The sequence below is a fragment of the Paenibacillus curdlanolyticus YK9 genome (assembly GCF_000179615.1).
GTDB lineage: Bacteria > Bacillota > Bacilli > Paenibacillales > Paenibacillaceae > Paenibacillus_T > Paenibacillus_T curdlanolyticus.
Map to the genome: position 1 here is coordinate 115,343 of NZ_AEDD01000010.1, position 49,658 is coordinate 165,000.

41 protein-coding genes, 7 tRNA genes and 1 rRNA gene (1 of these 49 cut by a window edge) are annotated in these 49,658 nt (G+C 52.4%); 5 read left to right on the forward strand and 44 right to left on the reverse strand.

Features of this window, described 5'->3' with window-relative positions:
- Positions 1-44 precede the first annotated feature (44 nt).
- The 12 genes from smpB to PAECUDRAFT_RS18110 all read right to left on the reverse strand — a co-directional run bounded on the left by smpB (position 45) and on the right by PAECUDRAFT_RS18110 (position 15,831).
- Positions 45-527, reverse strand: a complete 483-nt coding sequence (smpB, locus tag PAECUDRAFT_RS18055) for an SsrA-binding protein SmpB (RefSeq protein ID WP_006039577.1) — start codon at positions 525-527, stop codon at positions 45-47.
- Between the two features lie 988 nt (positions 528-1,515).
- Positions 1,516-4,797 carry a ribonuclease R gene (rnr, locus tag PAECUDRAFT_RS18060; RefSeq protein ID WP_006039578.1) on the reverse strand — a complete coding sequence of 1,094 codons (3,282 nt, stop codon included), beginning with the start codon at positions 4,795-4,797 and terminating at the stop codon, positions 1,516-1,518.
- A 320-nt stretch (positions 4,798-5,117) separates the two neighbouring features.
- Entirely contained in the window at positions 5,118-5,546 is a 429-nt protein-coding gene (locus PAECUDRAFT_RS18065; RefSeq protein ID WP_006039579.1) for a MerR family transcriptional regulator, read from the reverse strand.
- 195 nt (positions 5,547-5,741) lie between these two features.
- Complete coding sequence (gene secG, locus PAECUDRAFT_RS18070) at positions 5,742-5,978, reverse strand: preprotein translocase subunit SecG (protein ID WP_006039580.1); 237 nt, start codon at positions 5,976-5,978, stop codon at positions 5,742-5,744.
- Between the two features lie 179 nt (positions 5,979-6,157).
- A complete protein-coding gene (locus PAECUDRAFT_RS18075) occupies positions 6,158-7,048 on the reverse strand; it encodes an ROK family protein (protein ID WP_006039581.1) in 891 nt (296 codons plus the stop codon).
- 84 nt (positions 7,049-7,132) lie between these two features.
- A complete protein-coding gene (locus PAECUDRAFT_RS18080; protein ID WP_006039582.1) occupies positions 7,133-7,906 on the reverse strand; it encodes a sugar phosphate isomerase/epimerase family protein in 774 nt (257 codons plus the stop codon).
- A 206-nt stretch (positions 7,907-8,112) separates the two neighbouring features.
- The gene (gene eno / locus PAECUDRAFT_RS18085; protein WP_006039583.1) at positions 8,113-9,408 is read right to left on the reverse strand and encodes a phosphopyruvate hydratase; all 1,296 of its coding nucleotides are present in this window, start codon (positions 9,406-9,408) and stop codon (positions 8,113-8,115) included.
- A gap of 244 nt (positions 9,409-9,652) precedes the next feature.
- Entirely contained in the window at positions 9,653-11,185 is a 1,533-nt protein-coding gene (gene gpmI / locus PAECUDRAFT_RS18090; protein ID WP_006039584.1) for a 2,3-bisphosphoglycerate-independent phosphoglycerate mutase, read from the reverse strand.
- Between the two features lies 1 nt (position 11,186).
- Positions 11,187-11,942 (reverse strand): triose-phosphate isomerase, encoded by a 756-nt coding sequence (tpiA, locus tag PAECUDRAFT_RS18095; RefSeq protein WP_006039585.1) that lies wholly within the window; start codon positions 11,940-11,942, stop codon positions 11,187-11,189.
- A 51-nt stretch (positions 11,943-11,993) separates the two neighbouring features.
- Positions 11,994-13,175: a phosphoglycerate kinase gene (locus PAECUDRAFT_RS18100; protein ID WP_006039586.1), complete on the reverse strand. Its 1,182-nt coding sequence runs from the start codon at positions 13,173-13,175 to the stop codon at positions 11,994-11,996.
- A gap of 494 nt (positions 13,176-13,669) precedes the next feature.
- Positions 13,670-14,674, reverse strand: a complete 1,005-nt coding sequence (gene gap / locus PAECUDRAFT_RS18105) for a type I glyceraldehyde-3-phosphate dehydrogenase (protein ID WP_006039588.1) — start codon at positions 14,672-14,674, stop codon at positions 13,670-13,672.
- Positions 14,675-14,784: 110 nt separating this feature from the next.
- Entirely contained in the window at positions 14,785-15,831 is a 1,047-nt protein-coding gene (locus PAECUDRAFT_RS18110) for a sugar-binding transcriptional regulator (protein WP_006039589.1), read from the reverse strand.
- 272 nt (positions 15,832-16,103) lie between these two features.
- Here PAECUDRAFT_RS18110 and PAECUDRAFT_RS18115 point away from each other — a divergent pair.
- Together PAECUDRAFT_RS18115 and clpP are read left to right on the forward strand one after the other, a co-directional pair.
- Positions 16,104-16,178, forward strand: a tRNA-Arg gene (locus PAECUDRAFT_RS18115).
- A gap of 161 nt (positions 16,179-16,339) precedes the next feature.
- Entirely contained in the window at positions 16,340-16,921 is a 582-nt protein-coding gene (gene clpP, locus PAECUDRAFT_RS18120; protein ID WP_199558771.1) for an ATP-dependent Clp endopeptidase proteolytic subunit ClpP, read from the forward strand.
- Positions 16,922-16,983: 62 nt separating this feature from the next.
- On the opposite strand, the gene PAECUDRAFT_RS18125 is transcribed toward clpP, so the two are convergent.
- The gene (locus tag PAECUDRAFT_RS18125; protein WP_006039591.1) at positions 16,984-17,886 is read right to left on the reverse strand and encodes a LysR family transcriptional regulator; all 903 of its coding nucleotides are present in this window, start codon (positions 17,884-17,886) and stop codon (positions 16,984-16,986) included.
- A gap of 120 nt (positions 17,887-18,006) precedes the next feature.
- Here PAECUDRAFT_RS18125 and PAECUDRAFT_RS18130 point away from each other — a divergent pair, with 120 nt between their 5' ends.
- The 3 genes from PAECUDRAFT_RS18130 (at position 18,007) to PAECUDRAFT_RS18140 (ending at position 22,048) form a co-directional block, all read left to right on the forward strand.
- Positions 18,007-19,290 carry an adenylosuccinate synthase gene (locus PAECUDRAFT_RS18130; protein ID WP_006039592.1) on the forward strand — a complete coding sequence of 428 codons (1,284 nt, stop codon included), beginning with the start codon at positions 18,007-18,009 and terminating at the stop codon, positions 19,288-19,290.
- Between the two features lie 181 nt (positions 19,291-19,471).
- Positions 19,472-20,794, forward strand: a complete 1,323-nt coding sequence (locus PAECUDRAFT_RS18135; protein WP_006039593.1) for a diguanylate cyclase domain-containing protein — start codon at positions 19,472-19,474, stop codon at positions 20,792-20,794.
- 18 nt (positions 20,795-20,812) lie between these two features.
- Positions 20,813-22,048, forward strand: a complete 1,236-nt coding sequence (locus tag PAECUDRAFT_RS18140) for an extracellular solute-binding protein (RefSeq protein WP_006039594.1) — start codon at positions 20,813-20,815, stop codon at positions 22,046-22,048.
- Between the two features lie 76 nt (positions 22,049-22,124).
- On the opposite strand, the gene PAECUDRAFT_RS18145 is transcribed toward PAECUDRAFT_RS18140, so the two are convergent.
- From PAECUDRAFT_RS18145 to PAECUDRAFT_RS18295, 31 genes are all read right to left on the reverse strand, one after another.
- A complete protein-coding gene (locus PAECUDRAFT_RS18145; RefSeq protein WP_006039595.1) occupies positions 22,125-22,394 on the reverse strand; it encodes an HPr family phosphocarrier protein in 270 nt (89 codons plus the stop codon).
- Positions 22,395-22,551: 157 nt separating this feature from the next.
- Complete coding sequence (whiA, locus tag PAECUDRAFT_RS18150) at positions 22,552-23,481, reverse strand: DNA-binding protein WhiA (protein WP_006039596.1); 930 nt, start codon at positions 23,479-23,481, stop codon at positions 22,552-22,554.
- A gap of 6 nt (positions 23,482-23,487) precedes the next feature.
- A complete protein-coding gene (locus tag PAECUDRAFT_RS18155; RefSeq protein WP_006039597.1) occupies positions 23,488-24,477 on the reverse strand; it encodes a gluconeogenesis factor YvcK family protein in 990 nt (329 codons plus the stop codon).
- A 12-nt stretch (positions 24,478-24,489) separates the two neighbouring features.
- Positions 24,490-25,380 carry an RNase adapter RapZ gene (gene rapZ, locus PAECUDRAFT_RS18160; RefSeq protein WP_006039598.1) on the reverse strand — a complete coding sequence of 297 codons (891 nt, stop codon included), beginning with the start codon at positions 25,378-25,380 and terminating at the stop codon, positions 24,490-24,492.
- 97 nt (positions 25,381-25,477) lie between these two features.
- Positions 25,478-26,428 (reverse strand): ROK family glucokinase, encoded by a 951-nt coding sequence (locus tag PAECUDRAFT_RS18165; RefSeq protein ID WP_006039599.1) that lies wholly within the window; start codon positions 26,426-26,428, stop codon positions 25,478-25,480.
- A gap of 412 nt (positions 26,429-26,840) precedes the next feature.
- Positions 26,841-27,788, reverse strand: a complete 948-nt coding sequence (trxB, locus tag PAECUDRAFT_RS18170) for a thioredoxin-disulfide reductase (protein WP_006039600.1) — start codon at positions 27,786-27,788, stop codon at positions 26,841-26,843.
- 128 nt (positions 27,789-27,916) lie between these two features.
- Complete coding sequence (locus PAECUDRAFT_RS18175) at positions 27,917-29,680, reverse strand: tetratricopeptide repeat protein (protein ID WP_006039601.1); 1,764 nt, start codon at positions 29,678-29,680, stop codon at positions 27,917-27,919.
- 133 nt (positions 29,681-29,813) lie between these two features.
- Positions 29,814-30,764: a ribose-phosphate diphosphokinase gene (locus tag PAECUDRAFT_RS18180; RefSeq protein ID WP_006039602.1), complete on the reverse strand. Its 951-nt coding sequence runs from the start codon at positions 30,762-30,764 to the stop codon at positions 29,814-29,816.
- A gap of 85 nt (positions 30,765-30,849) precedes the next feature.
- On the reverse strand, positions 30,850-31,656 hold the full coding sequence (gene hisJ / locus PAECUDRAFT_RS18185; protein ID WP_006039603.1) for a histidinol-phosphatase HisJ: 807 nt from the start codon (positions 31,654-31,656) through the stop codon (positions 30,850-30,852).
- A gap of 38 nt (positions 31,657-31,694) precedes the next feature.
- The gene (hisIE, locus tag PAECUDRAFT_RS18190) at positions 31,695-32,402 is read right to left on the reverse strand and encodes a bifunctional phosphoribosyl-AMP cyclohydrolase/phosphoribosyl-ATP diphosphatase HisIE (RefSeq protein WP_006039604.1); all 708 of its coding nucleotides are present in this window, start codon (positions 32,400-32,402) and stop codon (positions 31,695-31,697) included.
- A complete protein-coding gene (gene hisF, locus PAECUDRAFT_RS18195; RefSeq protein ID WP_006039605.1) occupies positions 32,399-33,157 on the reverse strand; it encodes an imidazole glycerol phosphate synthase subunit HisF in 759 nt (252 codons plus the stop codon). Before hisF ends, hisIE begins: the two co-directional genes overlap by 4 nt.
- Positions 33,158-33,196: 39 nt before the next feature.
- A complete protein-coding gene (gene hisH / locus PAECUDRAFT_RS18200; protein WP_006039606.1) occupies positions 33,197-33,811 on the reverse strand; it encodes an imidazole glycerol phosphate synthase subunit HisH in 615 nt (204 codons plus the stop codon).
- Between the two features lie 3 nt (positions 33,812-33,814).
- Positions 33,815-34,414, reverse strand: a complete 600-nt coding sequence (hisB, locus tag PAECUDRAFT_RS18205) for an imidazoleglycerol-phosphate dehydratase HisB (protein ID WP_006039607.1) — start codon at positions 34,412-34,414, stop codon at positions 33,815-33,817.
- 35 nt (positions 34,415-34,449) lie between these two features.
- Positions 34,450-35,742: a histidinol dehydrogenase gene (gene hisD / locus PAECUDRAFT_RS18210; protein WP_006039608.1), complete on the reverse strand. Its 1,293-nt coding sequence runs from the start codon at positions 35,740-35,742 to the stop codon at positions 34,450-34,452.
- Between the two features lie 44 nt (positions 35,743-35,786).
- Positions 35,787-36,395 carry an ATP phosphoribosyltransferase gene (gene hisG, locus PAECUDRAFT_RS18215; RefSeq protein ID WP_040713276.1) on the reverse strand — a complete coding sequence of 203 codons (609 nt, stop codon included), beginning with the start codon at positions 36,393-36,395 and terminating at the stop codon, positions 35,787-35,789.
- Positions 36,396-36,424: 29 nt separating this feature from the next.
- On the reverse strand, positions 36,425-37,627 hold the full coding sequence (locus PAECUDRAFT_RS18220) for an ATP phosphoribosyltransferase regulatory subunit (protein WP_006039610.1): 1,203 nt from the start codon (positions 37,625-37,627) through the stop codon (positions 36,425-36,427).
- A gap of 191 nt (positions 37,628-37,818) precedes the next feature.
- The gene (locus PAECUDRAFT_RS18225) at positions 37,819-39,021 is read right to left on the reverse strand and encodes an acyltransferase (RefSeq protein ID WP_006039611.1); all 1,203 of its coding nucleotides are present in this window, start codon (positions 39,019-39,021) and stop codon (positions 37,819-37,821) included.
- Between the two features lie 23 nt (positions 39,022-39,044).
- Positions 39,045-39,551, reverse strand: a complete 507-nt coding sequence (locus tag PAECUDRAFT_RS18230; RefSeq protein WP_006039612.1) for an acyltransferase — start codon at positions 39,549-39,551, stop codon at positions 39,045-39,047.
- A 16-nt stretch (positions 39,552-39,567) separates the two neighbouring features.
- The gene (gene ppaX, locus PAECUDRAFT_RS18235; protein ID WP_006039613.1) at positions 39,568-40,209 is read right to left on the reverse strand and encodes a pyrophosphatase PpaX; all 642 of its coding nucleotides are present in this window, start codon (positions 40,207-40,209) and stop codon (positions 39,568-39,570) included.
- Between the two features lie 85 nt (positions 40,210-40,294).
- Positions 40,295-41,254, reverse strand: a complete 960-nt coding sequence (lgt, locus tag PAECUDRAFT_RS18240; RefSeq protein WP_085979481.1) for a prolipoprotein diacylglyceryl transferase — start codon at positions 41,252-41,254, stop codon at positions 40,295-40,297.
- A gap of 142 nt (positions 41,255-41,396) precedes the next feature.
- A complete protein-coding gene (gene hprK / locus PAECUDRAFT_RS18245; protein ID WP_040713287.1) occupies positions 41,397-42,335 on the reverse strand; it encodes an HPr(Ser) kinase/phosphatase in 939 nt (312 codons plus the stop codon).
- 160 nt (positions 42,336-42,495) lie between these two features.
- Complete coding sequence (locus tag PAECUDRAFT_RS18250; protein ID WP_006039616.1) at positions 42,496-43,617, reverse strand: ABC transporter ATP-binding protein; 1,122 nt, start codon at positions 43,615-43,617, stop codon at positions 42,496-42,498.
- A gap of 93 nt (positions 43,618-43,710) precedes the next feature.
- A complete protein-coding gene (locus PAECUDRAFT_RS18255; RefSeq protein WP_040713180.1) occupies positions 43,711-44,805 on the reverse strand; it encodes a PucR family transcriptional regulator in 1,095 nt (364 codons plus the stop codon).
- Positions 44,806-44,939: 134 nt separating this feature from the next.
- Positions 44,940-45,887 carry an MraY family glycosyltransferase gene (locus tag PAECUDRAFT_RS18260; RefSeq protein WP_006039618.1) on the reverse strand — a complete coding sequence of 316 codons (948 nt, stop codon included), beginning with the start codon at positions 45,885-45,887 and terminating at the stop codon, positions 44,940-44,942.
- Between the two features lie 184 nt (positions 45,888-46,071).
- Positions 46,072-46,147: transfer RNA gene (locus PAECUDRAFT_RS18265), tRNA-Lys, on the reverse strand.
- A 9-nt stretch (positions 46,148-46,156) separates the two neighbouring features.
- Positions 46,157-46,241, reverse strand: a tRNA-Tyr gene (locus PAECUDRAFT_RS18270).
- Positions 46,242-46,276: 35 nt separating this feature from the next.
- Positions 46,277-46,352, reverse strand: a tRNA-Phe gene (locus PAECUDRAFT_RS18275).
- Positions 46,353-46,397: 45 nt separating this feature from the next.
- Positions 46,398-46,474, reverse strand: a tRNA-Asp gene (locus PAECUDRAFT_RS18280).
- A 12-nt stretch (positions 46,475-46,486) separates the two neighbouring features.
- A tRNA-Val gene (locus PAECUDRAFT_RS18285) sits at positions 46,487-46,562 on the reverse strand.
- Between the two features lie 12 nt (positions 46,563-46,574).
- Positions 46,575-46,651: transfer RNA gene (locus PAECUDRAFT_RS18290), tRNA-Met, on the reverse strand.
- Between the two features lie 233 nt (positions 46,652-46,884).
- Positions 46,885-49,658 (reverse strand): 23S ribosomal RNA (locus tag PAECUDRAFT_RS18295) (it continues 157 nt past the right edge of the window).

Below are 49,658 nucleotides of genomic sequence, written 5' to 3' on the forward strand. Positions count from 1 at the left end.
GTGTGCACCAAAGGTTTTTTATTAGTTGAATGTGGGCGTTGCGATTATCTCGCCACTTTTTGCTTCTCGCGTAGTGCGCGTTGGATATCACGCTGCGCGTCCCGCTTCGCCGCGGTATCGCGTTTGTCGTAGTTTTTCTTACCTTTACCGAGGCCGATTAGCAGCTTCGCGTAGCCGTTACGGACGTAAATTTTAAGCGGCACGATCGTGTAGCCCTCTTGCTTGGATAAGCCGAGCAGCTTATGGATCTGCACCTTATGCAGCAGCAGCTTGCGCGCGCGCGTCGGGTCAGTTGGGTTATGACGGTTACCCTGCTCGAATGGGCTGATGTGCATGTTATGGACGAACATTTCACCGTTGCGAATGGTCGCGAATGCATCGCTTATGTTTGCCCTGCCATTGCGAACCGACTTGATCTCCGTGCCTGTCAGCACGATGCCCGCTTCATACGTATCTTCGATGAAGTAGTCATGCGATGCTTTCTTATTCTGTGCGAGTGGCTTGCTGTCATGCGTCTGCTTCGCCATGGTCTCTCCACCTTTCATAGTTACGTAATCCGCTTGCATCCGATCAGCAGCCGAAAAGCCCGCCAATACGGACAACTAGACCTTCATTGTAGCAACTTTCCAGTTCGAACACAAGGCATGGCAGGCCTCGGCAGTACAGTCCAGCAGGCTTCGCCCGCAAGATGAATCGATACATAATCGCTCTTTCAACAGGAGATACCAATATAGCTGTCCGTACCTGATTCATTCCCGAACGAAAGGAGGCGTTGTATTCCATGTCATCCCGTAGAGACAATGGCAACAAGCAGCAAGGCCACGGCAACCAAAACACGCAGACGAAAACTGGCGATAAAAAAGGCGAATAGCAGCAGGCCGCAGCTCAGCTTGCTAACTTGTTGCATGATTCTGCACGATGCCATCTGGCGAGAGTAGAGGGCATGCTTGCTTTATGCTTTGAATAACTTTGAGACAAGCGAGTAGAGAAGAGGCATGCATCGGCCATTAAGGTGGCAGTGGTGTATAGCCTCTTTTTTGAATCGCCTGCCCGATATGCCGTGAATCGCGGTGCCGGTCCGATGCAATTGCAGGCACATAGTTAGTTGGCACACGCCTTATTGTCTGCCCCCTCCTCACTGCAGTCTGTACAATGAAATAAGCTCCAATCTGCTGCAGCCCCACTTCCCATTGCAGAACGTACAACGTCCGCAATCCTTTAGAGAGTAACTAGCGCTCTTCAATCCCTTTAATATATCTGTCATTGTACAAAATGCAATCGCAGCCGCTCGCCAGCTCCAATGTCGAGTACTCATTGTACAGTTTACAACGAGCAACACGAAACTTCAGATGGATCTACGAGTCAAAGTTGCCTAACCACCGTATGCAGCCCCCGTCCCCCGCTGAGCTCATCATTCGATCAAAAAAAGCATGCGCGATGTCCACCTCTCGATGGTATCGCGCATGCTTGCTTGGTCTCATTACCATTGCTAATCGGATATGTCCCGAATCAGCGCTATTTTCGTTTCTTCCGCACGAACGCTGCTGTTGCGTTTCCGCCGCCTGACTTCTTTTTCTTGCGCGGTCTGCCGCTTCCGCCACTGCCTTGGGCAGATGCGCCGGCACCGCCTGCGCCAGTGCTGCGCTGCGGGCCGCCGCCTTCCGATCGGTTGCCCGAGAACACGCCGCTCTCGGTCGTGTTCTTCCGTCGGCCGGAGGATTGGCGACCGCCTTGGCCTCCGCCTCCAAAACCACCGCCGCCACGGCGGTTGTCGCCGCCGCGACGTCCGTCTCCGCGGCGCGTGCCTTCGCCGCCTTCGCCGCCGTCATCGCGGCGAGGATTGCTGTCGCCGCGGATCGGCAGGCCCCACATATCTACGCGTGGGCCCTTATTCGCCGCACGCGGGGGCCGCGTGCTCCAGAGCGCGCCGTCATCGTCGCGCTCCGCCGAGCTCCGCTCGGCGCTATCGCTCGTCGCGTCTACTCGACGCGGCGCCTCGCTCCACGCTTCACCGCCCGGCGCGCTACCGCCGCGCCGACCGCGCCCGCGCTTGCCGCCGCTATCGCCGGCGGCACCCCACTGGCTCGCGCCCGCCGCATCCGCGCCTTGCGCGCCATCCGCTCCGCGTCCGCGGCTGTGCCCGCGTCCCGCGCCACTCTCGCTCGCGCTCCATTCGCGCTCGCCCGCACCATCTCCGCGTCCGCGACCACGTCCGCGGCCTGCCCCGCTCTCGCCCCACGCTTGACGCGCACCTTGCCCTGCGCCTTCCGCTTCGCCTCCGCGCCGACCACGTCCGCGGCCTGCTCCGCCGCTAGCCGCGCCTTCACTCGTACCCCAAGCATCGCGAGCACCTTGCGTGCCGCCAGTCTCGTTCAACCCCCATGTGCCGCGCTCACCGCCAACCTTGCGTCGACGGCCGCTGCCTGCTCCACCACTCGCATTGCCGCCAGCTCCACGACCACGGCCTGCTTCACCGCGCGCTGCACCTTGTCCGCCGCCGGATGCTCCGCGACCGCGACCTGAACCGCCGCTTGCCGCTGCGCCGCCGCGACCACCACGATCATCGCGCCCGAAGCCGCCGCTGCGCTTGCGTGCTGGCCCGCGTCCGCCGCCAGCTTCCGCGAAGCCGCGGAAGCCGCTGCGAGGCTTCATATCGACCATTTCAAAATCAATCGTATAATCTTCCATATTCACGCGCGCCACGCGAATCTTCACTTCGTCGCCGATGCGATATACCTTGGAGGTTCGCTCGCCGATCAATGCCATGTGCAGCTCATGGAAGTGGTAATAATCGTCTGTCAAATCACTAAGACGAATTAATCCGTCTACCGTATTGTCCAGCTCGACGAACATGCCGAAGCTCGTCACGCTGCTGATTAAGCCATCGAATTCTTCGCCGACCTTGTCGAGCATGAATTCGCATTTTTTAAGCTTATCCGTATCACGCTCAGCATCGACCGCCACGCGCTCTCGCTCCGACGATTGCTGCGCAATCTCCGGCATTCTGGCGCGGAGCGTATCATTACGCTGCTCCGTGAGCGCTCCGCCATTCTCGATGACCTCGCGCATCACGCGGTGAATGACCAAGTCCGGGTAACGCCGGATCGGCGATGTGAAGTGCGTATAGAACTCTGCAGCAAGGCCGAAGTGGCCCAAGCTCTCTGCATCGTACTTCGCCTGCTTCATGGATCGCAGCATCATCGTCGAGATGACCGTCTCTTCCTTGCTGCCGCGGATTTCCTCCAGCAGGGTTTGCAGGGAGCGAGGGTGAACCGAGTTGCCCTTCCCTTTGACCACATAGCCGAAGTTGGATACGAGCTGCATGAAGTGCATCAGCTTCTCGCCGTCTGGATCATCATGCGTCCGGTAGAGGAACGGCACTCGCAGCCAGTGGAAATGCTCCGCAACCGTTTCGTTCGCTGCCAGCATGAATTCCTCGATGATCATCTCGGCAATCGAACGTTCGCGTTTCACGATATCGACTGGTTTGCCTTGGTCATCCACGATAACCTTAGACTCTTGGAAATCAAAATCGATAGCACCGCGCTTCATCCGCATTTTGCGCAAGCGCATCGCCAACTCTTCCATCAGACTGAACAGGTCAAGGAGACCAGCATACCGTTCCTTCAGCTCGGTTTCCGGCTCTTCCTCCGTCGCCGTGAGCAAACGCTTTACGTTCGTATACGTCATCCGCTCCGTCGTCCGAATAACGCTCGTAAACACATCATGCCTTACCCGCTTCAGCGTCGTCGCGTCGAACTCCATCTCGCACGACATTGTCAGACGATCCACCTGCGGATTCAGCGAGCAAATGCCATTCGATAATCGATGCGGCAGCATTGGAATAACGCGGTCTACGAGGTAGACGCTGCAGCCGCGGCGATACGCTTCCTCATCGAGCGCAGATCGCTCGCGAACGTAATAGCCGACATCCGCGATATGCACGCCGAGCAAATAGTTGCCGTTGTCGAGCCGCTTCACATGCACCGCGTCATCGAGGTCCTTGGCATCCTCGCCATCGATCGTTACGATCGTCTCGCCGCGCAGATCCCGACGGCCTTGCTGCACGATCTCTTCCTCTGTAATGGAGTCCGGCGCTGCTTCCGCTTCTGCCAGTACGTCCACCGGGAAACTCTCCGGCAGCTGATGCTTGCGGATAATCGACAGAATATCGACGCCAGGATCATCCTTGTGGCCCAGAATCTCAATAACCTCGCCCTGAGCCGCCGCCCGACCTTCTGGATATGCCGTGATGCGCACGACAACCTTTTGTCCGGATACCGCGCCGCCGAACTGTCCTCTCGGGACAAAAATATCGCGGTTGATCCGCTTGTCATCCGGCAATACGAATCCATAGGCGTCATGGTTGTCGAATGTTCCAACAACCTGCGTCACCGCCCGCGTTACAACGCGGACGACTTCGCCCTCCATCCGGCCGCCTCCCTCGCTCTGCGAGGTGACGCGCACGAGCGCGATATCGCCGTTCATCGCGCTTTTCAGATCGTTGGCATGCAAATAGACGTCCGGATGCTCCTTCTCGTCCGGAATGAGGAAAGCGAAGCCTTTGGCATGAGCCTGCACGCGGCCCCGCACCAGATTCATTCGCTCAATGACGCCGTAGCGGTCATTGCGGGTCCGAATGATTTTGCCCGCTTCCTCCAATTCATTTAGCAGCTTCAGGAACGACCGGAAGTCTTCCGCGTCCGCTGCCTTGAAGTGCTGTTCCAGTTCCTGATAAGTCATCGGCTTATATGCCGTTTCTCTCATAAAATCAAGCAAGTCCTGCTCTAAGCTCATGATTCCTCCGCCCTCGCGTCGTCTTGACCGGGTCTCTTGTAGTTCGACAATAAAGGATATATTTTCATATACCATCTAGTATACACGAAACCTTCGCCCTTCATCCGCATTCCTTAAAAAATACGAACCCGCTGCACGCCGCATAACGGCGGTATTTTCGGGCGTTCCAGCCCAATCCATCGGCCCCCTCGAGGTGGATTTGCTTTCCTTCTATTTTATGCAGACGACCCTCTAATATCCGCAGCCAAACGCCCGACCCTACAAATTGTAGAATCGGGCGTCATATACAGCCGTTTGGCCAAATATTTTGTGTTATCGCTTCATTGCTCGCTCGCCGATTTCAGCTGCTTCACGCGGTCCATCCGCTGCTGAAACCCGGCACGCAGCTCCTGCAGCTTGTTCAGCCGCTCATCGATCCGGTCTAGGAAGAATTGCAGCTCGACTTCGCCCTGATCAAGAAACTTCCGCTTTTCCTCCGCCTCCGTTTCCTGCGAATACGCGCTGCGGATTTCTCCGAGACGTCCCTCCAGCGCCATAATGACTTTGATCTCTTGCAGCGAAATGCCCAGCACTTCTTTCATCCGCACGATTTGCTCCAGCTGCTGCATAATCTTATCGTCATAAAACCGGTGTCCGCCCTCTGTGCGCGGCACCCCGCTCAACAGCCCAATTTCCTCATAATAATGGAGCGTCCTTGCCGTCACGCTAAACCGTTCACATACCTCTTCTACTGTATAACGTTCCTTCATTCGCTGCCTCCGAGCCTGCCAATCTGGCAATGATTCACTTATTATAAACGATATCTTACGCAAGCATAAGGTATGCTCCGCAGAAACATACGCAATCTAACTTTCCGCCATGTTAGAATGCCCTTAAGACAACAAAAAAGAGCTGAGACGATGCTCAGCTCCTTCATGTTTCGTATCCGACAAAGATACGGGTTATTAGTTCTTAACGAAGTACGATACAACCAGCGCCAGGATGAAGAAGCTAGCTGCGAAGCCGATCGTCAGACGCTGCAGGAACAGGTCCAGACCGCGCGCCTTCTGTTTACCGAACAAGTGCTCCGCACCGCCGGAGATGGCGCCGGACAACCCTGCACTCTTACCTTTCTGAAGAAGCACGACCGAGATCAAGCCCAATGCCGCGATAATCAGCAAGATTTTGAATAAAATGTCCACTTTTCCACCTCCTAAGTTGAGCCTTGTACGGATTAAATCCGCCCAGTTTGTTTTAGGACATGCCTAAAAACAGTAATTTGATTGTATCATATCCATACCTTTGGCACAATAGCGCTTATTCAATCGCTTTCATCGATTGCATGCAATGATGCCGAGCAAGCGCCATAACGTTCCGAATGTTACGCCCCGCGCGCTTGCCTTGCCGCCGCTTCAATGCCAAGCGCCAAAGCGCCGCTTAAGCCGGCGTTATCCCCGAGCCCTGGCGATACGATATAGGAATCGATGTCTGATATCAGCTGCTTCGAGCTGACATACCCGTTCAGCTGCTTCTTTACCTCGGCGCGAATCAATGGGAACAGCTGCGCTTGATGCATAACGCCGCCTCCGAGAATGACCTTGCGCGGCGATAGCATCAGAACCGCATTGACCACTGCCTGCCCAATATAGTAAGCCTCGATCGCCCATGCCGGATGATCCGCAGCCAGCTCGCTGCCCTTCACCTGCCAACGTTTCTCGAGTGCAGGTCCCGCTGCCATGCCTTCCAAGCAGTCGCCGTGATATGGACATGCCCCCTCGAACGAATCCTCCGGGTGGCGACGCATCAGCACATGTCCGCCTTCTGGATGGACAAGCCCATGCACAAGCTTTCCCTCGGCATATACGCCGACACCGACACCTGTGCCAATCGTATAATAAACGCAGCTGTCCAGTCCTTTGGCCGCGCCCCATTTGGCCTCGCCATACGCTGCTGCATTCACATCCGTATCCCATCCCATTGGCACATCAAACGCACGCTTCATCGTCCCCAGAAAGTCAAAGCCGGACCATCCCGGTTTCGGCGTCGTCGTAACATGGCCGTAGTCGTCCTGACTCGGATCAAGCCCGATCGGGCCGAATGTACCGATGCCGATCGCTTCTACCCCTTTGCCTTGAAAAAACTGAATGACATGCTTCATCGTCACATCCGGATGCTCTGTCGGAAACGACACTCGCTCTGTAATCGCTCCCGTCTCGTCTCCGATGCCGCATACAAACTTTGTTCCTCCAGCTTCAATCGCACCTACGATCATGCGTGACTCCCCCCTGATCTCCATAAGAAGAGATGGCACCACAAGGCAGCCATCTCTGATTTTATCCCCGTATTGATTTCTGATTTACAAATAGCCTTTTTTACGGAAGTACTCCAAGCTGATTTTCGCGCTTTCAAGCGAAGACGACTGGAACTGCTCCTGCTCCACAATGAAGTATTCGATGCCTGATTGCTCCGCAATCGCCAGCACCGGCTGAAAGTTCACGAGACCTGCTCCAATCTCGGTATCACTGCGATGATCGCCGAAGTCCTTAAAGTGCGCAAGCGGTACCCGGCCTGCATAACGCGAAATATAATCAGCTGGGGCTCCTCCGCCAATATGGACCCACCCAAGATCGAACTCCGCAATCAGCTCGTCTGGCGTCAATTGCTGCAACAACCGATCGATGAGCGGTACTCCATCAACCAGCTTCAGCTCAAAATCATGATTATGGTAGCCATAAGTCATGCCCGCTGCCTTAACCTTTGTCGATGCCTGCTTCAAAATGCCCGCAAGCTTATCCACATCTTCCTGATTAGGGTTTTCCGGCAATGGCGCCCACGGTGTTACGATATATTGAAGACCAATTTCTTTTGCAAATGCAATTTGCTCATCGAACGCTTTCCACATCTCGTCCTCGGATTCCGTCCATTGCAGCCCGATATGGGCCGACGGCGCTTTCAGGCCTGTCTCCTCCAGTACTTTCTTCACATCGCTGGACGACGTATTGAAGAACCCTGCGAACTCGATTGCCTGATAGCCTAGCTCGGCAACCTCTCGAATTGTTCCAATAAAATCGTTTTCTGCACGATCACGAAGCGTGTACATCTGAATGCCAATAATCGGTTTAACTGCCATGATGTTTAGCACCGCCTTGGAGTTTGTGTGTTTAGAACAGTGATTGCACTGCATCTACTTTGTATTATAGATGTTGGATTTTCTTAAACTACCCCACTTTTTGTGCGTTTTATTTGTCATTTTGGCTTTATGCATCCGAAAAGAAAGACCCCCTTCCAGCGGAACCAGCCGCCGGAAGAGAGCCTCTCATGAATCGCCAAAGCGATTTATTTGTTGAAGTTTTTGAGGTTGTAGAACGCGCTTGCGCCTGCATATTGAGCAGATGCGCCCAGTTGGTCCTCGATGCGGAGCAATTGGTTGTACTTCGCTACGCGGTCCGTACGGGAAGGAGCACCCGTTTTGATTTGGCCAGCGTTCGTTGCAACCGCGATGTCAGCAATCGTGCTGTCTTCGGATTCGCCGGAACGGTGGGAGATAACTGCTGTGTAACCAGCGCGTTTAGCCATTTCGATCGCGTCGAACGTTTCCGTAAGCGAACCGATTTGGTTAACTTTAACGAGGATGGAGTTACCCACGCCTTGGTCGATGCCGTCTTTGAGGCGAACTGTGTTCGTAACGAACAGGTCGTCACCAACGAGCTGAACTTTGCCGCCGAGTTTTTCTGTGAGCAATTTCCAACCTTCCCAGTCGTCTTCGGAGCAGCCGTCTTCGATTGTGATGATTGGGTATTTGTCAGCCCACGAAGCGAGCAGGTCCACGAATTCTGCGGAAGTGAAGGAACGGCCTTCGCCTTCGAGGTGGTACTTGCCGTCTTTGAAGAACTCAGTCGAAGCAACGTCCATACCGAGGAATACGTCAACGCCTGGCTTGTAGCCAGCGAGCTCGATAGCGGAGATGATCGTCGTGATCGCTTCTTCGTTGGAGCTAAGGTTCGGTGCGAAGCCGCCCTCGTCGCCTACTGCCGTGTTCAGGCCTTTTTCTTTCAGAACCGTTTTGAGGTTGTGGAAGATTTCAGCGCCGATACGCAGAGCTTCTTTGAACGATGGAGCGCCAACCGGCAGAACCATGAACTCTTGAACGTCGATGTTGTTGTCAGCGTGCTCGCCGCCGTTAACGATGTTCATCATTGGTACTGGAAGCGTCTTAGCGTTGAAGCCGCCGAGGTACGTGTACAGTGGAACGTCCAGCGCGTCTGCTGCTGCGCGAGCTACTGCCATCGAAACCGCGAGGATTGCGTTAGCGCCGAGCTTGCCTTTGTTTTCCGTGCCGTCGAGCTCGATCATTTTGCGGTCGATCGCAACTTGATCAAGCGCGTCCAGGCCGATGACTTCAGGAGCGATGATGGAGTTCACGTTGTCAACTGCTTTAACAACGCCTTTGCCCAGGTAACGGCTTTTGTCGCCGTCGCGAAGCTCTACTGCTTCGTATGCGCCAGTGGATGCGCCGGATGGAACGATAGCGCGGCCTTTGCCACCGGATTCAAGAGTTACTTCTACTTCAACAGTTGGGTTGCCGCGGGAGTCGAGGACTTCGCGTGCGTATACGTCAGCAATGATAGACATGTTTCGTAACACTCCTTGTTTGTAAGGTTATAGTTGTTGCCTAATTTCAAAAAAAACCAACATTTCTATGGTAAACGAAAACCGATCTGAATGCACGTCCTAGACGGCTTCAAACGCGTATTTTCGTTAAAATAATACAGGCTGCGCAGAACGACTTTTTTTCGTCCGTGTCTCTCCCACTATATGTCTATATCTGCGCAAGCCTAAATCTATTGAGCTGGGTTCGCAATCGAGAAAAACGCGATTATTTCACCAGCGATTCGCCTGTCATATCAGCCGGCTTAGCCAGCTCCAGCAGCGACAGAATCGTCGGTGCGATGTCAGCCAGAATGCCGCCTTCGCGAAGCTCAGCGCCTTGCTTCGTAACGATGAATGGCACCGGGTTTGTCGTATGCGCCGTGAACGGGCGACCGTTCTCGTCGATGACCATATCCGCGTTGCCATGGTCCGCCGTAATGAGGCATACGCCGCCTTTTGCCAGAACAGCTTCTACCACTTGCCCGAGGCATGCATCCGTTGCTTCAACCGCTTTGATCGTTGGCTCCAGCATGCCGGAGTGGCCAACCATGTCAGGGTTTGCGAAGTTCAGAATGATTGCATCGTGGTTGTCCGCCTCGATCTCTTTGACAGCTGCCGCAGCAACCTCGTAAGCGCTCATCTCTGGCTGCAGGTCGTAGGTCGCAACCTTCGGCGAGTTGATCAGAATGCGCGTTTCGCCCGGAAGCTCTTTATCGCGGCCGCCGCTGAAGAAGAACGTCACGTGCGGGTACTTCTCCGTCTCGGCAATGCGAAGCTGCTTCTTGTTGTTCTGCACCAAAACTTCGCCAAGCGTGTTGTCGAGGTTTTTCGGCGAGTAAGCGACGAAGCCGCCAACCGACTCGCTGAACAGCGTCAGGCATACGAAGTACAGATTGCTAGGTGCTTTCTCCCCGCGATCAAAGCCGCGGAAATCTTCATTCGTAAATACCTGAGAAAGCTGAATCGCACGGTCTGGACGGAAGTTGAAGAAGACTACCGCATCATCCGATTCGACGAGACCGACAGGCTTGCCGTTCTCGACGATAACCGTCGGCATAACGAATTCGTCCATAACCGACTTCTCGTACGATTCTTTAACAGCTAGCAGCGCATCGGTATATTGCGGGCCTTCGCCATAGACCATAGCGCGGTACGACTTTTCCGTACGCTCCCAGCGCTTGTCGCGGTCCATTGCATAATAACGGCCTTGAACCGTTGCGATTTTACCTACGCCAACCTCAGCGATCTTTGCTTGCAGCTGCTCCAGATAGCCAACAGCGCTGTCTGGCGATACGTCGCGGCCGTCAAGGAAAGCATGGATGTACACTTCCTCCAGCTCTTCCTTCTTCGCCAGATCAAGCAGTGCGAACAGATGCGCAATGTGGCTGTGTACGCCGCCATCGGAGAGAAGGCCGTACAGGTGAAGCTTCGTGCCTTTCTCTTTTACGTGACGAACGGCACCCAGCAGCGTCTCGTTATCGTAGAACTCGCCGTCCCGAATCGATTTGCTGATCCGGGTCAGGTCCTGATAAACGATACGGCCGGCGCCAATGTTCAAGTGGCCAACTTCGGAGTTGCCCATTTGGCCTTCCGGCAAGCCTACTGCCTCGCCGCATGCCGTCAATGTCGTATGCGGGAAAGTCGACCAGTAACGGTCATAGTTCGGCTTGTTCGCTTGTGCTACTGCATTGCCGACTACGTCTTGGCGCAAGCCAAAGCCGTCGAGAATGATCAGTGCTACTGGTTTAGGCGCCGTCATCTTACTTCGCCCCTTCAACCAGCTGGATGTACGATGCTGGCTCAAGGCTTGCGCCGCCAACGAGTGCGCCATCGATATTTGCTTGGCCCATGTACTCTGCTACGTTGTTTGGTTTTACGCTGCCGCCGTATTGGATGCGAACTGCGTTCGCCGTTGCTTCGCCATACAGGCCAGCTACGATGCCGCGGATATAAGCGATAACGTCTTCAGCATCAGCTGCCGTCGAAGATTTGCCCGTTCCGATTGCCCAGATTGGCTCATATGCGATAACCACTTGTGCCGCTTGCTCTGCCGACAGGCCTTGGAAAGCAGCTTCCGTTTGCACTTTGCAAACTTCTTTCGTTTGCTCAGCTTCACGCTCTTCGAGCTTTTCGCCTACGCAGACGATTGGCGTCAAGCCGTGCTTGAACGCTGCATGCGTCTTTTTGTTAACAATCTCATCGGATTCAGCGAAGTAAGCACGACGCTCGGAGTGTCCGATGATTACGTATTTTACGCCCAAGTCAGCCAGCATAACGCCGCTGATTTCGCCCGTGAAGGCGCCGTTGTCTTCGAAGTGCAGGTTTTGCGCGCCGATCGAGATCGACGTGCCTTTGGCTGCTTCTACCAATGCCGGCAATGCCGTGAATGGTGCGCAGATAACGCTTTCTACGCCTGCAACCTCTGCTTTGCCTTTCACTTCTGCGAAGAACGATACGGCTTCGCCAACCGTTTTGAACATTTTCCAGTTACCTGCAATAATCGGTGTTCTGCTCATGTAAGGTGAATCTCCCTTCTCATGCTATATGCTATAACAGCGTTGCGCTGCTTATTTATCGTTAAGTGCTACTACCCCTGGAAGCTGTTTGCCTTCCATGAACTCGAGCGATGCGCCACCGCCAGTGGAGATGTGGTCCATGCGATCAGCCAGGTGGAACTTCTCAGCTGCTGCAGCCGAGTCGCCGCCGCCGATTACCGTGTAGCCAGCTGTTTCTGCACATGCTTTAGCAACAGCTTGCGTACCGTGCGAGAATGGTTCGATTTCGAATACGCCCATTGGTCCGTTCCACACGACGAGCTTCGAGTTTTTGATAACTTCGCTGTAGATCTCACGCGTTTTAGGGCCGATGTCGATGCCTTCCCACTCTGGGAGCATGCCGTCAACGTCAACGATTTGCGTGTTTGCATTCGCGCTGAAGTCATCCGTGATTACGACGTCTACTGGCAGGTAGAAGTTTTTGCCGAGCTTTTTCGCTTTCTCGATGAACTCAAGCGCCAGATCAAGCTTGCTGTTGTCCACGAGCGATTTGCCGATTTCGTTGCCTTGCGCTTTGAAGAACGTGTAGGAAAGGCCGCCGCCGATGATGATGTTGTCAGCGATTTCGATCATTTTGTTGATAACGTCGATTTTGTCCTTAACCTTGGAGCCGCCCACGATAGCTGTGAAAGGACGCTCTGGGTTGTTCAGCGCTTTGCCAAGTACTTCGAGTTCTTTCTCTACGAGCAAGCCCGATACAGCTGGAAGCTGGTGAGCGATGCCTTCCGTCGATGCGTGAGCGCGGTGAGCTGCGCCGAAAGCGTCGTTCACGAACAGATCAGCAAGCTCAGCAAATTGTTTCGCCAGTTCTGGATCGTTGCTTTCCTCGCCTGGGTAGAAACGAACGTTCTCAAGCAGCAAAACGTCGCCTTCTTTAAGTGCAGCAACTTGTGCTTTAACCGCTTCGCCAACAGCCTCGTCAGCTTTTACTACTGGTTTGCCAAGCAGCTCGGACAGGCGAGCAGCAGCTGGCGTCAAACGCAGCTCTTCTACAACTTGACCAGCCGGACGACCAAGGTGGGAAGCCAAGATCACTTTAGCGCCGCCTTCGATCAGGAATTTGATTGTAGGAAGCGTTTCGCGGATACGCGTGTCATCCGTGATTTGTCCGTTTTCCAGAGGTACGTTGAAATCGACACGTACGAATACGCGTTTGCCTGCGACTTCGACGTCGCGCACACTTTTCTTGTTCATGAGAGAAAGCCTCCTTCGAATTGGGCGAAGATAAGAGCAATATATGGCTCACACATTGATCCAAGCCGCACAGCGGCTAAGTCGCACAGCGACTTGCCCCGGTCGCTTTAGCGACCAAAAGCGGATCGCAAAGCGAGCCGTTAACACAAAAAAAATCGTTCCTTCGAAGAAGGAACGATACAAACCATTGGTTCAGCCCCCACAAAGTGGGGCGCGAACCAAGGGCCTAGACTCCGTCAAAGGAGTCGCGGCCCCCCGGTCCCGCCGGCACGGCGATATCCCTTCCGTTGCACGGGAGCGCCAAACGCCAAAGCGTGTCCGTCAGGACGAAAGCGTTCCTAGCACACAGTCACGCAGGAGCGCCAAACGCCCCTCCCACGCCAAATCTTTTAACGGGTGTCCAGAGGGCAGCGCCCTTTGGAGCCCCCTACACGTTTTCCGAAGGAAAATCGTACTTCGTAAGCATGAAGGGGGTTTGGGGGATTAGATAATCCTTATAGGCCTTTGCTTGCTACGTATGCTGCGAGGTCAACTACACGGTTCGAGTAGCCCCACTCGTTGTCGTACCACGAAATAACTTTAACCATGTTGCCTTCAACAACCATCGTCGATTGAGCGTCGATTGTCGAGGAAGCTGGGTCGCCGTTGTAGTCGCTCGATACGAGCGGCTCTTCGGAGTAGTTCAAGATACCTTTGAGCGAAGTGTTAGCAGCTTCTTTCAGTGCTGCGTTAACTTCTTCAACCGTTACGTTAACTTTCAGCTCAGCAACGAGGTCCGTTACCGAAACGTTAGGCGTAGGAACGCGCATAGCCATGCCGTTCAGTTTGCCTTTCAGTTCTGGCAGTACGAGGGATACTGCTTTAGCAGCGCCCGTCGACGAAGGAATGATGTTTTCTGCAGCAGCGCGAGCGCGGCGCAGGTCTTTATGAGGAACGTCCAGTACGGACTGGTCATTCGTGTACGAGTGAATCGTCGTCATCATACCTTTTACGATGCCGAATTTATCGTTGATAACTTTAGCGAACGGCGCGAGGCAGTTCGTCGTGCAAGATGCGTTGGAGATGATCGTGTGGGAAGCAGCGTCGTATTTGTCTTCGTTAACGCCCATAACGATCGTGATGTCTTCGTTCGTAGCAGGTGCGGAGATGATTACTTTCTTCGCGCCGCCTTTCAAGTGAAGCTCAGCTTTTTCTTTAGCTGTGAAAATACCCGTGGATTCTACGACGATTTCTGCGCCAACAGATGCCCATGGAAGGTTCTCAGGGTTACGCTCGGCAAACACTTTGATCTCGCGACCGTTAACGATCAGCGCGCCTTCTTTTGCTTCAACCGTACCATCCAGCTTGCCGTGCGTCGTATCGTATTTCAGAAGGTGAGCCAGCGTGGACGTATCCGTCAAATCATTGACAGCTACGATCTCTACATTAGGGTTGTTCAGCGCTGCGCGGAACACGTTACGACCGATACGACCAAATCCGTTAATACCAACTTTAACCATTTTTTTCTTCCTCCCAGACTGATGAGTTTGTTATATACTCAAGACGTTGTACGGCTCGGCAAACCGGCCGCAGATCGTCAAGATCACACAATTCGTGTACAAGCACCTTATTAAGCATTGCCCAATTCCGCTTCATCAATAAGTCGGATAATTTCGAGCGCTGCTGCTTCGTCCGTCACGAGCACATCGTCGTGTCCGAACTTCATAACTGCCGCAATGGCTTCGCCTTTGCTCTGTCCGCCTGCTACCGCAATGACAACCTCCGTTGCCATAATATCCTCGAGCCGAAGCCCTGCGGTTTGCATTTTGTGAACGACAGCCCCGCTTCGGTCAAAATAATACCCGAACGATTCTGCCAGCGCACCCTCGGCTTTCATTGCTTCTACCGCGCCTTGATCAACCTTCCGGCGTCTTGCCATGACCATCGCGTCACCGATCCCATGCACGACGATGCGAGATTTCCGAATGACATCAACAATTTCTTGGATGTTCGGCTCTTGCATGAGCGTAACATACGCTTCATCGCCCAAATGATCGGGAACATGAAGCAATCGGTATTGCGCGCCAGTCCGCTTCGCCATCATGGAAGCGATCGTGTTCGCTTGGTAATCGAGGCTTTCGCCAAGCCCGCCCCTTGCAGGTACGAACCAATTGTTCGGCAATGGCACTGGCGATGTCAGATGGTTCGCAATTTGCGCCATCGTTGTGCCGCCTGTAACGGCGACTACATCGTCCTTGCCTAACGCTCGTATGAGCGCCTGACTGCCTGCACGGCCCAGCTCTCGCTTCGCCGTCTTGGAAGAATCGGAATCGCCAGGCACAATGTGCACCCGACTCAGGCTGTAATAACGCCGAATCTTCTCTTCCATCTCGGACAGTCCGAACAATTCCTGGAACAGCGGCTCCATCTCAGACACAAGCTTGCGGCCCTGCTCGCTAATTCTCATGCCTGAAACATGAATGTCGAGCAGTCCCTGTGCTTTCAAATAATCTGTTTCGGCGCGCAGTACGCGTTCTGTCATGCCGAGCGCCCCCGCTAAGGTTCGCCTTCCGACAGATTCCGACAGCATTACATGACGCAGGATGAAGTAACGCTTCTTCATAACCTCCAACAGATCCGGCACAAGCTGCTGCTGCAATTCGATCATCGGTCGCATCTTGGGCACACTCTCCATAGCCGAATGATATTGTTCTTAATATGAAGAAACCGCTAAATTGGAATTCATTAAAATGATTACTGGACCACTTACGTCCCGCTTATTCATTTTAAGTCCCACTCGTATTTTATCGAATTACGGAAAAGACTGCAAGTTCATTTTCATAGTTGTAATCGCTTTCCGACACGATTTGGTCAACTTTTATTTTTTTCAGGAGCAAAGGTTGCAATCCTAGGTAATTTGCGGTATGATAACTCACGTTCCGCTTTTTTGCGCCCGTGGTCCAATGGATATGACGTAGGCCTCCGGAGCCTGAGATCTAGGTTCGATTCCTAGCGGGCGCGCCATACTTAACTAATGAACCGGCTGATGCCGGTTTTTTTGCGTTTATTGGGCCAATTAGCCACCCGTCTGACTATCTTTGACTTTTCATAGCCCATCCGCTATTATAGTCATACAACAAAAGCATGACATTTAATTTACCATTCGGGAGGGAACTTTCATGGATATGAACTTTGTGCCTATGGTTATCGAGCAGAACAACCGCGGAGAACGCGCATACGACATTTACTCGCGGCTTCTGAAGGACCGAATTATTTTTCTCGGAACAGGCGTTAACGACATCGTAGCCAACTCCATTATCGCGCAATTGCTGTTCTTAGCAGCAGACGATCCGGAGAAAGACATCTCTCTCTACATTAACAGCCCCGGCGGCTCCATTACTGCCGGCATGGCGATATATGACACGATGCAATTCATCAAGCCTGATGTCTCCACGATCTGCGTAGGCATGGCCGCTTCGATGGGCGCGTTCCTGCTTACAGCGGGCGCAATCGGCAAGCGCTATGCGCTGCCTAACAGCGAAGTGATGATTCACCAGCCGCTAGGCGGCGCTGAAGGGCAAGCAAGCGATATCGAAATCCGCGCGAAACGCATTCTCAAAATGCGCGACAAGCTCAACGGCATTCTCGCTGAACGCTCCAACCAACCGCTGGAGAGAATCGAGAAGGATACCGACCGCGACTACTTCATGAGCGCCGAAGAAGCGCGTCAATACGGCTTGATCGATAAAGTTATCGACAAGCTGTAAGCTTCAGCAGATTTAAGAAGCCCTTCACTTTTGCCTTATGGCGGAGTGAAGGGCTTTTTATGTTACGGCAACATCGCGATAAACGCCTCGCCGGCTTTGGATAATGGCACTTGAGGGAGCGTTGCAACGCCGATCCTGCGCGTCGGCATCCGCTCTTCTAGCTTAACTTCAACGAGCTCTCCGCTAGCAAGCTCTTGCTCAACAAAATTCCGTACCACGCAAGCGATGCCAAGCCCCGTTCGAGCAAACTCGCATAACAGGTCCAAGCTGCCAAGCTCCATGCTTGGCTTCAACATCACCCCGTGCGCAGCCGCGACTGTATCGACGTACATCCGAGTTCTGCTTCCTCGCTCCAGCATCAGCAGCGGATATTCGGCTAGCTGCGCCCAGCTCACTCCCTTTCGGTCCGTCGTCGCTAGAACAGTCTCCGCCATGTCCGGACGGGCAACGAATACATCCTCCAGCTCTGTGCTTTCCCGAATATGCAGCCTTCGGTCATCGAGCGGCAGGTTAACGATGCCGAAGTCGATTTTGCCCTCCTTCAATAACTGAACCGTCTCTGGCGTCGTGCGATTCGTGACTTGAAATTGAATGCCTGGGTACCGCTCATGAAACTCGCGCAAGCGCGGAAGCAAATAATATTTGCACAGCGTATCGCTAGCTCCAATCCGCATATTGCCCTCCAGCAGCGCATTACGGTCCGCCAAGCTTCGCTCGCCGGATTGGATCAGATGAAAAGCCTGTTCGACGTGCCGCATGAGCACGTCGCCTTCCTCCGTCAGCTTCACTCCTTTGGACGTTCGGAAAAACAAGCGGCAGGCCAATTGCCCCTCCAGCTGCTTAATCGCATGCGTAACGGCAGGCTGCGTAATATAGAGCTCTTCGGCCGCTTTGGACAGGCTTCCCGTCCTCGCTGCCCAGTAGAAAGCTCGGTACCACTCCATATTCGTAACGTAATTACTCACTATATCATCAATCTCCTTTATATCTATTATCATCTATATTCATTTCATTTATATTATTATCGCTCTTATAATCGGAATTGGGAATCCATTACACAAACAATTAGATGGGAGCGATCAAGAATGAGCGTAACAGCCGTTGTAGGAGCGAACTGGGGAGACGAGGGAAAAGGCAAAATAACCGATGTGCTCGCCGAGCAATTCCGCTATATCGTCAGGTATCAGGGTGGCAGCAATGCCGGGCACACAATCATTAATGATCTTGGCAGGTTCGCGCTGCATCTTCTCCCCTCCGGCGTCTTGCTCCCCAATACGATCAATGTGATCGGACCAGGCGTTGCTTTTGATCCGCATGCATTCTTGCAGGAATACGACACACTCATCAGCAGAGGCATTGCAAACCCTGATATTCGAATCTCCGACCGCGTCCAGCTCGTAATGCCGTATCATATTCTGTTTGACGCATTGGAAGAGGAACGGCTCGGCGCTCGCAGCTTCGGCTCTACTCGTTCAGGCATTGCCCCGTTCTATGCGGACAAATATTTGAAAACCGGCATTCAGCTAACTGAGCTTTTCGGCGATGCTTTGCGCTTGCGAAACCGAATACAAGCTTCTGTAGAGGCAAAAAACATTCAGCTTCAGCACTTATACAATCACGCCCCGCTGGATGCCAACAAGATTACAAACGAGCTGTTAAGCTTAACGGCTCGGCTCTCGCCCTTCGTATGCGATACTTCCGCTATGCTGCAGACCGCCCATGCGGCAGACGAGGCCATTCTCGTAGAGGGCCAGCTCGGGGCGCTTCGCGACCCGGATCACGGCATTTATCCTTACGTCACCTCTTCCTCAACATTAGCCGGTTTTGCGGCAATAGGCGCTGGCGTTCCTCCGCAAGCGATCACGCGGATTATCGCTGTAACCAAAGCCTATTCCAGCTGCGTAGGCGCAGGGCCCTTCGTGACGGAGCTCAGCGGCAGTGAAGCCGAGGAGCTGCGCAAACGAGGTGGCGATGCCGGCGAATATGGCGTCAAAACCCGGCGCCCTCGTCGGGTCGGCTGGTTCGACATCCCCGCAACCCGCTATGGCAGCAAGCTGCAAGGCGCAACGGAGGTTGTGATGACCAATCTTGATGTTCTTAGCTATCTGGACACGATTCCCGTCTGTACGGGCTATCGTGTTGATGGGGAGGAGCTTGCTGCTTTCCCCGCTACAGGCTTGCTTGAGCGAGCAGAGCCAATCTGGACCATGCTGCCCGGCTGGAAGGGGAGCGATCTTACCCGTATTCGAAGATTCGTGGATCTCCCCCCGAATGCTCAGCGATACGTTCTTTTCATCGAGCAAGCGATCGACGTTCCGATCCGTATGGTTTCTGTCGGTCCGCATAGGGAGCAAATTATTTACCGGTAATTGCATAATTCATAAGAAATTAAGATATCATAGTACAAACCCAGTGCCTTACGGCTCTGGGTTTACTCTTATTCCATAAATTTACTTTAAAATCAACTTTTCTTTTAGGAAACTCATCAAAACCATGCCAAATTGCGATAAAATAATATACGAAACCAATGCTTAAATCGGAGGTAACCGAGTGGTATTCTCGCTGCGCAAGAAACTGTACATCAGCTTCATGATCATCATTGTTTTATTCATTGTTACAGCGACGTTCTCATTTCTTCTTTCCCGCAAAACGGTGCATTTGATGAATGATATCCTTTTATCTGAAAAACGGCTGGAGGTTGTCCAACGGCTCAATCTATTCGCTCGAACTGCTAACGACAACGGCGCTCATTATCTGCTCGCCCCCTTATATATCGAGGATGATTTCAAATCGCGGTTCGACACCAGCGTCGATTATGTAAACGAGGGCATCGCAGAGCTGTCCGACCTGACTCCTCGCCCAGAGGATCAGCGTCTCATTCTGCATTTCAAGGACAAATGGACAGCCTACGTACGCGATAGCGAGGAAATTTTGTCGCTTAAGAAGGAAGGCCACGTGACGCAAGCACAAGAGGATTATACGAAGGATAGCTTCGATCCAATCGCCTTCTCTCTTCACAGCTTCTATATATCTGAGCAAACGCAAATTAACAGCTACAAGCAGCGAATCGAAGATAGCAGCCGGACCATCCGGGTCGTCAACGTTGCTTCCGCGTCATTTGCTATCCTTTTATCGATCTTTATCGCCGTCATCTTGTCCAACTATCTATTGCGCCGGATTCGACTGCTTAAGACCTCTGCACAAACCGTTGCCAAAGGGGACCTGCAGGTTCCTGACTTGCGCTTTAGCGGAGCTGATGAGCTGACAGAGCTTGCAAACGCCTTCAATGCGATGACCTATTCGCTCCGGACTATGCTCGATTCCAATCATGTGCTGAAGCAGCTGTCCTCACGCGACGGATTGACCGGCATCGCGAATCGCAGATGCTACGACGAAACGTTGGAACGGGAATGGAACCGACTTGCCATCGCTTCCAAACCATTGTCCTTGATTCTGTTCGATATTGATTATTTCAAGCCGTTCAATGACTGGTACGGCCATCAGGCGGGCGACAAATGCCTGCAGCAAGTAGCCAATCTCCTGCAAGAGCACGCCTCTGAGCCTCACCAGCTAGCTTCACGCTACGGTGGAGAGGAGTTTGCGATCCTGCTGTCAGACCAGTCTATCGAGCAAGCGATGCAGATCGCTGAGAGCATCCAGCAGGCGCTGGTGAAGCTCAGTATTCCGCATAGCCAATCCGAAGTCAGCGATTACGTGACAGTCAGCGTTGGCATATCAACGGTTACAGCGACGGATAAAGTACCTTCAAGCAATCTCATGCATCAAGCCGACCAAGCGCTATACCTCGCCAAAAGAAACGGCCGGAACCAAGTTGCTGTCTATCGGCCATCCGATAAGAGCTTTAGCGAGTAACAGGAGATGATTTCAACGATGAAAAAGCTTCTTGCACCTACAGCGATCATAGCCATGCTGTTCCTGACGACGGCTTGCGGGCAATCGTCTTCCCAACAGTCATCGGATATCGAATTGACGTTTTGGACGACAACGTCCGAAGATGAAACGGCATTTTTCCAGAAACGAATCGATCAATTCGAGACGGAGCATCCTCATGTATCCGTAACGATGAAACAGCTGCCGTTCCTCAATGCTACGAATGAATTTAAGAATGCGATCCTTGGAGACCAGAGCATCGATGTGTTTCGTGCCGACAATACGCTAATCCCTGAATACGCCGACCTGGATATCGTCTATCCGCTCGATTCCATTGCGCCTAGTAAAGACTTAGAGCGCTTTATGCCATCCGCTATAACGGCTACGACTTATCTCGGCCATGTTTTTGGACTTCCTTCCGTACTGGAGGTTCCTGCCTTGCTGTACAACAAACAAATGCTAATGGAGGCAGGATTTCAGCATCCTCCTGAGACAATGGATGAGATGCTTCATATGGCTAAGGCTGTTTCGACAGTTGGACATTATGGGATCTTCGTGACGGAGGACTCCTACTTCGCTCTCCCTTATCTATGGGCTTTCGGCGGCGGCATGGTAACCGATAAACGGGGTATCGAGATTGCCTCCGCTCAATCCCAGCAAGCACTCGCTTTCATGCGCAAGCTTTGGGTCGAAGATGTAACTCAGCCCTATAACGATTTTCAGGATTGGTACGGCCGCATGATGAATGACTTCAACGAAGGCAGATCAGCCATGATGATCAATGGCCCGTGGGCCATCCATGATCTTCTTCAGGGCCGAGCATTCACAGATCCTCAAAACCTTGGCATCGCGCCAATTCCGAAGGGTCCCGGCGGGCAAGGGTCGCCCCTTGGAGGCCACAGCTTGGTCATTAACAAGTACACCAAGTACCCTGAGGAAAGCTATGCGCTCATTCGCTTCCTTACTAGCCCTGAAACACAGGTCTTGCAAAGCCAGACATTCCGTACGCTGCCCACCCAAGCAGCTGCATACGAGGATACTCGGCTTGCGACCGATGCCATCTTTAAAGGCTTTAAAGCACAGCTGCGCGTAGCCAAAAACCGGCCAATGATTCCTGAGGGCGCGAAGCTTTATCGCGATTTCACTTCGAATCTCAACGCGATATTGCTCGGGAAGCAACCGGTCTCTGACGGCACGCAGAAAATAGAAGCCGCTTGGAAACTCATCCTCAAATAGCTGCGACAATAACCGCAACAAAAAACCCAGTGCCGTGGCAGCACTGGGTTTGCTTTTTGTACATCTGATTGGAATATTATTGGTTTTCCAGTTCTTCTTTGCTTACCAGGTTGACTAAAGCGGTTACAGCCTGATCGGCATCGGAACCTTCTGCGCTCACGTAGATTTCCGTACCAGAGCTAATCGCCAGACTCATAATGCCCATGATGGACTTTGCGTTGACTTTCTTGTCGTCCTTCTCTACGAATACCTCAGAAGAGAACTTATTCGCCTCTTGAACGAACAATGCTGCTGGTCTTGCGTGCAGCCCCGTCTTTAGCCGTACGATAACCGGATGTCTTGTCATGGAAACCATACCCCCTACACATATTTCTAATGAATCATTCATTCATTGAATTGGCAAATTGAAACGATGCAGGTGCACCAACACCATAAATCACCGCAACAACGGCATTTTGTTAATTATTATATCATTATCAAGCTGCATGCACTAGGGAAATCGTTCAACCGTTGCGTATTTTTTCGGCCAATTCGTCGATTTTACGCAGCCGGTGATTTACGCCCGATTTGCTGACCTTAACCTTCAATAATTCGCCAACTTCCGTCAAATTCATGTCAGGATGCAGGAGACGAATTTCAGCGACTTCGCGCAATTTATCCGGCAGGCTTTCCAGCCCGACTTCCTTCTGGAGCAATCGAATATTGTCGATTTGCCGAACCGCCGCGCCGATCGTTTTGTTCAAATTAGCCGTCTCGCAATTCACGATCCGATTAACGGAGTTGCGCATGTCGCGCATAATGCGCACGTCCTCGAATTTGAACAATGCTTGATGGGCTCCGATAATGTTCAGCAGCTCGATGATCTTCTCGCCCTCTTTGATATAGAAGATGAAACCCTTCTTCCGCTCAATGCAACGGGCGTTCAAATCGAACTTGTTCGCCAGATCGGCAAGCGCCTGGCAGTGCTCCTCATACAACGATGCGATTTCCAGATGATATGAGGATCCTTCCGGGTTGTTCACCGAGCCGCCGGCGAGGAATGCACCGCGAAGGTACGACCGCTTGCAGCATGATTTTTTAATAATATCCTTGTCGATTCCTTGCTGGAACAAGAAGCCCTCTGACACGATACTAAGCTCTTTTAGTATTTCCTGTACTTTCGCTGGAATGCGCACCATGTAAACATTATTCTTTTTAAGCCGCATTTTTTTGCGAACAAGCAATTCCGTATGCACGTCAAACTTCTTCTTAATCAAGCTGTAGATCCGTCGAGCGATGGCCGCATTCTCCGTTGAGATGTCGAGAATCACTTTGCGGTTCGTCAACGATACCGAGCCATTCATGCGGATAAGCGCAGACAGCTCCGCTTTCTCGCAGCATGCGTCCGTGTCGATTAACGTCAATTCTTTCTTCGTTTGCGCCGCAAAGGACATATCGTTTCACCTCTTCCGTGTCATCCAGTCGTCAACCAGCTGATAAATGTGTTGGCTTAGCTTCGCAGCGTCATGCCGCAAATAAGTACGGAATAGTACGAGCCGGTCTGCAATGACCTTATAGCCCCGCTTCTTCACTTCTTCCAAGTCGAGATGGACCGCCTTCGCGCCCTTCTCGGCGTATTTGCCTTGAATTTGCGGAGGAATTTCCCCGTTATTCACGATAATATAATCAAATAAATGATGGCCAATATGCGCGTACAGCGCATCCAAATGGTCGCTCACAGAATAATCGTCCGTCTCGCCCGGCTGCGTCATGACGTTGCACACGAACATCTTGAGCGCATCAGACGATACGATGGCATCCGCAAGCTTAGGAACGAGGAGATTCGGGATAATGCTTGTGTACAAGCTGCCTGGGCCGATCAGAATCGCATCCGCCTCTTGAATCGCTTCTACCGCTTCCGAGAGCGGCTCGACGTCTGCAGGCTCGATAAATACGCGTTTGATCGCCTTGCCCGCTTTCGGGATCATCGACTCGCCCACGACAATCGTGCCGTCGGCCATCTCCCCCTTGAGCACGATAGCCTGACCAGCCGCTGGAAGAACGCGTCCTCGAACGGCTAGTACGCGGCTAAGCTCCCGAACACCCGTTACGAAATCGCCGGAAATGTCCGTTATCGCTGCAAGCATCAGGTTGCCAAGGCTATGTCCTACGAGACCAGTGCCGTTGTTGAACCGATAATTCAACAAATTCGACAGCAGCGGCTCCACATCGGCTAGCGCGAGCAGCACGTTGCGGATGTCGCCAGGCGGCGGAATTTGAAGCTCATTGCGCAAGATGCCTGAACTGCCGCCATCATCCGCAACCGTCACAATAGCTGTTATATCAAGCGCCTTCTCCTTCAACCCCCGCAGCATGACCGATAGGCCAGTGCCGCCGCCGATCACGACGATTTTGGGGCGTGTCGAAGCCGATTGTTCGCTGCCTTTCATTCCTGCACCCCACTAATGCCGATCCCGGTCGGAGTCACGGTGGCTTACTCTTACCGTCTCCGTATCGCTGCTGCCGAGCATGCGGCCCAAATATTCAGCAATTGCTACCGAGCGGTGCTTGCCGCCCGTACAGCCAATGCCGACAACAACTTGGCTCTTCCCTTCCTTCCGATATAACGGAATCAGGAAGTTAAGCATATCAAGCAGCTTCGTCAGAAACATTTGCGTCTCTGGCCACTTCATAACATATTCATATACATCGGGATTTTGTCCCGTGTTCGGCCTTAAATGCTCGATGTAGTGCGGATTCGGCAAAAAGCGAACGTCATAGATTAAATCTGCGTCGATCGGAATGCCGTATTTAAAGCCAAACGAGGTTACATTGACGTTAATACCCGTCTGCTCTACGTTCGTAAACCGCGACACGATGCGCTCCTTCAAATGCGCCGGCTTCAGGCTGCTCGTATCGATCACCTGCGTGGCCATGCCTTTGAGGTCCTCCAGCATCCGTCTTTCCAACCCAATGCCGTCAAGCGGCATGCCGTCTGGCGCAAGCGGATGACGTCTGCGGCTTTCCTTGTACCGCTGAACGAGCACCGCGTCGGTCGCATCCAGGAACAGAATTTCGCAGCTAATCGTGTAATGCTCCTTAATAAAGGTCAAGGACTCCGATAACGCCGTAAAGAAGTCTCTGCTTCGCAGGTCGATGACAAGCGCAACCTTGCCGATTTTACCGTTCGACTGCTCAATCAGCTCCGCGAATTTAGGAATAAGGACCGGGGGTAAATTGTCGACACAGAAAAAGCCAAGATCCTCCATGCTCTGCACCGCAATCGTTTTGCCCGCTCCCGACATTCCTGTAATGATGACGAGTTTGGCTACTTGCATGGTTCCATTCTCCATGTTGAAGCAACTCCTCTCCTACGAGCAATTCTGCCCTCTCATAGACAAACCCGCCGGTAAGGGCGGGTTTGCCATCTCTTTGTAAATTCCAGCGCTCCTACGAGCGCAAAATCAGACCAGCGGCGCCGACGACACCCGCGTCGTTGCCTAGCGTAGCTGGAACGATTGTAACATTCTCTGCTGCTACCTCTGGCGTATACTTGAGGAATTCCTCGCGAATCTGCTCGAACAGGAACTCGCCTGCTTTGGATACGCCGCCGCCTACGATGAAGCGTTGCGGGTTCAGCACGACAGCAACGGATGCCATCGATTTGCCCAAGTAGTATGCAGCGCGGTTCACGATGCGGGAAGCAACTTCGTCGCCTGCCTTGGCAGCGTCGAACACTTCTTTCGCCATAATGTGCTCCGCGAGCGACAAGGAGGTGCGATCGCCGCGTTCTACCGCGTCATTCGCCATACGGATAATGCCCGTTGCCGACGATACCGTCTCCAGGCAGCCCATTTTGCCGCAGCCGCACTGGATCGCTTCCAGATCGGGCACGATTTGCATATGTCCAAGCTCTCCGGCCATGCCGTTGAAGCCCTCATAAATTTTACCATTAATGATAATGCCGCCGCCTACGCCCGTACCGAGCGTGTAACATACGCAATGGTCGACGCCTTTGCCTGCACCTGCCCAAGCTTCGCCAAGCGCTGCAACGTTAGCATCATTATTGATGCGTACTGTCTTTTGCAGATGCTGCTCCAGATAGTCTTTCAGATGAACATCGCGCAATCCAAGATTAACCGAATTTTTTACAATCCCATTCGGAATGTCCAAGAAGCCGGCGATTCCTACGCCTACGCCTCCCACTTGCTCCCAATCATAGGCCGATTGCTCTACGATTCTCCGCGCGTAAGTTGCGATATTATGTAGGACAGTCTCCGTCCCTTTCTCGCATTCGGTCGGTCCTTCGTACGTATGGAGAAGATCGCCGCTTGGGTTGCAAATGCCAACCTTAATGGCGGTACCTCCGATATCGACTCCCACGTAGATTTGCTCAGACATCACTAGGCCACCTCGTTCACAAAGTTAAACTGCTTCTGTACCAACTATAAGCGAAGGACCCCGATAGGTCAAGGCACGCAAAGCTGGAAGGGACGGGCCATTACCGTATCGGAAGATACGGGCGGAAGCGCCTTCAAGCATGACGTTGCAAAGACGCCCATTCCTCTCGAATGACCGTCTCCAATCCTAGCAATCTATGAGATTGGCGAGTGGATCAACCTTATGGACCGCCGTTCCGCTTCATGCTCCGCGCCTGTTATCCGGCTCATATGCCGTTTTAGCCTGCGACTGTTTCGCCAGACTGCTTGCGAATCAATAAAAAAACCCGCTACTCGTCGGCGCCCTTCCTGTGCCTGCTTCGTTAGCGGGAGTTTGCTATTGTTAAGCTTGTGTATATATCGTGAATCGTGTGCTACAACGAAACGCTCCAGTCCTGCGTGACGTGTCCGTCCAAAAACTTCTCAGCATCCAACGCGGCCATACAGCCGCTGCCTGCTGCGGTAATCGCTTGGCGATACTTATTGTCCTGTACGTCTCCGCATGCGAATACGCCAGCCACGTTCGTCTCTGTCGAGCCCTGCTTCACCTTAATGTAGCCGTGCTCATCCGTGTCGATTTGCCCGCTTAAGAAGCCCGTATTCGGCGTGTGGCCGATCGCGACGAAGATGCCGTCCGTGGCCAAAACCTCTTCTTCGCCTGTCTCGTTGTTACGAACTTTAAGGCCAGTGACGCCCATGCCGCTTGCTACGACTTCAACCGGCGTCTTATTCAGGCCCCAGCTGATCTTCTCATTGTCGCGAGCACGATCCTGCATAATCTTGGATGCACGCAGCTCATCGCGCCGATGCACTAGCTTAACCTCCGACGCGAACCGCGTTAAGAAGTTGGCCTCCTCCATGGCGGAGTCGCCGCCGCCGACCACGATAATCTTTTTGCCTCGGAAGAAAAATCCGTCGCAGGTCGCGCATGTGCTGACGCCGCGTCCTACGTTCTCCTTCTCCCCCGGAACGCCAATATATTTAGCGGAGGCTCCCGTCGAAATAATTAACGTCTCGCCTACGAGCTCCCCATGGCCTTCTACTTGCAGCTTGAAAGGACGCTGCGACAGGTCAACGCTGTTCACCCAGCCTGTGCGAAACTCCGCGCCAAAGCGTTCTGCTTGCTTGCGCATATTTGCCATGAGCTCCGGTCCCATAATTCCTTCAGGAAATCCTGGGAAGTTCTCCACTTCCGTTGTCGTCGTCAATTGACCGCCTGGTTCCGGGCCTTCAATTACGAGCGGCTTCATGTTCGCGCGCGCAAGATAGATTGCCGCAGTCAGGCCGGATGGCCCCGTTCCGATAATGATCGATTTGTACATAACCAAACCTCCTGGTTGCAGCCTGCCCGTCATAAGGCGAGCTGCGCACGATATGCTGTTCCCCCCTAGGATACCCGCTAAAGGGGGCCATCAATCACGCTTATGCCAGAGCAGCTTGCAAGATGCGGCTACTCTTGATCGTAATCATCTCTAGGGCGAGTTTGAAGCACAGCGTTGGCGGAGCGCATTTTGTCTTGGATACCGCATATTTCATCGATTCTGCGAGCATGCTTACTGACAGTAGCAGCTGACGCTTCATACCGGCGCGCAACCTCTTCGAACGAGATCGAGCGGCTATGCATCTTGGCCGTCCAATACTCAAGCGCCGCTGCCCAGACACCGGGCTTGCCGATCTTGGGTACGTCCGGATAAATCCGGGACAGGAATTCAATCCATAGCGTCAACAGGTCATGCTGCTGCACCAAATCGTAGCTTGGACGCATTCTGCGAAGCGCTTCATCCAGCACATCCTGCCAGCTGTCCTCCCATACCGGCAATCGCGTTGGTATGCGCCTCGGCTCTACCAGTGTCGGTTCGCCGCCGAACACTGCTTCTACCGAATCCGTTTCGCCTAGCGAACGAAGGACGAGCAGCGCGATACGCTTGAGATCGTCTTCCTCCTGCGGCTCCTTCAAGAAAGCATGCAGCGCCTCGCGCACCTCTTCGTCGCCGATCATGCCGAGCGCCTGAATCACCTGCAGCTTCGTTTGGCGATCGCCATGCCGCAGCGCCCAGAAGAACGAGGAGCGTACGAGCGGATCACGTTTAAACCGCTCCGGTATCGCCTCGCCCGGAAGCCGCTCCCACAGTTTAATCTGCTCTTCGAAGGGCAGATGATAGTGGTAGCTGACAGGGGCCGGTTGCTGCCCTTTGTCTCGCACTTCCGCCAAGTAATCCAAATAATACGGCGCAACCTCTGACTGCGGGTCGACCACGCGTCCTTGCTGCCATAGCTTCTCGGCTTCGACATAACGCCCCGTTTGGCAAGCGGCAACCGCGGCATAGTGGCACAGGCTGCCGTCCACGCTGCCGCTCGTGCGGATCAAGCGGCTGAAGTGGCGATAGGCGCCTTCATGGTCGCCAAGAATGCCTAACGTTGTTGCTAGCTTAAAGGCATGCTCTTGGTGAAACGGATAGGTTTTGCGCAGCAAGCTCAGCATATTCGCCAGCTTCTCGCGCTCCCCGCCGTGCTGATAGAAGATTGCCAGATTGCACAAGGCATGCAAGTTGCCCTCGTCCAGCTCCAGCACCTTCAAAATCGTCTGCATTGCTCTATCAAACTGGCCCATGTAGTAGAAGGCAAGCGCAAGATTGTTCCGCGCCGCTGAGAATTCCGGATGCTGTTCCACGATCTCCTCAAGCAGCTTTACCGCCTGTGCAAACTTCCCTTCCTCCAGCAAAATGCGCGCCTGGTCATGCTCGCGCATCCCGCCAAGCGACTTCACATTCGCCTGCTTCGTTGGCCGAGCCAGCTCGAAGGTAAGCAGCTCCATCATCTCTTCGGCTTCATCGATGAAATGCCCTTCGTCGTCCTCTTCCAAGTACTGCACGAGCGAGTCTTCTGCCGCTTCGTACATTTCCATGTTGGCATAATTGTTCGCCATATAAAAATGGCATTCCGTCATCGTCGGATCAAGCTCATCGACGATCCACTTCAAAATCTTATTCGACTCCTCATAGTTGCCGAGCTCCGACAAAATTCCCGCCATGTTGCAATGATTAACCGGATTTTCAGGCTCAAACTGCGCGGCGCGCCGGAAATTTTTCAGTGCCTTGTCATAATGATATCGATCCAGCGACCGAACGGCCCGCTCGAAGAAGTACGTCGCGTCCCATTGTACTGGTATTATTTTAGCTGGCTTGCCCGAAACCGCGCGTTGCTTCTCTTTCATATGCAAGGCACCTCCCGTTATCGTCTAATGTTGTCACGATTATATCACAGCGCCGCCCATCGTTACAGGATGGAAAAAGCGGAAAAATCGCGGGCGCATGATGCGTCCCGCGATTTCTCTTGGTTTTGCCGGCTTAAATACCAGCGTTTTTGAAGAGCGTACTGATCGATCCGCCCTGCATGATGATCCGCGTAGCGTCAGCCAGCATCGGAGCAACAGACAGTACCTTGAACCGTTCCGGCCGGTGGCTCGGAAGCGCGATCGAGTCGGTTACGACTACTTCTTTAATATTCGGGTGATCCAAACGCTGCAGGGCATTGCCGGAGAACAACGGATGCGTTGCACAAACGAAGATATCCTCTGCGCCGCGCTCCTTGAGCCCCTCGACAACGTTAACAATCGTGCTACCCGTGTCGATCAGGTCTTCGATGATGATCGGCGTTTTGCCTTCCACATCACCGATAACGTGCGTAATGACCGATTCATTGTGTGCCGGGCGTTTCTTAATCATCATTGCGAACGGACAATCCAAGTAGTTAGCCAGCATTTCTGCAGTCGATGCACGGCCTGCATCCGGCGATACGACAATTGGATTCTTGATGTCTTTGTTCTTCAGATAGTCGCTGATGGTGTCAAGCGCCGTCAGATGGTCGACCGGGATGTTGAAGAAGCCTTGGATCGCAGGTGCGTGCAAATCGATCGTAACGACGCGATGAGCACCGACTGTCGTTAATACATCCGCCACCATTTTGGCCGAGATCGGCTCACGTGGTGCTGCTTTACGTTCTTGGCGCGCATAGCCATAATGCGGCATAATGACGTTGATCGTCCTTGCGGACGCCCGTTTTGCTGCATCGATCATAATCAACAACTCGACGAAATGATCGTTGATTGGATGCGATAAAGATTGCACGAGGAAGACGTCGCAGTTCCGGATCCCTTCTTCGTAGTTGACGTAGATCTCGCCGCCTTTGAACCGGGATAGCTTAATGGCACCGAGCTGGAGTCCCAACTCCGCCGCAATCTTCTCGGCTAATTCCGGGTTGGACGAACCCGAAAAAATACGCAACTTGTCGCTTAACATGATACCCTCCTGAGCGTTTGAACCACATTATAGTTACTTTAATAGCTTGTTCGACAGACTTATTATACATCGAATACAGAATAATTCAAAAATCGACCAGCGTTCTAATTCGGCGCTCAAACGTCGCCAGCTGTACAAAACCGGCTTCTTTCAAACATTGTCGCGCTTGTTCCAAATTTTCTGCCAGTCTGGCAGGCGAATGGGCGTCCGAGCCAATCGTGATCGGAATGCCTAATTCCTTCGCGTAATGGAGCATCCGCTTGCCCGGGAACATCTCTGCGCAAGCATGCCGAAGACCTGATGCATTGAGCTCTATCGCCATGCCGCTGCGCTTGACCGCCTCTAATGCGGCGTTCTCAAGTCCCGTCACATCGCCTTCCGGCTTGAAGCCGAAACGCTTGATCACATCGATATGGCCGATGTAGTCGTAGAAGCCCGTTTTGGTCGCCTTAATAATCGCGTCGTAATATTGCTCGTAGACCGCCATTGGGTCGCGACCTTCCCAGCCTTGCGTTTGCCGGAAGTCCGTAATGTCCCATGTGCCAAGGAAATGGACGGACCCGATGACGTAATCCCAAGGATAGGCGTTCACGATTGCTTCTATCTTCTCCTCAGAGCCCTCGATATAGTCGCCTTCCAGCCCGACGCGAACGTCGATCTGGCCTTTGTACTTCTCCTTCAGCGAGAAAGCTTCCTCGACATAACGAGGGAGCTCTTCCATCGGCATTGCCATCTCCGGGTAATACTCCTCAGGATTGACGTGCAGCAATGGCATGTGGTCGGACAAGCCGATCTGGTCCAGTCCGATCGCAATGCCTTGCTTGACGTACTCCTCCAGCTTGCCGACCGCATGGCCGCACCGCTCATGATGCGTATGATAATCAATTAGCATCTGCTTGCCTCCCGCTCCTTGTTACGTTATGGCCTGCCCTAACGGTTCATTTTATTCGTTGTCGGCTTGTTGTGGCGGGCGCCTAGCTCAGCCATGACGTCATCGAGCGAAATGCCGCGCTCGCGGAGCAGCACCATGAGGTGGAACAGCAGGTCGCTCGTTTCGCTGCGCAGCTCTTCGTTGTCGCCGTTTTTGGCAGCAATCACGACTTCGATCGATTCCTCGCCGAACTTTTTCAATATTTTATCGAGGCCCTTCTCGAACAAGTAGGTCGTATAAGCGCCTTCAGGGCGTTCCGCATAACGTTTAGAGATAACCGCTTCCAGCTCATTGAGCATCCGGAACCGGTCGCCTTGCACGTCTTGCGCACCCTGAACAGCTGCTGCCTCCTCGATGATCGGGTTGAAGAAGCAGGAATACCGTCCCGTATGGCAGGCTGCGCCGTTCTGGTCAACGCGTACCAGCAGCGTATCCGCATCGCAGTCATAATGAATTGAACGAATCGGCTGCGTGTGGCCGCTCGTAGCGCCCTTGTGCCACAGCTCGCTGCGCGAACGACTCCAGAACCAAGTCTCGCCGCTCTCGACAGACAGCTTAAGCGATTCGGCATTCATGTAAGCAAGCATAACAACCTCTTTGCTTACAGCGTCCTGCACGATCGCAGCAACCAGCCCGTCTTTATCCCACTTAATGCGCTGCTGCAGTTCCTCGATGGATGCCGCCGACGCTGTTTGGTTGTCGCTCATCGGACTTCGACCCCTTTGCGCTTCAGATCGTCTTTCACTTCTTGAATCGTCATTTCCTTATAATGGAAAATTGTTGCCGCAAGCCCTGCGTCCGCTTTGCCTTCTGCGAATACATCGTAAAAATGCTCCACGCGCCCAGCGCCTCCGGAAGCGATAACCGGTATGTTCACAAGCTCCGATACGGCGCGCGTCAGCTTCACGTCGAAGCCGTCCTTCGTCCCATCCGCGTCCATGCTCGTCAAGAGCAGCTCGCCGGCGCCGAGGCGCTCCGCTTCGCGAGCCCATTCCAAGGCGCGAATGCCCGTGCCGTTGCGGCCGCCATGCGTGAACACTTCCCACTCGCCCCACTCTGCGTTGAACTTCGCATCAATTGCAACAACGATACATTGCGAACCGAACTTCCGAGCGCCATCCGAAACGAGCTGCGGATTGCGAATCGCCGCCGTATTAATGCCGATTTTGTCCGCGCCAGCGCGAAGCAGCCGTTTCATATCATCCACATGCGAAATGCCGCCGCCTACAGTGAACGGAATCGTAATCTCTCCCGCTGTGCGCTTAACGACCTCGACCATCGTCGCTCTTCCTTCTACGGATGCCGAGATGTCTAAAAACACAAGCTCGTCCGCACCCTCGCGGTCGTATGTCGCGGCCAATTCGACCGGATCGCCTGCGTCGCGCAGGTTAACGAAGTTAACCCCTTTGACGACACGGCCATCTTTCACGTCGAGACATGGAATAATCCGTTTAGCCAACATGCCAATCTCTCCTCTCTCCTATTACTTGTGAATGCTGATCTATGAATGCGCCGATCCTGCCAGCTTCAAGAAGCCTGCGAGCAGCTGCATGCCAAGATCGCCGCTTTTTTCCGGGTGGAACTGCATGCCGAACAAATTGCCCCGTCCGACGATTGCCGTCACCTGCTGATGATAATCCACCGTAGCGAGCAGGTCGCTCGCCAGCGCTGGCTGGACATGATAAGAGTGAACGAAGTACACATGGCCTTCTTCAAGACCTACGAACAATGGAGACGATTGCTGCACCTCGAGCTTGTTCCATCCCATGTGAGGCACCTTATAGTCCCCTTGGAATCGTACGACGCGGCCTGGAAGCAGTCCCAGACCCTCATGCTGCCCGTATTCCGCGCTCTCATCGAACAACAGCTGCATGCCTAGGCAAATGCCGAGCAGCGGCTTGCCGGAAGCGGCATACTGCTTAACGACCGACTCAAGCCCCGTTTCCCGCAAATTGTCCATGGCATCGCCGAACGCCCCTACGCCAGGCAGGATTGCACCGTCTGCTGCCAGTATGGCTGCAGGGTCAGCCGTTACGACCGTCTCGTAGCCGAGCCGCTCGACCGCTTTGTTTACGCTGTGCAGGTTGCCCATGCCGTAATCGATAATGGCAATCATCGTTTACAGCACCCCTTTCGTCGACGGCACTCCTTGTACGCGTGGGTCAATGCTCGTTGCTTCATCCAATGCACGGCCAAGTGCTTTGAATACCGCTTCAATCATGTGGTGCGTGTTCTTGCCATAGTGCACGATAACATGCAGCGTCATGCGTGCCTCCAACGCAAACTTCCACAGGAACTCTTCAACGAGCTCGGTGGAGAAGCTGCCTACTTGCTGGGAAGGATATTCGGCCCGATATTCAAAATGCGGACGGTTGCTAAGGTCGACGATAACCTGCGCCAAAGCCTCGTCCATTGGTACGAATACACTTGCATAACGTTTGATGCCGCGCTTGTCGCCCAGAGCCGCCTGAAGCGTCTGGCCGAGGCAGATCCCGATGTCCTCTACCGTGTGGTGATCGTCAATGTCGATATCGCCTTGTGCTTCGACCGTCAGGTCGAATTGGCCATGCTTCGCGAACAGATCGAGCATATGATTCAGGAATGGTACATCCGTTTCGAGTTTTACTTGTCCGCTACCGTCGACGCCAAGCGCCAACTTGATGTCGGTTTCATTCGTTTTGCGTGCCACGTCGGCAACGCGCTGTACTTGCTCTGCCATGGTAAGGCCCCCTATTTCATTCGATTCGTATCGTGTTACGCCTTGCCGCCCTCTTTTTCCAGCCGGATCTCGATTGCGCGAGCATGACCTTCAAGCCCCTCATGGCGTGCCAGCGCCATTATCTTGCCGCCGTTGGCGAATAACGCTTCCTTGCTATAGTAGATCAAGCTCGATTTTTTCAAGAAATCATCCACATTCACCGGTGATGAGAAACGCGCCGTGCCATTCGTCGGCAAAATGTGGTTCGGTCCTGCAAAATAGTCGCCAACCGGCTCCGAGCTATACGGGCCGAGGAAAATCGCGCCTGCATTCTCGATGCGAGGCAGCAGCGCCATCGGATCGGCCGTAAGCACCTCCAGATGCTCCGGCGCCATCTTGTTGATCACGTCGATGCCCGCTTCCAGCGAATCGACGACCAATACCGCGCCGTAGCTATCGATCGAGCTGCGCGCGATTTCCGCTCGCGGCAGCAGCGCCAGCTGGCGCTCCACCTCGGCAGCGACTGCTTCTGCCAACTGCTGCGATGGCGTTACGAGAACGGCGGAAGCCATCTCGTCATGCTCCGCCTGCGACAGCAAATCAGCCGCCACATACGAGGCGTCAGCCGTATCGTCGGCAAGCACCGCGATCTCGCTCGGTCCGGCAATGCTGTCGATGTCAACGACGCCGAATACCGTACGTTTGGCCAGAGCGACGTAAATATTGCCCGGGCCCGTAATTTTGTCGACCGGTGCAATCGTATCTGTCCCATAGGCCAGTGCCGCAATCGCCTGCGCGCCGCCGATCCGATACATTTCCTTCACGCCCGCCTCTGCAGCCGCGACCAGAATGTAAGGGTCAATGCCTTCTTTGCCCCCTGTAGCCGGCGGCGTTACCATAACGATCTCCGGTACGCCCGCTACCTGAGCAGGAATTACGTTCATAAGCACAGAGGAAGGGTATGCTGCCTTGCCGCCCGGCACATACACGCCGACCCGCTTCAGCGGACGCAGAACCTGACCCAGCATCGTGCCATCCGGCTGCATGTCGATCCAAGAGTTGCGCATCTGCTTCTCGTGGAATTTGCGCACATTGTGTGCGGCTTCCCGAATCGCCACTAGAAAATCAGCTTCGACCCGGTCATACGCTGCATTAATCTCTTGCTCTGTCACACGCAGCGACGAGGGCTCCAGCTTCACGCGGTCCAACTGCTCCGTATAACGAAGCAGCGCCGTATCTCCCTCTGTACGAATCGCTTCCACGATCGTCTGTACGACTTCATTTTGCTGTGGCGTGCCGTATTCGACCTGCCGATCCAGCTTAAATTGCTCCGCTCGCATAATTCGCATAGTTTCGTCCCCCTGAAGGTTTTGCGTTTGCCGTTTGCCAGTGTCTAAGCTTTAGCCGCCAGCGTATGCTGCAGCAGATCGCACAGCTTTTGAATTTGGTCATTTTTCATCCGGTAGCTGACTCGGTTGGCAATAAGACGGCTCGTAATGCCGAAGATCGACTCCATCTCAACCAATCCGTTCTCGCGCAGCGTTTGGCCGGTTTCCACCATATCGACAATTCGGTCAGCAAGCCCGATAAGCGGTGCAAGCTCGATGGAGCCATTCAGCTTGATTACCTCAACCTGTTGTCCCAGCTCGCGAAAATATTGGGAAGCCACGTTCGGGTATTTCGTCGCAACGCGCGGATGAATCGCCGGCTTCCAGTCAGGCAGTCCGATAACGGACATGCGGCATTTGGCGATGCCCAGATCCAACAGCTCGTAAACGTCCTTGTTTTCCTCCATCAGCACGTCCTTGCCGACAATCCCGATGTCCGCTACACCGTACTCGACATACGTCGGAACGTCTACCGGCTTCGCCATGATGAACTCCATGCGCGCATCCGGCACCTCGATAATTAGCTTCCGTGAATCATCAAAATCGACCGGAATCGGCAGTCCCGCTTCACGGAACAGCTTCGATGCCTGCTTGTAAATGCGCCCCTTGGGCATTGCCACCTTCAAAATATCTTGCTGTCCGCTCACTTCGTTTGCTCTCCCTTCGACTCTTGCGCTCCGAAGAACGGAATAAACTTAGCATATCCGCTCTGCTTCGCCGAATTCGCATTCGCTTCCGCTGCTTCCATCCGTACCGTCACGACAATAACGCCCTCTGCGCGCAACTGCTGAGCTTGCTCCAGTGCAGCTTCGCGGCCCAGCGCATCATAACCGATAAGCACACGCTCCGGCTGCGGCTCTTCCTCGCTGCCGAGCAGCTCGAGTATACGCGTCGTCTTGAGCGCAAAGCCCGTAGCCGGCGCCGGACGGCCGAACTGCGTCAGCAGGTTGTCATAGCGCCCTCCGCTTACGACTGGGAAGCCAAGATCTGCAGCATACCCCTCGAACGTCATACCCGTATAGTAAGAGAAATCGCCAATCATCGTTAGATCAATCAGGACGTTGTCGCATACGCCGTATGCCTTCAGTACGTCCCAAATTTCGCACAAATGCTTGATCGAGGACTTCGCCGTCGCATCTACGCTCATTTCCATCGCCTGATCGCAAATCTCTTGGCCCCCGCGCAGACGGAGAATGCCTTCGAGCTCGCGCTGAACCGGCTCAGCCAGCTTCAACTCGCGCAGCTTCTCGCGATAGCCGACATAGTCGCGTCCGAGCAAGCACGCTTTCAGCGCTTCTTGCGCCTCTGGACGATTAGGCAGCGTTTCTTCGAATAACCCGTTCAGGAAGCCTACATGCCCGATGGCAATTTTGAACCGTTCCACGCCCGCTGCTTTGAGCGATGCGATGGCCAGCGCTACAACTTCAGCATCAGCCTCCGCCGACGGGTCTCCTACAAGCTCAACGCCTGTTTGATAAAATTCAGCATCTCGGCCCGCTTCTTCTTCAATCGCGCGGAACACGTTCGCGTGATACGACAAGCGCAGCGGGAAAGCCGTTTCCTTCAATAGGGAAGAGACGACGCGTGCGATTGGCGCCGTCATATCGGAACGAAGCACAAGCGTCGTTCCTCTGTTATTAAGAAGCTTGAACAGCTTCTGGTCCGACGTTGCACTCGCTACGCCGACCGTATCGTAGAATTCCATCGTTGGCGTAATAATTTGCTCATAGCCCCACTGGCTCATGCAATCAAGCGCCTGGCGCTCAATGCGACGCAGCTTTGCTACCGCAAGAGGCAAATAATCTTTAACGCCGATCGGTTTTTCAAATACTTTTGGTTTCGACACGGGACTCACCCTTCTTCTAATCGTGTTTGTTCTTTCATTTATCATCAATTCGTATCATCTGTTAGGTTGATGCTTCATCGCGTTAAAGCGACTCCTTATTACCATGCTACCAAAAGAAAGCGATTAGTCGTAATAGTAACACGTTAAAGCGGCGCCCGTCAAGATACGGACACCGCTCTTCTTATGCTTCATTATGAGCCTACTGCTTTGCCGCCGATTCCCGCATTTCCTTGGTTCGATGCGGTCGCAGGCTTACGGAATTTAGATGGGGCAACCCCGAACAGCATCCATGACCACCCCGCCCAACGATAGAACGGAAGCAGAACGACAATCGAGCCAATTAGCGCAACTGCGAAAATGCCCGCCACCCAGAATACGTACTGGTATGGCATGCCCGGTAACGGAACCAGTTCCCGATAAGCGAGCAGAAACACGGGATGAATCAAGTAAATGCCGAACGACAATCCGCCGAGATCCGTCATGCTTGTCTCAATGACCCGGCTTTTCATCGATCTTATCCAACTGCATACCTGCAATAAAATCGGAATCGTCAACAATGTGAATGCCTCGTAGCCGAATTCATAATATTGCGAAGAGAATTTATGGCCTCCTGTACGCAGCTCATGCCAAACGTATACCAGGAATACAGCCGATGAAGCCCATGCCAGCCACATCAGGATGCGGATGATCGGCATTTTGCGCGTCATCCATTGCACAAGCACTTCGTAACGCACTGCTGCATACATGCCTAGCATGAATGGTCCTGCGTACGAAAGCGCTACGCTTCCTTTGGAAGGGACATGCAGCCAGTAACGATTCGCATAATAAAAGCCCACTTGAAGCGCGATGCCGACTGCCACTAACCAGATTCCGCGATTGCGCAATCGATTAACAAGGAACAGCAGCAACGGGAATACGACATACAGCTGTACAGTTATGATGACATAATATAAGTGCGTATAAGCGTTTCCGGTTATAAGGTAATCAAAATACTTGGACAATACGTTGAGCGGTTCAATCGTCCCACCGGCTCGTATGACATACAACTGCTTAATCCCTAAATACAATAACGAAATAAAGGCATACGGTACAAGAATGTACATCAGGCGCTTTTTGAAAAACGTTCCGAGCTCGCCGAAACCGATTTTCTTATCGCTATAATTGTAGAACAAAACGAACCCCGTCAAGAAAACAAAGGCAGGCACACAGAATAACGCTACTGTATTCAAAGCATTAAACAATCCAAATAATGAAGATTCCTTAAGCTTTACAACAGCTGAAGACGTGGAATGCACCGTTAGTACTCCTAACATAGCGATTCCACGCAAAATGTTCATTTCATGAACAACCGGTTTCCGATTTGACAAGTAGAGCTTACCCTCTTTCAGCAGCATATTAAAATATGACTCTCATGTGCCTACCCGTCCTGATGGTCTTGCATCGACTTGCGAAGCTCACGCAATGGGTTTCCCCCGACGAACGTGCCTGGAAGCACATCCTTGTGCACGACTGAGCCTGCAGCAACAACCGCTCCATCCCCTATTGTAACACCGGGAAGTATCGTCGTGTTCGCTCCGATTAGCACACTGTTCCCAATCTTTACGGTTCCAAGCCGATACTCGCCGATCAAATACTCATGGGTCAGTATCGTTGTGTTATAGCCGACAATGCAGTTGTCGCCGATTTCGATCCGCTCCGGAAAAAACACATCCACCATAACCATTAACGCGAATGCAGTCTCGCGCCCGACCTTCATGCCAAGCACACGCCGATAAATAGCATTTTTCACGGGCAATGAGGGGCAATACCGAGCGATTTGAATAAATATGAAGTTGCGGACCGCCTTGAACCGATTGACCGTCTTATAAACCTGCCATAGCGCATTAGCGCCTTCCATTTTGTAACGCTCTACATTACGAGCCACCCGTCATTCGCTCCCGTTAGATGAACTTATACAGATCGCGCATATCGTGAATGATATGCTGTGCCCCGCTTTCACGCAGCTTTTGCTCTCCCTTGAGCGACCAAGCTACGCCTACTGAAATAACGCCCGCTGCTTCAGCTGCCTCAATGTCAACGACGCTGTCGCCGATCATCATCGTACGCGCCGGGTCAGCACCGAGCTCTTCAAGCGCCCGAAGGACAGGCTCTGGATGTGGCTTAGCATGCGTCACGTCATCGATTGTTACGACGCTGTGCACATAATCGTTAAGTCCAACGAAAGCAAGACCGCGATCCGTCGTCTGCCGAATCTTCGTGGTGACGACACCTACCTGAATTCCGCGATCGACCAAGGTTTGCAAAACTTCTATCACATTCGGAAATAACTTCACATACTCATCATGTACGCGATTATTATGTTCTCTATATCTCAAAGCCAGATGGGCTACATCCTCAAGGCCAGAGAAATGCTGAAGCTGATCTTTCAATGGAATTCCCATTCTCGGAATAATGTTTTGTGGACCAAAGCCCTCATCAACTATGCCTTCCAGCGCATGCAGAAAGGATTGAATAATTAGCTCATTCGTATCCAGTATAGTACCGTCCAGATCAAAAAGCATTGTTGTTATTTGGTTCGCCATAGCGGTATTGCCTCCTCTTGCTTAATTGGCTCCGCCGTAGCTCTAGGAGCTATCGAGCGGAGCCAATGTGCTTCATCTTATTTAGTTAAGCTGCGCCTTGCGGCTCATCTTTAATTTTAGACGCTTTGGTTGACACGATTGGATCGAGATATTTTATATTGCTTGATCCGGTTACGCGTCTTACGACAATAATGATCAAGGTTATTAATAGAAGAGCAACGCTGATCAGCTGCGATATCCGAACATTGCCTTCCAATCCGTTCAAATAGCCTGCCTGGAAGCCCAACGACTTCATCGGCGACCACAGGCCATTCATGAACGACGCTAACCAGCTTGGACCCGAGAATGCCAAGCTATCTGTACGAAGTCCTTCGATATAGAATCGGCCGAGCGCGTACCACATGAAGTAAAAGCCAAGCAGCTCGCCAGCAATCAGGAACTTCTGACGGCGCAGTACGAGCAGAATGGCAAGTCCCACAACGTTCCACAGCGACTCATACAAAAATGTAGGATGATGGAAAACGCCTTCTACATTCATTTGATTCACGATCCAAGATGGCAGGTGCAGATCGTTACGCAGGAATGATTCCTGCACTGGTCCGCCATATGCCTCTTGATTGACGAAGTTGCCCCAACGGCCGATCAATTGACCGATAATAAGCCCTGGCGCACAAATGTCTGCAATTCGCAGGAAGCTATAGCCCTTATAGCGTGAATAGATAATACCGCAAGCGAAAGCGCCAATCAGTGCACCGTAGATCGCTATGCCGCCCTCCCAGATATAAAAGACGGATAACAAATCACCTTTGTAATCCTCCCATTTGAACGCCACAAAATAAATGCGCGCCACGATTACAGCGGACGGAACGCCAAAAAGCAGCAGATCCATGAAGAAGTCAGGCGATATTCCGAATCTCTTCCCTTCGCGAACGACTAGCGCCAATCCTGCCAAGGCCGCAAGTCCAAGAATTACGCCATACCAATGTACCGTAATAGGACCAAGATTGAACGCGATAGGGTTCAATAGAAGCGTTTCCAGCATAATAGGGCAGAATCTCCTTTGGATGGTTTCTAAAGACAACAGACAGGTGCATCGATCAACACGACTTCGCATCACCGATACACCTGTACCTTAACACATTACCTTACTTGGCTTTCAATTAATGCGCTTCTAATCCAAGCTCTAATTATTCGTAATCGTCCATGTCGTCAGCAATCGTTTCAGTTAACTTGTTCGTAAACTGGAGCGCTGCGTTATAGCCCATTCGTTTCAAGCGATAATTCATCGCTGCAACCTCAATGATAACCGCTAAGTTACGTCCTGGTCGAACCGGAACGGTTACGAGCGTAACATCTGTATCGATAATACGTGTCGTTTCCTCATCTAAGCCCAGTCGGTCATACTGTTTATCAGCCTGCCAATTTTCCAGTCTAATGACCAATCCAATCCGTTTGTTATTACGGACAGCTCCAGCGCCGAATAGCGTCATGACATTAATGATGCCCAAACCGCGAATTTCGAGCAAATGCCGGATAAGCTCTGGCGCCGAGCCATGCAGTTGCGAATCAGATGTTTGGCGAATCTCTACCGCGTCATCCGCAACGAGTCGATGACCGCGTTTCACGAGCTCTAGCGCGGTCTCGCTTTTGCCGATACCGCTGCCTCCAGTAATCAACATGCCAATCCCATATACATCGACTAATACGCCATGAATCGTAGCGGTTGGCGCAAGCTTCTTCTCCAGGAAGTTGGTCACACGGCTTTGCAGAATCGTTGTTGCCGTCTGGCTGCGAAGCACCGGGATGCTCGCAATGCGCGATTGCTCGAGCAGTTCGACCGGCGGCTCCATTCCCCGCGTAATAATGATACATGGGGACTCTTCATTACACAGCTTTTCCATGCGCTCTGTTCTAGAAGCAGCGCTTAGCGTTTCAAGGAACGTTAGTTCCGTTTTCCCTAAAATCTGTACCCGCTCGCGCGGATGGTAATGGAAGTACCCTGCCATCTCCAAGCCAGGACGATACAGGTCGTCCGTCGTAATGGTACGGCGAAGCCCGTCTTCACCCGATAATATCTCCAATTGAAACTGCTGTACCAGCTCCGATACTTTAACCTTCTTGGGCATTTCTTCTGCCTCCCTCGCCGTTTTTCCAATGTCTTCATCGTAAATGAAAAAGGCGCTAAACGCAACGTTTAGCGCCTCCATGCACAGCAATTCTCGCTTTACAATTAAACAGCCCCCATGCCGATGGGCTTGGGGGCTGTCGTAGAAACCTAGACGAGAATTAGTGCTCGAATACGTTTTGTTCTGTCGCTTTGTCAAACACATGAACTTTGTTCATGTCGATCGCGAGTTTAACGTTTGTGCCTTCACGAAGCGTCGAACGTCCGTCAACGCGAGCTGTAACCGCATCAGTACCGATACCGTTCAGGTACAGCAACATTTCGTGACCAAGGTTTTCTGCTACGTCTACGTGAGCGTTAACGATCGTATTCGAGGAAGCTTCCAGGAATACTGGCTCTTCGTGCAGATCCTCTGGACGAACACCGATAATAACTTCTTTGCCAACATAGCCTTTGTCGCGAAGCGTTTTTGCTTTGCCTTCTGGAACAACAACGTCTACGCCAGTCGTTTTGAAGCGCAGTTCTCCACCTTGCTCGGACAATGTGCCCGAGATGAAGTTCATCGAAGGAGCGCCGATGAAGCCCGCAACGAAGATGTTAACTGGGTGGTTGTACAGCTCTTCTGGCGAAGCTGCTTGTTGAATGATGCCGTCTTTCATAACTACGATACGGTCGCCCATTGTCATTGCTTCGACTTGGTCATGCGTTACGTAGATAACAGTTGTTTCGAGACGTTTAGCCAGTTTGCTGATTTCCGCGCGCATTTGACCACGAAGTTTCGCATCCAAGTTGGAAAGCGGTTCGTCCATCAAGAATACTTGCGGCTCACGTACGATTGCACGGCCCAAGGCAACGCGCTGACGTTGACCACCGGAGAGTGCTTTCGGTTTGCGGTCGAGCAAGTGCTCGATATCGAGAATTTTAGCAGCTTCACGAACGCGTTTGTCGATGTCTGCTTTTTTGAATTTACGAAGTTTCAGACCAAACGCCATATTTTGGTACACGTTCATGTGCGGGTACAGGGCGTAGGATTGGAATACCATCGCGATGTCGCGATCTTTAGGAGCAACGTCGTTCACAAGGCGGTCGCCGATGAACAGTTTGCCTTCGGAGATCTCTTCCAAACCAGCGATCATACGAAGCGTCGTCGATTTACCGCAGCCCGATGGGCCTACGAGTACGAGGAACTCTTTATCTTTAATGTCAAGATTGATATCTTTAACGGATGCGATGTCAGTACCAGGATATTTTTTGAACACATGCTCTAAGCGTACGCCTGCCATGAGTCATTTCCCCCTAAACAAATAATGAATTCGTCTTGCCTTAATATTAACCCAGTACACCCGATATGACTATGCACATTCCCTACAAAAAATCTAAGCCCTTTTCGTAACTTTGTACAATAGCAAAATGATTTTCATCAAAACCGCGTCCCTGAACACCCGAACATCCAGTCCGGTCTCCTGCTTCAGCTTGTCTAGCCGATATAATAACGTGTTGCGATGAATGTATAATTTCTTAGCGGTTTCGCTCACATTACAGTCTAGAGCAAAGAACGTATCCAATGTCGACATCGTCTCAGTTTCCATAAACACATCGGAACGGCCAAGCGCTTGTTCTACATAACGTAAGCGAACTTGTTCTGGAATGCTTGCCAACAATCGCTCCAAATGCATGTTCCAAGGCACATGAATATTAGAGCCGACTTGGAACACCCTCCCCAACTCAATCGTTTCCTGCAGCTGTATTACAGACATTACGACTGATTTCACTGGCTTCATTGGCCGTCCTACAGCAAGATGGCATTCCCCGATCCATTCGCTTGCGAGCATCTCATATAAACCGGAGCCTATAGACTCCAAACTTTCTTCGAGTGCGTCCGCCTGCTCGTCCCTTTCCTCTAACGTATCACGTACAAGTGATACAGGAGCTAATACGAGCCACTCTTGCCCTTTTAACGGAATAACGATAACTTCCTCATCCAAGAAAGACACTAATAGCTTTTGAAGCTCACCAAATGCAGCAGCTTCCGTCGCCTGCTCCGTTTCCAACAGGAAAGGAATCATTTCCGCATATAACCGACCATCCAGCGCGATTTCATCCGGTATAGACTCTGTTAAGCCTGATGCACTTTGCCGTACAATCCAATCGCCTAAAGCTCGTGCATTACGCTCGGCTTCAGATTTAGCGTCTTGTTTGGAAACGCCCTTCGTTGTTATATGAGATGATCTAGCCACAGACCAGCTAATCAGCTGGCGCTCTGTCTCCGTCAAATTGTCGCGATGTACTTGCAATACTCGTATATTGCGATTGTCCGATTGAATAATGACTTGCAAATATCCGTCAACATGATCTATTAAAGTCCCTGGCCCCAAGCCAGCTAATTCCGGATGATCCGATGTCGGAACCTCCACAGCGTTGATCGAACAGTCCAAAATGCGCTGCAGTTGTTCCCAACCTGACATGCTCATTCATTATCCCCTATCCTGCTCGCCAACGTTTTGTCCATTCATATGCAAGTCTGCGGTACACATATACAATAATACAATAGCTTGGACACATGGCGTTTTGACGTCATTGTATCATATTGCCTAACCATGAGCCATTATCCCGTCCAGATCAGCAGCAAAATGGATAATAAACAAAACACTGCCGCAATCAAATAAAGAAATGAAACGGTCTGGATTTGATTGAGTCCCCACCTCATCAGTAAATGGTGGGAATGTAGTTTATCTGCCTGATGCAGGCCCTTGCCTGTCATTAATCGTCTAAGCATCACAATTACCGTATCCATTATCGGCATCCCCAATGCAAGGAGCGGAACGATCATGGTCAAAAATGTAGCACTCTTAAAGGCGCCGCCCACAGCAATAACGGCTAGTGAATAACCGATAAACGTCGCCCCCGCATCCCCCATAAAAATTCGTGCAGGATGAAAGTTAAATACTAAAAACCCGATGCAAGATCCTCCTAAGATAACCGCCAGCAACGCTGTATCAGATTGACCTTTAATCAGTGCAGTTAAAAACAATGTAAATGCCGAAAGCGTAGATATTCCCGAAGCCAGCCCATCCACGCCATCTATAAAGTTAATCATATTGATCAATGCGAATACCCAAATAATTGTACTGCTCCACGATAACCAATCGGGGAAAAGCAGCATACCGCCCTCGCCTAAATTAGAAACCCCGTCGATTCGAATTCCGAACCATAACGGTAATGTTGCTACAACCAAATAGGCAATCACGCGCGGCATTACAGGGAAGTCTTCCCCCTTTGATTTGGCATAATCATCGACCATTCCAACTACAACAAGAATGATGCCCCCTGTAATAATGCAAAGACTCATCTTAGTTACCCCAACGAATGCCAGTAATGATACAATCGTCGCTATGTATATTGCAGCTCCACCCATCAACGGGATTGGCTTACGATGAATTTTTCTAGTATTCGGCCGATCCACAAACCCGATTCTTAACGCCACCTTCCGGAACAAAGGGACGAACGCAAACATTAAAGCAAAGCTGATGAGCGATGCTGCCAAAAATCGCATGATGGACACTCCTTTACAGATGCTTGTCCTAGTGGACAACCACTGTACTAAGTGTTCCCTTCATTTTCCGATTTCACACGAGCTTTCCCGCCAAATATCGACAACTTTCACATTAACCCGGAGATCTAATTGTTTACAAAATGAAAAAAACCGTAGACCAATGTCTACGGTAATCATTCATAAATGGTGAGCCATGTAGGACTCGAACCTACGACACCCTGATTAAAAGTCAGGTGCTCTACCAACTGAGCTAATGGCTCTTAAAGAAGTGGTGGAGGATGATGGATTCGAACCACCGAACTCAGAGAGAGCAGATTTACAGTCTGCCGTGTTTAGCCACTTCACTAATCCTCCATGTTAGCCTTTAGCTCTAAAGCTTAAGGAACAAATGGTGGCTCGGGACGGAATCGAACCGCCGACACGAGGATTTTCAGTCCTCTGCTCTACCAACTGAGCTACCGAGCCTTACTTGTAATGCAATTTCTTCTATGTTGGTAATAGAAGAAAAAATGGCGGAGCCGACGGGATTCGAACCCGCGGTCTCCTGCGTGACAGGCAGGCATGTTAGGCCTCTACACCACGGCTCCGCGTTGTAAAGATGGTGGAGGCTGACGGGATCGAACCGCCGACCCTCTGCTTGTAAGGCAGATGCTCTCCCAGCTGAGCTAAGCCTCCATATTAGGTTAGTGGTAGCGGCGAAGGGACTCGAACCCCCGACCCTCCGGGTATGAACCGAATGCTCTAGCCAGCTGAGCTACACCGCCACACTTGTCCCATTTTAATGGCATGGAAACCATCAGGTTTATAGCGTCGCCAAACGCTACATGTAATTTCTTCATGCTGATGAACTTGTCATCAAACAATCAGGCAATTACACCCTGAAAACTGGATGCGAATACTGAATCCTTAGCTTAGTCTTGCTCACGAAGTTTGCTTCTCATACAAGAAGCAAAGCGTATGCTCACGAAGTTGCGATTTTGGCATTCGCCAAAACGCTTAGGATAAGCCCTCGACCTATTAGTACTCGTCAGCTGCACGCATTGCTGCGCTTCCACCTCGAGCCTATCAACCTGGTCGTCTTCCAGGGGTCTTACATACTGGGAAATCTCATCTTGAGGGGGGCTTCGCGCTTAGATGCTTTCAGCGCTTATCCCGTCCGCACTTGGCTACCCAGCGATGCTCCTGGCGGAACAACTGGTACACCAGCGGTGCGTCCATCCCGGTCCTCTCGTACTAAGGACAGCTCCTCTCAAATTTCCTACGCCCACGACAGATAGGGACCGAACTGTCTCACGACGTTCTGAACCCAGCTCGCGTACCGCTTTAATGGGCGAACAGCCCAACCCTTGGGACCTACTTCAGCCCCAGGATGCGATGAGCCGACATCGAGGTGCCAAACCTCCCCGTCGATGTGGACTCTTGGGGGAGATAAGCCTGTTATCCCCAGGGTAGCTTTTATCCGTTGAGCGATGGCCCTTCCATTCGGTACCACCGGATCACTAAGCCCGACTTTCGTCCCTGCTCGACTTGTTGGTCTCGCAGTCAAGCTCCCTTATGCCTTTGCACTCTCCGAATGATTTCCAACCATTCTGAGGGAACCTTTGGGCGCCTCCGTTACATTTTAGGAGGCGACCGCCCCAGTCAAACTGCCCACCTGACACGGTCCCCCTACCGGCTTCACGGTAGTGGGTTAGAACTCCGATACGATCAGGGTGGTATCCCAACGGCGCCTCCACCCAAGCTGGCGCTCAGGCTTCCTAGGCTCCCACCTATCCTGTACAGATCGTACCAAAGTCCAATATCAAGCTGCAGTAAAGCTCCATGGGGTCTTTCCGTCTTGTCGCGGGTAACCTGCATCTTCACAGGTATTAAAATTTCACCGGATCTCTCGTTGAGACAGCGCCCAAGTCGTTACGCCATTCGTGCGGGTCAGAATTTACCTGACAAGGAATTTCGCTACCTTAGGACCGTTATAGTTACGGCCGCCGTTTACTGGGGCTTCGGTTCATAGCTTCGCCTTGCGGCTAACCACTCCCCTTAACCTTCCAGCACCGGGCAGGCGTCAGCCCGTATACTTCGCCTTACGGCTTCGCACAGACCTGTGTTTTTGCTAAACAGTCGCTTGGGCCTTTTCACTGCGGCCCCCTCGGGCTATTCACCCTACCGAGGCACCCCTTCTCCCGAAGTTACGGGGTCATTTTGCCGAGTTCCTTAACGAGAGTTCTTCCGCGCGCCTTAGCATGCTCTGCTCGCCTACCTGTGTCGGTTTGCGGTACGGGCACCTTCACCTGGCTAGAAGCTTTTCTTGGCAGCGGGAACACATGACCTTCGGTACTATAATTTTCCCTCCCCATCACAGCCCAGCCTTACGATGTGCGGATTTGCCTACACATCAGCCTCACTGCTTGGACGGACTATTCCATCAGTCCGCGTCACTATCCTTCTGCGTCACTCCATTGCTCATAACGGTTTACGGTGGTACAGGAATATCAACCTGTTGTCCTTCGACTACGCCTTTCGGCCTCGCCTTAGGTCCCGACTTACCCTGAGCGGACGAGCCTTCCTCAGGAACCCTTAGGCTTTCGGCGGACAAGATTCTCACTTGTCTTTTCGTTACTCATACCGGCATTCTCACTTGAATGCAGTCCACCAGTCCTTCCGGTCTGACTTCAACCCGCATTCAACGCTCCCCTACCCAAGTACCTACTGGTACATGCCATAGCTTCGGTGGTGTGTTTAGCCCCGTTACATTTTCGGCGCAGAGTCACTCGACCAGTGAGCTATTACGCACTCTTTAAATGGTGGCTGCTTCTAAGCCAACATCCTGGTTGTCTGTGCAACTCCACATCCTTTCCCACTTAACACACACTTGGGGACCTTAGCTGATGATCTGGGCTGTTTCCCTCTTGACAATGGATCTTAGCACTCACTGTCTGACTCCCGAGGAGCACGTACATGGCATTCGGAGTTTGACTGGACTTGGTAACCCTTGGCGGGCCCCGCACCCAATCAGTGCTCTACCTCCATGACGCTCATTCTCGAGGCTAGCCCTAAAGCTATTTCGGGGAGAACCAGCTATCTCCGAGTTCGATTGGAATTTCTCCGCTACCCCCACCTCATCCCCGCACTTTTCAACGTGCGTGGGTTCGGGCCTCCAGTGCGTGTTACCGCACCTTCACCCTGGACAGGGGTAGATCACACGGTTTCGGGTCTACGACCACGTACTTATTCGCCCTATTCAGACTCGCTTTCGCTGCGGCTCCGTCTTCCCGACTTAACCTTGCACGTGAACGTAACTCGCCGGTTCATTCTACAAAAGGCACGCCATCACCCATAGAGAGGGCTCTGACTTTTTGTAAGCGCACGGTTTCAGGTTCTATTTCACTCCCCTTCCGGGGTGCTTTTCACCTTTCCCTCACGGTACTGCTTCGCTATCGGTCACTAGGGAGTATTTAGCCTTGGCAGATGGTCCTGCCGGATTCCGACGGGGTTTCACGTGTCCCGCCGTACTCAGGATCCGTCTCGGAGGGTGCTGACTTTTGGTTACAGGGCTTTTACCTCTTCTAGCGGGCCTTTCCAGACCTCTTCGCCTAACCAACACCTTTGTAACTCCATGTGAGACGTCCTACAACCCCTACGGACAAGTCCGTAGGTTTGGGCTAATCCGCGTTCGCTCGCCGCTACTGACGGAATCACTATTGTTTTCTCTTCCTCAGGGTACTTAGATGTTTCAGTTCCCCTGGTATGCCTCTACTTACCTATGGATTCAGT

Bases quoted from the DNA above. Each gene is read 5' to 3' on its own strand.
- smpB (WP_006039577.1), bottom strand. From the start codon at position 527: ATGGCGAAGCAGACGCATGACAGCAAGCCACTCGCACAGAATAAGAAA.
- rnr (WP_006039578.1), bottom strand. From the start codon at position 4,797: ATGAGCTTAGAGCAGGACTTGCTTGATTTTATGAGAGAAACGGCATAT.
- PAECUDRAFT_RS18065 (WP_006039579.1), bottom strand. From the start codon at position 5,546: ATGAAGGAACGTTATACAGTAGAAGAGGTATGTGAACGGTTTAGCGTG.
- PAECUDRAFT_RS18075 (WP_006039581.1), bottom strand. From the start codon at position 7,048: ATGATCGTAGGTGCGATTGAAGCTGGAGGAACAAAGTTTGTATGCGGC.
- PAECUDRAFT_RS18080 (WP_006039582.1), bottom strand. From the start codon at position 7,906: ATGGCAGTTAAACCGATTATTGGCATTCAGATGTACACGCTTCGTGAT.
- eno (WP_006039583.1), bottom strand. From the start codon at position 9,408: ATGTCTATCATTGCTGACGTATACGCACGCGAAGTCCTCGACTCCCGC.
- gpmI (WP_006039584.1), bottom strand. From the start codon at position 11,185: ATGACGGCGCCTAAACCAGTAGCACTGATCATTCTCGACGGCTTTGGC.
- tpiA (WP_006039585.1), bottom strand. From the start codon at position 11,942: ATGAGCAGAACACCGATTATTGCAGGTAACTGGAAAATGTTCAAAACG.
- PAECUDRAFT_RS18100 (WP_006039586.1), bottom strand. From the start codon at position 13,175: ATGAACAAGAAAAGTGTGCGCGACGTCGAAGTCGCAGGCAAACGCGTA.
- gap (WP_006039588.1), bottom strand. From the start codon at position 14,674: ATGGTTAAAGTTGGTATTAACGGATTTGGTCGTATCGGTCGTAACGTG.
- PAECUDRAFT_RS18110 (WP_006039589.1), bottom strand. From the start codon at position 15,831: ATGCGACCGATGATCGAATTGCAGCAGCAGCTTGTGCCGGATCTGTTG.
- clpP (WP_199558771.1), top strand. From the start codon at position 16,340: ATGAACTTTGTGCCTATGGTTATCGAGCAGAACAACCGCGGAGAACGC.
- PAECUDRAFT_RS18130 (WP_006039592.1), top strand. From the start codon at position 18,007: ATGAGCGTAACAGCCGTTGTAGGAGCGAACTGGGGAGACGAGGGAAAA.
- PAECUDRAFT_RS18140 (WP_006039594.1), top strand. From the start codon at position 20,813: ATGAAAAAGCTTCTTGCACCTACAGCGATCATAGCCATGCTGTTCCTG.
- PAECUDRAFT_RS18145 (WP_006039595.1), bottom strand. From the start codon at position 22,394: ATGACAAGACATCCGGTTATCGTACGGCTAAAGACGGGGCTGCACGCA.
- whiA (WP_006039596.1), bottom strand. From the start codon at position 23,481: ATGTCCTTTGCGGCGCAAACGAAGAAAGAATTGACGTTAATCGACACG.
- PAECUDRAFT_RS18155 (WP_006039597.1), bottom strand. From the start codon at position 24,477: ATGAAAGGCAGCGAACAATCGGCTTCGACACGCCCCAAAATCGTCGTG.
- rapZ (WP_006039598.1), bottom strand. From the start codon at position 25,380: ATGGAGAATGGAACCATGCAAGTAGCCAAACTCGTCATCATTACAGGA.
- PAECUDRAFT_RS18165 (WP_006039599.1), bottom strand. From the start codon at position 26,428: ATGTCTGAGCAAATCTACGTGGGAGTCGATATCGGAGGTACCGCCATT.
- trxB (WP_006039600.1), bottom strand. From the start codon at position 27,788: ATGTACAAATCGATCATTATCGGAACGGGGCCATCCGGCCTGACTGCG.
- PAECUDRAFT_RS18175 (WP_006039601.1), bottom strand. From the start codon at position 29,680: ATGAAAGAGAAGCAACGCGCGGTTTCGGGCAAGCCAGCTAAAATAATA.
- PAECUDRAFT_RS18180 (WP_006039602.1), bottom strand. From the start codon at position 30,764: ATGTTAAGCGACAAGTTGCGTATTTTTTCGGGTTCGTCCAACCCGGAA.
- hisJ (WP_006039603.1), bottom strand. From the start codon at position 31,656: ATGCTAATTGATTATCATACGCATCATGAGCGGTGCGGCCATGCGGTC.
- hisIE (WP_006039604.1), bottom strand. From the start codon at position 32,402: ATGAGCGACAACCAAACAGCGTCGGCGGCATCCATCGAGGAACTGCAG.
- hisF (WP_006039605.1), bottom strand. From the start codon at position 33,157: ATGTTGGCTAAACGGATTATTCCATGTCTCGACGTGAAAGATGGCCGT.
- hisH (WP_006039606.1), bottom strand. From the start codon at position 33,811: ATGATTGCCATTATCGATTACGGCATGGGCAACCTGCACAGCGTAAAC.
- hisB (WP_006039607.1), bottom strand. From the start codon at position 34,414: ATGGCAGAGCAAGTACAGCGCGTTGCCGACGTGGCACGCAAAACGAAT.
- hisD (WP_006039608.1), bottom strand. From the start codon at position 35,742: ATGCGAATTATGCGAGCGGAGCAATTTAAGCTGGATCGGCAGGTCGAA.
- hisG (WP_040713276.1), bottom strand. From the start codon at position 36,395: ATGCCCAAGGGGCGCATTTACAAGCAGGCATCGAAGCTGTTCCGTGAA.
- PAECUDRAFT_RS18225 (WP_006039611.1), bottom strand. From the start codon at position 39,021: ATGCTGCTGAAAGAGGGTAAGCTCTACTTGTCAAATCGGAAACCGGTT.
- ppaX (WP_006039613.1), bottom strand. From the start codon at position 40,209: ATGGCGAACCAAATAACAACAATGCTTTTTGATCTGGACGGTACTATA.
- hprK (WP_040713287.1), bottom strand. From the start codon at position 42,335: ATGCCCAAGAAGGTTAAAGTATCGGAGCTGGTACAGCAGTTTCAATTG.
- PAECUDRAFT_RS18250 (WP_006039616.1), bottom strand. From the start codon at position 43,617: ATGGCAGGCGTACGCTTAGAGCATGTGTTCAAAAAATATCCTGGTACT.
- PAECUDRAFT_RS18255 (WP_040713180.1), bottom strand. From the start codon at position 44,805: ATGAGCATGTCAGGTTGGGAACAACTGCAGCGCATTTTGGACTGTTCG.
- PAECUDRAFT_RS18260 (WP_006039618.1), bottom strand. From the start codon at position 45,887: ATGCGATTTTTGGCAGCATCGCTCATCAGCTTTGCTTTAATGTTTGCG.